The sequence below is a fragment of the Bowdeniella nasicola genome (assembly GCF_900107735.1).
In the GTDB taxonomy this organism is placed as follows: domain Bacteria; phylum Actinomycetota; class Actinomycetes; order Actinomycetales; family Actinomycetaceae; genus Bowdeniella; species Bowdeniella massiliensis.
Genome location: NZ_FNQV01000004.1, coordinates 1 through 55872, shown reverse-complemented (window position 1 = coordinate 55872; position 55872 = coordinate 1). Strand labels below are relative to the sequence as shown.

Here is a 55872-nt window from a genome sequence, read left to right as displayed (position 1 = left end):
GGTCGGCGAGTTCGAACTGAACGAGAACCCGAGGAACCACTTCGCCCAGATCGAGCAGGCGGCCTTCTCGCCGTCTAACCTCGTTCCCGGCATCGGATTCTCGCCCGACAAGATGCTGCTTGGCCGCGTCTTCGCCTACCCGGACGCCCACCGCGCCCGCATCGGCACGAACTTCCACCAGCTACCCGTCAACCGGCCGAAGACCGAGGTCAACGTCTACGCCTTCGACGGCAACATGAACTTCGACCAGAGCGATGACCGCGCCACCTACGTCCCGAACTCCAAGGGCCACAGCTACGCGGACTTCGAAGGCGTCGTTGACAACGGGTGGGAGGCCGACGGCGAATTCGTTCGCCAGGCCTACACGCTGCGCGAGGATGACGACGACTTCACCCAGCCCGGCATCCTCGTTCGCGAGGTCATGGACGACGAGCAGCGTGCTCGCCTCGTCGAGACCGTCGGCGGCATCATCGGTGACCTCACCGACGAAGTCCGCGAGCGCGTCTACTGGTACTGGACGCAGATCGATGGCGACATCGGTCGACGCATCCGCGAGTTCCACGAGTCCGGCGGCAACGCCGATCCGCTGCCCGGTGGCGCCCCGGATGATGCCCAGGCCCACGCCGATCAGGGCGAGGTCGCGGGCGAAAAGACGCACGCTAGCGACGATTAATCCCCACTAACCGTGGCCAGTCGGAGATTCCGGCTGGCCACGGTTTTGTGTTATCCACAGGTTTGCCTACCCCCTAGCGCGCCGCCCCAGACCGGGGTTGACTGGGACCACCCAGCAGGAAGGAGGCACACATGTCACACGGCGCACTCACCGAAGCCGAGCTCGACGTTCTCCGCTCCCTGCATGCCCGCGCCTCCCAGCACGGGGTCATCGCCAAAAACCGCGACGAAGCGGTCGAAGCCCTCAAAACCCTCGAGGCCGTCACCGCGCACCTGTCCGTGACCGTTACTCGCCTCATCGCGCAGGTCGATCGCTCGCGGCGCGGTCAACGCGGCCGTACGACGTCGGCCATCATCTCCGAGGTGCGCAAGCTGCCCACGAAGCTCGCGGATTCGATCGTGAAGAAGTCGCGCCGGCACGCCAACCATCCCGAGGTCCTCACCGCGCAGGCCACCGGCCGCATCTCCGAGCCCAACGCGGCAACAATCTGTCAAACGCTCGAGGAACTGCGGCCCTTCCTCACCGACGACGCTACCGCCGAGGCCACGCGCGTACTCCTCAACGACGCGGAGTTCTCTATGCCCGCGGCATTCAAACGCCGCTGCCGCGCCTTCAAGGACGAGATCGATCTGCAGGGCGCGCGCACCCGCGCCGAGCAGGATGACGCCATCCGCAAGGCGTCCGAAGCCAAGCGCTTCCTCGTCTTCATCGGCGACAACGTCAACGGATACGACATTAGGGGGCACCTGCCCGGCCGCCACGCCGCAGCTGTCATGCGCTGGCTCGACCGCGAATCCAACCGGTTGCTGCGCAAGGCACGTGCTCGCCGCCAACCGGTAGCGGGGGAGGCGACCCGCACTCTCGACGCCCTCGTCTCCCTCGCCAGCGCCGCGCCGGCCAGGGCCGCGCCGCCCAGCCCCGCGCCAGCCAACTCCGCGCCCATGGACTCGAACACCGCATCGGCCAGCCCCGCGCCGACGAACTCCGCAATCGCCGAGGACCCGACGGCGCGGCTTATGGGCCCGAGCCTGCGGCATCGCCTCACAGCGCGCGACGGCGGCTGCGTCGTCCCGTGGTGTCACGTCCGGGCGGAGCTGTGCGACGGCCACCACATCGTGAAATGGTCCGATGGGGGACCGACGACGGCCGAGAACATGTGCCTGCTGTGCACGCGGCACCACCCCGAGTTTGAAAACACATTCGACGACGACACCGGGTGGTGCATCAAGCTCATCGACGGCATTCCCGCCGCCATTCCGCCCTCCCGGATCGACCCGCAGCGACGCCCCCGGTTCCACGAACGCTTCCGGCCCAAGATCCCACCACCGAAAGCATCGGCGTAACACCCCGCCCCCTATGGCGGGGCGTCTCGCCTGCCCGGCATTACTGCCGGGCCTTTTTTACGCTCCCCGCCTCATCTCGATTGGCGAAACCGCTGAAAAAACGGTGCCAAAATGACGGTGACAACACCAGGAGTGATACATGGCCCTCGCCCGCACCAAAATCCTTGCCGGCCTCGTCGCCATCGGGGTCGCCACCAGTGGTGGCCTCATCGCCGTCCAAGCGGCGAACGCCCAGCCCGCCGTCAAACACGTCGTCGACGGCGACACGATCGTCGTGAAGGAAGGCTTCAGCACGTATACCGTGCGGCTGCTGAACGTCGACAGTCCGGAGACCAAGCACCCCGACAAGGAGGTGCAGTGTATGGGTCCGGAGGCAACCGAGTTCTTGCGCAAGAAGCTCCCGGCTGGCACGGCGCTGCGACTCGAATACGACGTCGAGCGCGATGATCGGTTCGGGCGCCGGCTCGCGGGAGTGTTCGTCGGGGACCAGCTCATCAACGCCGAAATCGCGCGCGAGGGCTTCGGCATTCCCGTCGTTTTCGGCCAAAATCGTAAGTTCTATGCCGACGTCAAGGCGGCCGCCGACGAAGCTCAGGCGCAGCAGCGCGGTGTGTTCGACCCGGCGCGCGACTGCACCATCGCAGCCCTCGCGACGGCGGTGATGTCCCAGCAGCCGATCGCATCGCAGCTCAGCGGCGAGCTGGAACAGGATGTGACGACGAGCGGCCACAACGCGGCGGCGCTCGCGGCCATCCTCGCGGCCTATGAGGCGCTCGATGGCGCGACGTCGCACCGCAATGCGTTGTTCGCTAACGAGTGGGCGCGCAGTTACCACGCGAGCCTGGTGCGCAAGGCGCGCAGTGAGGTCTTGGAGCCGGCGCAGCGCGACGCGCAGCGCTTCGATCAGGCCCTCGACGCCGCCAAGGAAGAAGCGATGCGGGCAGAGCAGGCTCGGGAGGCAGCGGAGCGCGCTGAGGCAGAGCGAAAGGCCGAAGAAGCGCGCAAGGCCGAAGAAGCGAAGCGGGCCGAAGAAGCGAAGCGGGCCGAAGAAGCGAAGCGGGCCGAAGAAGCGAAGCGGGCGGAGGACAACCGTCGGGCCGAGGAGAAGCGAAAGGCCGAAGCGAAAAAGGCTCCGAAGCCGGCGCCGAAGAAAGCGCCCGCGCCGAAGAAGGCTCCGGCGCCGAAGCCTGCTCCCAAAAAGACGCCGCCGAAGGTGACGGGCGGCTGCTACCCGCACGGCGTGGCGCCCCCGGGCTACAACGGCCCGCGGTGCTACAAGCCCGGCGGCAAGACGTGGTGCGTGTGCTCCAAGCGCGGCTAGGACACGATGCGCTGCAGGCGGGCGAGCGCTACCCGCTGCTCGGGATCCGCTAGGCGCGGATCGTCCGGCTCCTTACTAGCGAGCACGGCCGCGAAATAGCGCCGGTCAGCCGCGAGGCGCTCGCGCGCATCCGAGCCGACGCTGCCATGGCCCGGCACGATGAGCGCCGCCTGCTCGACGTACGGCTCGAGCGCGTCCAGCCCCGCCAGGTACGCGTCGACGTCGTCGGGCGCGAAGGGCAGCGGCAGCTCGTCGTCGCTCAGCATGTCGCCCGCGATGAGGATGCGCGGCTCCGGCAACCAGATCGCCGTATGGCCGGGCGCGTGGGCGTCGTGGGTGATGAGCTCCAGGTGCACGAGGTGGTGCGGTAGAGCCGGCTCGTGGCGACGGCGACGCCCGGAGCGATGATCATGTCCACGACTCCCGACGCGCGAATTCGGCAAACGAGATCGGATCGCGCCCAAGGACGCGCCTGACGTCGTCGGTGAGGCCGGCCGCTAGCCCCAGGCGCGCCGTCGTGTAGATCGCCGCCGTCACCGCCACCATCGGCAGCGGCATGCTGCGCCGAGCATGCCAGCAGTAGCGCAGCAGGCCCGGGCGGCGATAACGGATCGGCCGGCCGAGCGCGGCGGAAAGGATCGCGGCGACCTCGCCATAGGTCAGCGCCTCGGGCCCGGTCACGGTCCACGCGCGGTTTCGGTACTGTTCGAGCAGGGCGGCCGCGGCCACCTCGCCGACGTCCTGTGCGTCGACGAAGGCCATCGCGCCGCCGCCCGCGGGCACCATGATCTCGTCGCGATCGCGGATATCGGCGAGGTGCGTCGTCGAGAGGTTCTGATTGAAAAAGGATGCGCGCACGAACGTGTAACTCATGCCGGAGGATTTCAGGTAGGACTCGATCGCGGCATGCGGCACGACGCGGTTCTTTTCCGCGCCCTGCAGCGAGAGGAAGACGACGTGCTTGAGCCCCGCCTCGCGCCCGAACTTTAGCGCGGGCAGCACCTCGTGGCTGCTAAGGGCCGGCGGCGCGCAAGGATGTGGCGACGACCGCGCCGACGTTGCCGTGCGCGCCCGTCACCAGGATCATCCGCGAGCCTCGATGAACGCCTGCACGCAGGCGCGCACGTCGGCCTCGCTGTGGCCCGCGGAGAGCTGGACGCGGATGCGCGCCTGGCCCCTCGGCACGACGGGGAAGGAAAAGGCGATGACGTACACGCCGCGCTCGAGCATGGCGTCGGCGATCTCGGTGGCACGCCGGGCGCCGTCCTCCCCTGAGAACATGACGGCCGTGATCGGGTGCGATCCGGGCAGAATCTCGAAGCCGGCCTCCGTCATGAGGGAGCGGAAGAGCTCGGTGTTGCGCTCCAGCTGGGCGCGCGCGTCGTCGGCCGCACGCGCGAGCTGCAGGGCCCGCAGTGATCCGGCGACGACGCTTGGCGCCACGGCATTGGAAAACAGGTAGGGCCGGGCGCGCTGGCGCAGCAGCTCGACGACGGGGCGTGGGCCCGCGACGAAGCCACCCGAGGCGCCGCCGAGCGCCTTACCGAGCGTGCCGGTGATGATGTCGACGCGATCCATGACGCCGAGCAGCTCGTGCGTGCCGCGCCCGTGCTCGCCCACGAAGCCCGTGGCGTGGGAGTCGTCGACGATGACGAGCGCGCCGAACTCGTCGGCCAGGTCGCAGATCTCATCGAGCGGCGCGTAATAGCCGTCCATCGAGAAGACGCCGTCGGTGACGATGCCGATGCGGCGGGCGCCGGCGTCCTTGGCCTCCTGCAGGCGGGCGCGCAGCTCGCTCATGTCGGCGTTCGCGTAGCGCAGGCGCTTGGCCTTGGTCAGCCGGATGCCGTCGATGAGGGAGGCGTGGTTCAGCGCATCGGAGACGATCGCGTCCTCGGGCCCGAAGAACACCTCGAACAGGCCGCCGTTGGCGTCGAAGCAGGAGGAGAACAAGATGGCGTCCTCGGTGCCGACGAACTCGGCGATCGATTCCTCCAGCTCGCGATGCTGCGTCTGGGTGCCACAGATGAAACGCACCGAGGCCATGCCAAAGCCCCACTGCTCGAGCGCGTCCTTGGCGGCGGCGACGATCGATTCCTCGTCGGCGAGCCCCAGGTAGTTGTTCGCACAGAAGTTCAGCGCATCGCCGCTCGTCGTCGCGATGTGAGCGGACTGCGCGCTCGTGAGCTGCCGCTCGCGCTTGGTCAGCCCCGCGGCCTCGATCTCGGCGAGCTCAGCCTCGACGTCGGAAAGAAAAGTCATGATTCTCCTAGCTATTTCGACCAGTCCATAATGACCTTGCCGCACGTGCCGGTGGCCGCGGCGGCGAAGGCCTCCTCGAAGTCCTCGGCGGCGAAGCGGTGCGTGATGACGCCGCGGATCGCCTCGCGGAAGGACTCGGAGGACTCCATGCAAAACGTCATGTGGTACCAGGTGTCGAACATGTCGCGCCCGTAGACGCCCTTGATCGTGAACATGTGCGTGATGACCTTGCCCCAGTCGATAGGGAAGGGGTCCTTCGGCAGGCCGAGCATCGCGATCCGGGCGCCGTGCGTGCAGTTATCGAGGATGTCGGCCATCGCCGAGGGCACGCCGCTCATCTCCATCGCGACGTCGAAGCCCTCGCGCATGCCGAGCTCGTTTTGGACGTCGCGCACGCTGCGTTCGGCGACGTTGACGGCGACGGTGGCGCCGGCCTTGCGGGCGAGGTCCAGGCGGAATTCGGCGACGTCGGTGACGACGACGTTACGCGCCCCGGCATGCTTGGCGATCGCGGCGGCCATGCAGCCGATCGGGCCCGCGCCAGTGATGAGGATATCCTCGCCGATCATGGGCGTTTGCAGCGCCGTGTGGAACGCGTTGCCGAGCGGGTCGAAGATCGCGCCAAGCTCCGGATCGATCGCGGGCGGCTGCACCCACACGTTGGTTGCCGGAACGACGACGTAATCGGCGAACGCGCCGTCGCGGTTGACGCCGATCGAGTTGGTGCGGATGCACATGTGACGACGCCCCGCGCGGCAGTTGCGGCACCGCCCACACACGACGTGCCCCTCCACGGACACGCCCATGCCGACCTTCAAACCATCATCGCCCTCGGCGACGTCCGGACCGATCTCGACGATCTCGCCGTAGAACTCGTGGCCGATCGTCAGCGGCGGCTTGAGCATCGAGGCGGCCCAGTCGTCCCAGTTATAAATGTGCAGATCGGTGCCGCACAGCCCTGCGCGTAGCACTCGAATCTTGACTTCGCCCGGGCCCGGATTCGGCTCCGGGATGTCCTTGAGGACGAGCCCGGGGGCTGCCTCCGCTTTGACCAGTGCGCGCATGATGCTCCTAACGTGCGCGGGCCGCGTGTCGGCTCGCCGGTCACTATCTTAGCGATGTAACTCCCGCACAAAGGTTGGCGCGTTGACGAGCGTGTCCATCACCGGGCAGTGCGTCTCCATGAAGTCGAGGGACGCCTCGAGCTCCTCTTCGGTGTTATCGGCCTCAATGTAGAACCGCTCGGTGATCGTCGAAAAGCCGATCTTCGCGTCGGGATTCTTGCCAAGGAACCCGTCGGGATCGAGCTCGATGCGGATTGAGGTGAGGTTGATGCCGTGCTGGGGGCGAAGGCTTTCGCGACGATGCACTTGCACGCGCCGAGGGCGCTCAGCAGCGCATGCCGAAGTCGGTGCCGCCGAGCGAGGGCGGCTCGTCCAGGATGATCGTCTTGCCGCGGGCTTCGCATTCGACTTTCATGCCGGCGTCGCGGGTGATGGAGGTAGAAGCAGTAAACATGATGTCCCTTTCGCATCAGGTTCTTCTGGCCTAGGAGTGGTAGGTGCCGCGGCCCGCGGGCTTCGATGCTCGCGGGATGAGGTTTCTCGGATTCTTGGAGGCAGTCATGGAAACGCTCACGATCATAGGGCTGGTCGCGATAGCCATTGTGGCGGTGCTGCGGCTCAGGCGCGGCCGGCCCGCCCACAGCACGTACCGCCTGGGACGGCCGCCAGCGGGGGTGCGGGCCGTCTCGCCGCGGCTCGAGGGCGGCGCGAGCCCCGTCATCTTCGGCCCGGGCGCCTTCCCGCAGCTGACCGGCGCCACCTCGCTCGGCACGCTGCACACGTGGTCCGGCACCGTCGGCGCCTGGGGCGGTGGCACACCCATCGGCTTCGACGTGCCGCCGGGCGATTACGAGGTGCGCGCCACCCTGGCCGAGGAGCACGTCGCCTATCCACGTCGCCGACGGCACCGTCGACCACTATGAGCTCGCCTATGGCCTGGGGCCCGGCGGCTTCCGCGCGCTGTCCGTCGACGACGGCATCGTCATGTTTACCGACGTCGAAACCGAGCTGGCCGAGGATTACATCGATCCGCTCCTCGCGGCCGACGGGCTTGCCAACATCGACGGGCAGATCGTGATCGTCATGTGCGACGACGGCCAGTTCCCGGTCGTGGAGGCCGTCGATGCCGACGGCGCGCTGCTTGCCGTGCACATCTGCCTGCTCGTGCTGCCCGATCAGCTGGAGGTCTTCGAGCAGGAGACCGTGCCTATCGGCTCGCCGCTCGCGGTGCTGCCGTATGCGGACTAGAAGGCGGAAAAGTCCAGCGCGAGCGTGCCGTCGTCGCCGATCGTGACGGGAACCTCGATCATCTCGAAGACGTGCGAATAGGAGCGGTGATCCGGCTCCCAGGTATCGTCCTCGCTCCAGCGCCACTTGTAGTCGATCTTCATCTCGCCGCCGTCGATGAGCACGACGCCGTCGTCGAAGGAGATGGCGGGCTCCCGCAGCCAGCGCCGCTCGATCGCGGTGACGGCATAGCCCGGGTCGGTCATCGCTAGGACGTTCTCGCAGCCCGCGGGGTGGAACTTGTTGGACGTCATGCACGTGGCGATGCGCTCGTTGACCTGGGCGATGGCGTCGGTGCTGGCGGCCGGCGTCCAGGACTGGTAAAACGCCACCTCTGCGGGCGCCGCGCCGGGCACGACGACGACGGTTTGCGGCGAGCCGAAGCTGAGGTAGTCCGTGCCCTTGGGCGCATCGAAGATATAGCTGCCGGGCAGGACGGCGAGCACGTCGGAGACAGCGACGCTCGTGAGATTGACCTGGGCGCCGTTGACGCGCGACGCGGTGGCGGCGCCGCTGACCTGGACTGACTGGCGCGGCCCGCTCGTGAGCGTCCAGTCGTCGAAGAAGATATTGACCGTGCCGCTCTTGCGCAGTTCGAAGGCGACGGGATAGCGCTTGGCGTCCATCGTCAGGGAGGCGTCGACGGTCGCGGTTTTCTCCCCGATGCGCACGTCGAGGATCTCGTAGCCGGTGGGCCGGATGTCGGCGGAGCGGTAGACCTCGTCGGTGAGGAGGACACGTTCGGCGCTGGTGACGTCCGGATCGAGCAGCGCGATCGCGTCCGTGGCGCGGCCCTCGACGAGCGCCGCGAGATAGCTTTCGACCCGGCCTTGCGGGCCGTACGTCGTTTTCGCCAGGTGGTCGCGGATGAAGTAGCCGGCGACCAGTGCGCCGATAAGTGAGACGATGACAGCGGTCGTGATGACGACCCCGGTGCGGACGCCGCGTTTCATAGTTGCCCCTCAGTAAATCAACGCTTAGCTCTCACATTAGCGCCATTCGAGGGCGTGCGGGTGGGACAACGGGCCGCGAGATTTGGAGGGTTCAGCCACGCCCAAAAAGTAATGTCCCACGCCATCGATGACGCGGGACATGGAGCGGGTGACGGGAATCGAACCCGCGCTACCAGCTTGGGAAGCTGGAGTTCTACCATTGAACTACACCCGCGTGCGTCGTCAAGTATAGCGGGTGCTGGCGGAAATTACTTCTCGACGTCGATGACGAGGCGGTAGGGGTCTGTCAGTTCCGTGACCCGCACGGGGCCCTCGTGGGTGAGGCCGATGACGATCTGGCTCATGCCCTCGAACGGGCCGACGGATTCGATCTGGGTGAAGGTTTCGGTGCCGGGAACCTCGCCGAAGGGCCGCGTCTTTGCTTCTTCGGGCATGAGAATGCCGGAGAGGCGAATGTCGAGGATCTTCTCGCCCGTGACCTTGATGGGCTCGCCCTTGCCGTCGGAGATCGCCTCGGTGACGTAGTCGAGGGAGTAGCCGACCGACGCGTCCTCCTTGCCGCTCGCGTCCTCGGAGAGTTCGATGACGAGGCGGGCGAAGTCGTCGTGCTCGCCGGCGCGGATGTCGGTGATGAGGCGGGAGGTGTTCAGTGCGGGGAAGTCGTTGCCCTTAAGCGGTGCGGCCTGGAACGGATCGTTGGCTGGTGCGGTCTCGTCGGTTGGGGAAGTCTCTGCTGGGGGCGTAGTTTCGGTAGCGGGGGACGTCTCGGCTGGGGTGGTTTCGGTGGCGGGGGAGGTCTCGGCTGGGGTGGTTTCGGTAGCTGGGGTGGTTTCGGTGGCATTGCATCCCGCGAGGAGGGCTGCTGCGGCGATGATGGTCCAGCGTTTCATGGGGGCGACGATAGCGGACCTTTTCGCGTCGAGATGGCAGAATCGAAACGTGCTTCTCTCCGATCGTGACATCCGCCGTGAAATCGATACTGCGCGCATCAAACTCGACCCGTTGGACCGCGACATGATTCAGCCGGCGTCGATTGATGTGCGGCTCGACCGGTACTTCCGGCTTTTTGACAATCACAAATACTCGGTCATCGACCCGGCCGAGGAGCAGGAGGGCCTGACGCGCTTCGTTGACGTCGGGGGTGACGAGCCGTTCGTCCTGCATCCCGGGGAGTTCGTGCTCGGCAGTACGCACGAGTACCTGACGCTGCCCGACGATATCGCGGCGCGGCTGGAGGGTAAGTCCTCGCTGGGGCGGCTGGGGTTGCTGACGCATTCCACGGCCGGGTTCATCGATCCCGGGTTTTCGGGGCACGTGACGCTCGAGCTGTCGAATACGGCGACGATGCCGATTCGGCTCTACCCGGGGATGAAGATCGGGCAGTTCTGCTTCTTCCGGCTCACCTCGCCCGCGGAGCGGCCCTACGGCGCCGGCGCTAGCGGGTCACGCTACCAGGGGCAACGCGGACCGACCGCGAGCCGCTCCCACCTCGGGTTTTCGCGCATCCGCGTCGGGGATTAGGCTGTGGCGGATCTGCAGCTCGCGCTCGCCGCGGCGCGCGCCCACCACATCCTGGTAGTGCCCGAGGGCCTGAGCTACGCGGACATCCATGCGCTCGCGGCGTCCTACTTCCCGGACGTCTATCCGCAAGACGAGTACACGTTCGCGCTCGCGGCCGACTACAGCATCTCGGGCGCCTACGGCTTGGCGAGTGAGATCCGGCGCGAACTCGATATTCCGGCCTGGGCGCATTCCGCTTTCGTCGCCCACGTGCCGCCCGATCGGGGAGCGGCGCTGCCCAGCGAGCTCGCGGGCATCGATCCCGTCTGGGACGCCTACCCCGAGGGGCTGCCCCAGGGCGAGGAGGCGCGGGCGCTAGATTTCTTCCGGGCAGCGGCGAGGCGGCTTGGGGGAGCGCTCGTTCTCGCGGGCGGGTCGATCGTCGTGCCCGATCCCGACGAGCGGCCAGACTTGAGCGTGTATTCGCCGATCTGGCTCGATCCGGACACGCTGGATGCGCGACTCGCGCCGATTCTTGCGGGTGCGCACAGCTCGCTGCAGGATGCCGACAGCTATGAGCTGGCCGAGGACGTCGTGCTCGATGCGTACAGCATCTATGCGCCGATCGCCGGGGGGCAGATTAGCATCGAGGTGCAGGCCGAGGAGTTTTTGCCGCCCTCGATCGCGGCATTTGACTGGGCGGCGGGCGGTGCCGTCGCCTACGCCGTGCGCTTCATTGCCGAGAACGAGGATCTGCGGCAGTTGAGTCTCGCGCAGCGGCGCGAGCGGTCCGCGGCGGCGCGCGTCATCGAAGCGGCCTGCCGCGCTATTGTGGCGCTCGCGCCCGGCGTCGTCGCGGATGATGACGGGTTCCTCGTCGATATCCAATAACCGGCAGGATCGCGAGGGCGCCGATGGCGGCGAGCGCGGAAAAATTCGTGTAGGCCATGACGGGCCCGGAAATCGCTGCGCCGAAGGCTGCGACGGCGTTCATCGAGAAGTCGCCGAAGCCCTGGACGTAGGGGCGCTGCGCGGGTGCGACCGCGTGGGTGAGCATGGCGGCCGCGGGCACGGTGATGGCTGACCAGCCGAAGCCCAGGAGGAAGAGCGCGATTGCGACGCCGAGCATGGCGCCCGCCCAAATGAAGGCGATCACGCACGAGAGCAGCTGGATGGCCGCGCCGATGAGGATCATGCGACGCGCGCCCAGGCGGTCCGAGCCCCAGCCAAACAGCGGCGCGAAGGCCCACATGCCCGCGACGTGCAGCGAGATGATGACGCCGATGACGCCGAGGCCGTGGTCGCCGTGGTGCAGGTGGACGGGCGTCATGGTCATGATCGAGACCATGACGAGGTGGGCAAGGACCTGCGCGATGAGGGCGTCGCGCGCGGCGGGGACATGCGCGATTGCGCGCCAAGCGGGGGCGAAGGCCCAGCGGCGCTGGGCGTGAGTGGCTGTGGCTCGGGTGGGGGCAGCAGCTTGGGTGGCGGAGGCAGCCTGAGCCGGCGTGGCTTGGGTCGTAGGGGCGGCGGCAGCGGCGGCTTCGAAGCGCTGGGCGAGCAAGAGCGGATCGGGGCGCAGGAAGACGACGATGAGCACGGTCGTCAGGGCGGCTAGCAGCGCGGCGATCGCGAAGGCTCCCGCGAACGGATGCCAGCCGAAGACGCCGCCGAACGCCGCCCCGGGCTCGGCGAGCGAGGGGCCGAGGACGGCTCCCACCGTGCCGGCCCACACGACGAGCGAGAGGGTGCGGGCGCGGCGATCCGGCTCGGCCAGGTCGGCGCCCGCGAATCGGGCCTGCAGGCCCGCGGCCGTGCCGAAGCCCATCGCGAGCATCCCCGCGACGAACAGCGGCGCAGAGGTGAACTGCGCAGATAGGGCGACGAGGCCCGCCCCCAACGTCGCGACGCTAAAGGCGAGTCCCAGCGCCGCGCGCCGGCCGCGACTGGCGGCAAGGGCTGCGAGCGGCATGGCAACGAGCGCCGCGCCGATCGTCATGGACGCGCGCGCAATACCGGCCCACGCCTCCGAATGCGTGACCTCGGCCGCGAGCAGCACGCCCACCGATGGGCCAACGCCGATGGCCAGCGAGGACAGGACCTGGGAGGCGGCAAGCGTTGTGACCGAGCGACGACGAGCCGCCGTAACCTCCGGGCGGCGCTGCCAGGTCATGTGGCGCGGCGCACGGCGTCGAGCATGAGGGTCGCGACGTCGCGCACCTGGATCTCATCGCCGTTGGCCGCGGCGCCGTCGGAGAGCATCTGCGTGCAAAATGGGCACGCCGTCGCCACGATATCGGCGCCCGTGTCGGCCGCTTCCTTTGCGCGCACCTGGTTGATGCGCTCGCCAATGCTTTCCTCCGTCCACACGCGCGCGCCGCCCGCCCCGCAGCACATGGCGCGATCGCCGTGGCGTGGCATCTCCACGACGCTGGTGGCGACGTCGCCGACGAGCTCGCGCGGTGGGCGGTAGATGTCGTTGTGGCGCCCGAGGTAGCACGGATCGTGGTAGGTGATGGTGCCGGCCTCCGGTGGCGCGAGCTTCAGCGCGCCCTCGCGCACGAGGCGGTTCAGCAGCTGCGTGTGGTGGACGACCTCGTAGGTGCCGCCCAGCTGCGGATATTCGCGCCCCAGGGTGTTCAGGCAGTGCGCGCAACTCGTGACGATCTTCGTCGCCCCGAGTTCGTTCAGCACCTCGACGTTTTGCGCCGCGAGCATCTGGTAGAGCACCTCGTTGCCGGCACGTCGCGCCGGATCGCCCGTGCACGATTCGCCATCGCCCAGCACCGCAAAGCGCACGCCCGCGGTCTGCAGCAGCTCCGCGACGGCCCGCGTCGTCTGCCGCGCCCGCGCGTCATAGGCCCCCGCGCAGCCGACCCACATGAGGTAGTCGACCTCGTCGAGCGAGTCGATATCCACGCCCGCGACGAGGACATCGAGCCCCTTAGCCCACTCCAGGCGCTTGCGCGCGCTCTGGTTGTACGGGTTGCCCTTCGTCTCCAGCGAACGAAACATCCGCGAGAATTCCTGCGGAAACGCCGATGACATGAGCACCTGGTAGCGCCGCAGATCGGTGACGTGATCGATGTGTTCAATGTCGACGGGGCACATCTCCACGCAGGCGCCGCACGTCGTGCAACTCCACAGCACGTCCGGATCGATCTGTAGCGCCGCCTCGAAGACGTCCGTCGTCTGATCGCGCAGGTCCATAATCAGGCCCTTGGGCGTGAGCGGCTTGCCGGTATTCCACGCCGGGCACACGTCCTGGCAGCGCCCACACTCGGTGCACGTCGAAAAATCTAGCAGCCCCTTCCAGGTGAAATCGCCCGGGCTGCCCACCCCGAGCGTCGCGTCCTCGTCGAGCTCCTCCATCGTTTCCGCCGTGAGTTCGACGCCGTCGACGATAAGCGGATGGATGGGCCCGAGCGCGGGGGAGCCGTCGAGGTTGCGGCGCGCATAGACGTTGACGATCGCGAGGAAACGGTGCCAGGCAATGCCCATCGTCGGTTGTAGGCCGACGACGATGAACCAGGCGTTGGACACGAGGATCTTGGTGAGCGCGACGATGGCGATGGCGCGGGCGAGCGCCTCGAGGCTATGGCCCGTGGGGGCGAGCCAGGCCGTCGTCGGGAAATGGGCGAGGCTCGCGCCGGGCAGATGCGCGGCCGACAGGTAGGCGTACTCCAGGGCACGCAGCGCGATGATGCACACCGCGACGGCGCCGATGACGCCCTCGACGAAGAACGCCTGCCACTGGCTGGAGCCGAAGAAGCGCGAGGAGCGGTCGCGCGGCAGGTTCTTCAGCCGGATGGCGACGAGGGCGATAATCGCGATCAGGCACGCCCAGGCGATGAGCTCGACAGCCCATTCATACGGCGGGAACTGGCCGATCAGCGGCAGCGCGAAGGCGGGGTTGGTGAGCTGGAAGAAGCCCGCGAGCAGCGTCAGGAACAGCGCGGGGAACGAGATCATGACGAGCCAGTGCGCGATTTTCACGACGGGCTTGTGGGTGAAACGGCCGTGGCCAAGGATCTCCTTGAGCGTCAGCCAGGCGCGCGCGCCGACGGGGCGGAGGCGATCGGCGTCCTTCCCCTTGCGCAGCCGCGCCACGATGCGGATGACGCCCGAGGTGAAGACGGCGACGCCGATGAGGGTGGCAAGCAGGGCGATGAGCAGCATTTACCGCACCCAGATCGAGCCGGCGGCGGCGAGCGAGAGGGTGAGCGGCTCGGGCGCGGTGGCGACGGCCACCTCGAGCAGCTGGGCGGCGGCGATGACGTCGGTGACGCGCACCTGCGCGCCGAGCGTCAGACCCGATTTTTCGCACCAACGCAGCAGCTCGGGCGCTGCGTCGGACACGCGCACGATTTCGGCCTCGCGGCCGGGGGCGAGCTCCGCGAGGCTAATGACGTGCTCGGGACATTCGGGCAGCGAGCCGTCGGCGCGCGGGATCGGATCACCGTGCGGGTCGACGGCCGGGTTGCCAAGGGCGCTCGCCATGACGTCGATGAGCCGATCGGAGGCGCCGTGCTCGAGGGCCTCCGCCTCATCGTGGACCTCATCCCAGGTGTAACCAAAGACGCGCACGAGGTAGGTCTCCAGCACGCGGTGGCGCCGGATCATCGTCACCGCGGCGGCCTCGCCGCGCTCGGACAGGCGAATGCCGCGGTAGGGCTCGTGATCGACCAGGCCCTGGGAGGCAAGGCGCTTGATCGTCTCGGACACCGAGGAGGGGGCCAGCCCGAGCGAGCGGGCGAGCGAGCCGATGGTGACGGGGTCCTCGCTCCATTCGCTCAGCGCCCAAATCACCTTGAGGTAGTCCTCGGTCGTGGAAGAGAGCATGGCTCGATCCTATCCGGCTCGAGCCATTACAATGACGTGGTACCCCTCGAACGCCCCCAACCGTGAGGCCCGCCCGTGACCTTACTCGTCGCCCTGCACGCGCTCGCCGCGCTGGTAGCGCCCGCAATTATGCGCCTGGGGCGACGCGGTTTCCTGATTCTCGCGCTCGTGCCCGCGGCGGCCTTCGGCTATATGCTCACCCAGTTGCGCGCCGCGTTTTCCGATAATCCGCCGACGGAGGTCATCTCCTGGGTGCCCGCGCTCGAGATGGATTTCGCCTTCCGGCTCGATCCGCTTGCCGCGATCATGGCGCTCATCGTCTCCGGCGTCGGGGCGCTCGTGCTCGTGTACTGCTCGCCGTATTTCGCCCGGCACGCCCAATCCCTGCCGCGCTTTGGCGCCGTGTTCGTCGCGTTTGCCGGCGCGATGTATGGCCTCGTGACGACGGATAACACGCTAGCGCTCTACATTTTTTGGGAAGCGACGACGGTCTTCTCCTTCCTGCTCATCGGCCATCACCACGAGCGCCAGACCTCGCGGCGCGCCGCGCACCAGGCGATCATCCTCACGACGCTCGGGGGCCTGGCCATGCTGGGCGGCATCATCCTGCTCGGGCAGCTGCCCGGCGGCTCGTATTCGATCTCACAGCTCGTGACGAACCCGCCGGAGACGACGGGGCTCGTCATCGCCGCGATCATCCTGCTGCTGTTTGGCGCGAGCTCGAAGTCGGCGCTCGTCCCCACGCATTTCTGGCTTCCGGCCGCGATGGCAGCGCCCACCCCCGTGTCCGCCTACCTGCACGCGGCCGCGATGGTCAAGGCGGGCGTCTACCTCGTCGCGCGCTTTGCCCCCGGCTACGCCCACCTTGGCGTCTGGCAGGCGATCGTCCTGGGGCTCGGGCTCGCGACGATGATCCTCGGCGGCTACCGCGCGCTGCGCCAGTACGACATCAAGCTGCTGCTCGCCTTCGGCACGATCAGCCAGCTCGGCATGATCATCGCGATCGTCGGCCAGGGCTCCAAGGCGCTCATGCTCGCGGGCCTAACCCTCATCGTCGCGCACGCCCTGTTTAAGTCCTCACTGTTCCTCACCGTTGGCGTCATCGACTGGTGCGTCGGCACCCGCGATCTGCGTGAACTGTCGGGAATCGCCCGGAAGATGCCGCTCATGGCGATCGCGGGCGCGGTCGCGACCGCCTCGATGGTGGGCCTGCCGCCGCTGCTGGGCTACCTCGGCAAGGAGGCCGCGATCGAGGGCCTCGTGCACGCCGTGGCGCTCGGCGGCGATGACTGGGTGCGCGATCTGCTCGTCCTGATCGCCTTTGCGCTCGGCTCGATCCTCACCCTCGCCTATGGGCTGCGCTTTTACTGGGGCGCCTTTGCCACGAAGCCCGGCGTCGCGCCCGTCGACGGCCACGCGCTCAGCCCGATCATCCAGTTCTCGCCCATCGTGCTCGCGGCCGGCGCCCTGCTCGGGCTGATGCCGTCGGCGATGGAGGACGCCCTCGCACCGGCGACGACGATCGCGCCCGGGGAACCCGGCCATCTCACGCTGTGGGGCGGATTCACCGTCACCCTCGGGGTCACCGTCGTCATTATTGCGGCGGGCGCGGCGATGTTCGCCATGCGCACTCGCATCGAGGAGCTGCAGCGCCGGGTCGCGTTCCTGCCCGATCCCGAGGAGTCCTTCCGTCGCAGCGAGCAGGCGCTGGAAGATGGCGCCGCGGCCGTCACCGCGCGCACCCAGCGCGGTTCGCTGCCGTTCTACCTCGCGACGGTGATCGGCACGGTCATGGGCGCCCTGCTCATTGCCGTCCTCGCGCGCACCCCGCACATCGGCGGCATGCGGCTGTATGACAACATCGCGCAGGTGCCCGTCGCGATCGTCACGATCGTCGCCGCCGTGCTCGCCGCCCGCGCCCGGCGCCGCCTGAAGGCCGTGCTGCTCATGGGCGTGTCCGGCTACGGCATCGCCCTGACCTACGCGCTGCACGGCGCCCCCGATCTGGCGCTCACCCAGGTCCTCGTCGAGACGGTCACGCTCGTCGTTTTCATCCTCGTGCTGCGCCGCCTGCCCGCCTACTTCTCCAACCGGCCGCTGCGCGCCTCACGCTACTTCCGGGCTGCGCTCGGCGGTTTCGCGGGCCTCATCGTCGCGGTCCTCGGCGTCATCGCCGTCTCCGGGCGCACCGCCGATCCCGTCTCCGCCAATTTCCCCGCCGAAGCGCTGAACTTCGGCTACGGCCACAACATCGTTAACGTCACGCTCGTCGACATCCGAGCGTGGGACACCTTCGGCGAGATCTCCGTCGTCCTCGTCGCGGCCACGGGCGTCGCTTCGCTGCTGTTCTTGCGTTCGCGCGCCGGCATCGTCGATCGCGCGCGCAACCGCCGCGACGAATCGACCTCCGCCGTGTGGGACTCCCGGGCGCTGCACAATGCCGCCGCGCTGCACGACGCCACCCGCCGCGCCGCCGCCAAACGCGCCGCGGAGCTGAAGCAGCAGGGTTACGAACTGCGCCAGCCGGGCCGCGGCCGGACCTGGCTCGCCGGCTCCCTCACGCTCGCCCCGCGCCGCCGCTCCATCATTTTCGAGATCGGCGCCCGGCTCGTCTTCCACACGATGATCCTCGTCTCGCTCTACCTGCTATTCGCGGGCCACAACGCGCCCGGCGGCGGCTTCGCCGGCGGCCTTATGGCCGGCACCGCGCTCATCGTGCGCTATCTGGCCGCGGGCCGCTACGAGCTCGGCGAAGCCATGCCGCTGAACGCCGGCCACCTCCTTGGCACGGGCCTCGCGCTCGCCGCGTTCGCCGGCCTGCTGCCAGTCTTTTTCGGCGGCACGATCCTGCAAACCACCGTCTTCGACTTCACCGTCCCGATCTACGGCAATATCCACATCGCCTCGGCGATCCTCTTCGACGTCGGCGTCTACGTCCTCGTCGTCGGCCTCGTGCTCGATATCCTGCGCTCGCTTGGCGCCGAGATCGACCGCCACGCCGAGATCGAGGGCGAGGGCGATAGCGAAGCCGATGAGACCGCGGCGCTCATCACCGAAGACGCCGCCCGCGCCGAGGAGGTCACGAATTGAGCCCTGCACTCGTCCTTGTGATCCTCGCGGCCTTCCTCGTCGCGATCGGTGTCTACCTGCTGCTGGAGCGCTCACTGACGCGCATCATCATCGGGTTCTCGCTGCTGTCCAACGGCATTAACATCATGATCCTGATCGCGGGCGGGCAGGCGGGCGCGCCCCCGCTCATCGGCCGCCCCGATCCCTCGCGCATCTCCGACCCGCTGCCACAGGCCTTCGTCCTGACCGCGATCGTCATCACGCTCGGCATCACGGCGTTCCTGCTCGCAATGGCCTACCGCTCCTGGCAGCTCAATGGTCACGACGAAGTGCAAGACGACCTCGAGGATCGCCGCATCGCAGACCGCAAGATCCGCGAACGCATTGCCGCGCGCCGCCTCGATGACGACGGCACGCCCGTCGAAGCCGATGCCGCGCTCGCGCGCGATGAGACCGGCGGCAAGCCCCACGAGGAAGTCTCCGAAGCCGAGGAGCGTGCGCTGTGAACTGGATCGTGCCGCTGCCCGTCCTCGTGCCGCTGTTTTCGGCCGGCGCCGCGCTCGCACTCGGCCGCCACCCGCGCATCTCGCGCGCGATCGCGCTGTCAGCCCTGACGATCTCGCTCGGCATCGCGATCCTGCTGCTCGTCGTCGTCGATTCCTCCGCCCTCGCCCTGGACGTCGGCTCCTGGGCCGCGCCTGTCGGCATCACCCTCGTCGTCGACCGCTTCTCCGCCCTCATGCTGACGATCTCCATCGCGGTGACCCTCGCGGTGCTCGTCTATTCCACCGCGCAGGGAGTGGCAGACGAGGACGAAGGCGCGCCCGTTGCCGTCTTCTACCCGACGTTCCTCGTGCTATCGGCGGGCGTGTCCAACGCCTTCTTGACCGGCGACCTGTTCAACCTGTACGTCGGATTCGAGATCCTGCTCGCCGCCTCCTTCGTGCTCATTACCCTCGGCGGCTCGCGCGATCGCATCCGCTCGGGAACGATCTACGTCGTCGTCTCCCTCGTCTCCTCGGTGCTCTTCCTCCTCGCGATCGCGCTCATCTACGCTGCCGTCGGGACGGTGTCCTTCGCGCACCTGGCCGAGCGCCTCGCGGATCTCGATCCGTCTCTGCGCACCGTCTTGCACCTAACGTTGCTCGCGGCATTCGGCATTAAGGCCGCCGTCTTCCCGCTGTCGGCGTGGCTGCCCGACTCCTACCCGACGGCGCCCGCGCCCGTCACCGCCGTCTTCGCCGGCCTGCTGACCAAGGTCGGCGTCTACGCGATCATCCGCACCGAGACGCTGCTGTTTCCCGGCGACGATCTCAACACGCTGCTCGCGTGGGTGGCGCTCGCGACGATGCTCGTCGGCATCCTCGGCGCCGTCGCGCAAAACGACCTCAAACGTATGCTCTCCTTTACGTTGGTCTCCCACATTGGCTTCATGATCTGGGGCATCTCGACGAACACCCCCGAGGGGCTATCCGCCGCCGTGTTCTACGTCGTGCACCACATCACCGTGCAAACCTCGCTCTTCCTCGTGGCGGGCCTCGTCGAACGTTACGGCGGCACGACCTCCCTCATCCGTCTCGGTTCGCTCGCCACCGCGATCCCGTTCGTCGCAGTGCTCTACCTCGTGCCGGCCCTGAACCTCGCGGGAATCCCTCCGTTTACCGGCTTCATCGGCAAGGTGGGCCTGCTGCAGGCAGCGGCCAGCGGCGCGAGCGCGCTGGACTACACGCTTATTGCGGGTGCGCTCATCACCTCGATCCTCACCCTGTATGCCGTCGTGAAAGCCTGGAACATGGCGTTTTGGCAGAAGGCGGAAGAACCGATGCCCGCCACGAGCCTGCCGCTGCCGATGATCGGCGCCGCAACCTCGCTCGTCGTCCTTGCGATGGGGCTGTCGATCGCGGGCGGCCGCGTCATCAACTACACCGACGATGCCGCCGCGAACCTGTCGAATCCGAACTACTACATCAACGCCGTCTTGCCCGATGGCCTGCGCGGCCAGGGCCAGTCCTCCGATACGACGGAGACGACGCCGCAGGAAGAGGAGAACCCGGAGGCGGATCACGATGGCGATTAAGCAGCTGCGCGGCCGCGGACCCACCTCGCTCGGCATGATCATCTGGCTGACGGGAGTCTGGCTGCTGCTGTGGGGCGACCTGTCGTGGGGCAATATCGCCAACGGCATCCTGCTCTCGCTCATCATTTCCTACCTCGCGCCGCTGCCGCGCCTCGTCACGCGTTTCAAGATCCGGCCGCTCGCGGTTATCTACCTCGTCGTGCGGTTCCTCTACGACGTCGTTGTCGCCTCCTTCCACGTGGCCAAGCTCGTGCTGAAACGCGCCGATCCGACGTGCGCCGTCGCGCGGATCCAGACGCGCAGCCACAATGACCTCTACCTCACGGCGACGGCCGGCCTCACGACGCTCGTGCCCGGCTCGGTGGCGATCGAGGCGCTGAAGCACTCGGGGCTGCTCTACGTGCACGTCCTCGACGTCGATCCGGATAACCCGCGGGCCTCGCTCGATGATTTCCGCGCCTCCGTCGTCGCGCAGGAGGAGCGCCTGCTGCGCGCGATCGCCTCCGATGACGAACTGCTGGATGCCGGCTACGACACCGGGTGGCGCTGCCAGGGCCCGAGCTATTTCCGGCCGGATGCCGTGGGCGCCCGCCTCGAACGGAAGGCCGCCCATGATTAGTACGTGGCTGCTGTACATCTCCTTCGCCTGCGTCGCGATCGCGACGGTCGTCGTCCTGATCCGCCTGTCGCGCGGCCCCTCGATGCTGGATCGCGCGATCTCGATGGACGTGGTCACCGCGGCCATGATCGGCGCTGTCGCGATCTATTCGGCGCTGACGAGCCGACTCGATCTCATCCCCGCGCTCGTGGCGCTGTCCGTCGTCGGGTTTATTGGGACGACGACGATCGCCCGGTTCGCCGTCATCGATGACCCGGAAGAAGCTCGCATCATGAACGAGCAGGAGGCTGCGGAAGTCGAGCGCATCAACAAGCTCATCGCCGACGAGGCCGAGCCCGTGCACGACGTCGACACCCCTCGCGAGGAGCCATCATGACCCTGCTCGGCTCGATCTTCATCGCGATCGGCGCGTTCTTTATCCTGATCGCCGCGATCGGTATCATGCATTTCGACGATCTGCTCAAGCGCCTGCACGCCGCCGCCAAGCCGCAGACTTTCGGCACCATGATGCTCATGTCTGGCCTCGCCCTGACGCTGCGCGGTCCGACGACGATCTGGGCGCTCGCACTCGTCGTCGCCTTCACACTCGTCACGAGCCCGATTTCCGCCCACCTGGCCTCGCGTGCGGGCTTCCGCACCGGGCACGCCCCCAGCCGCGCGCTCATCGTCGATGAGTATCGGCGCGATAAGCGGCGGGCGCTTCGCGCCGTGGCACAGCGCGCCGCCGATGACGAGATGCGGCATGATTGAGGCATGGATATCGGTTGGAAGATCGTCTCAGCAGGCTCGATGGCCGTCGCAGGCATGGTGGCCTCCAAGGTCGTCAATGTCGGTTGGAAGGCCGTGACTGGTCATAACCCGCCCGAGGACCCGGAAGATCCGGGCGTTCGCCTCGCAGAGGTCCTCACGTTCGCGCTCATCTCCGGCGCCCTGATGGGCCTTGCTCGCCAGCTCGCGCTGACCGGCGCCTCGCGCTGGTACGGTGGCAATCGCGAAGTGGAAGCGTAGCGTTTTCGCGAAAAACCGCCTATAATAGTCATCTTCACGACTGGAGGTGACATGATCCGCTTAGCTGCAGCACTCGGAGCGCTCACCCTCTTTGCCGTGCCCGCCGTGGCCGAAAACGACTGTCACTACACGTGGACGCGCGATGGGAGCGTGCTCTCAACGTGCGGCGATGAATCCATCCTGCCCGAAGCGCCGAGCCGCCCCGCCGGCGAGCCCTGCCAGCAGGTCATCTCCCAGCGCACCTACCTCGTCGCCGACGAGTCCGTCCTCACCGCCTCGCGCACCGATACCGGTGACGCCTTCGGTGATCTAGCCACGGAGATCGGCCCCGGCGAGCAGACGCGCACCATTCGCCTGAGCGGTTCGACGACGAAGGACCTTACCAACGCCTCCTTCCGGGTGCAGGCGAGCGACGGCTTCCGCTTCGAGCCGGATTCAGCGACGGCGTTCACTAGCCCGGCCGGGTCTGAGTCGGTAGCCGCGGTCGGGATCGGTTCCGTGCAGTTCGAAGACGATGGCAACGAGCTGCAGGTGTCCTTCACCCAGCTGCCCGCGGATGCGTCCTTCTCCTTTGAGGTCACCGCCCACGTCAAGGGCGAGCTACCGCTGCTCACAAGCTCGCTGACGGGCACCATTGAGGGCTGTTCGACGACCCCACCGGCCGATGTCACCTCATATACGGCGTGGCGCGACGTTGAGCTGATGTGCGCCGACGGCACCGCTAGCCAAGAACGCGTCAAGACCGCCACGGCCTACATCTGGAGCGAAGCCGATGCCGCCTGGGTAACGGGGGAGCCCGCCCGCGAGACCGAGCAGCGCACCCGCCAGTTGAATGCGGCGGAGCTCAAGGAGTGCCCCGCACCTGCGACCGTGACGTACACGCCGTGGCGCGACGTGCGCCAGGACTGCACGACGAAGACTGTCGAGCGGCAGCGCACGAAGGTCACCTCGACTCGAGCCTTCAATCCCGTCGAGCGGATCTGGGAGGACATCGCCGTGCCTCGGCCGGAGAGCACCTACCGCCCGATGACCGAGACGGAAACGGCCCGCTGCCAGGTCCCGGGATGGCTGTCGCTGTCCGATTTGTTGACCTGGGGCGATTAGTGAACGTCGTAGGCTAGTCGCCCGACCCAATAGTTCGCCATCAAACGTGGCATAAGCGATCAGGAAAGTTCACAATTCCGCGAGCCAACCTGAAGGAATCCTGGGAGATACGCCCGCGGAAATCGCGGCTGAGTGCACCGCCGGACCGGGCGAGAAGCCGGAAGATGTCCAGCGCTCTCAGATCGTCGACCGCACCCCGCAGTGTGAGACCAAGGAGTTCTACGACGTTGTTTCCTACTGGAAGCACGGCTGGATCCTCAGCGAAGACGGCACCACCTGGGTGCTCAACGAAGGCAACCGCCACGACGTCTACACCGACCGCGAGGTCGTCAAGATGACGGACGCGGAGTTCGCAGTCGAGTGTGGCACGACCGAGCCGACTGAAGAGCTGCCGTATACTTATGCGCGTGGACAGGGGAGCGCCGCCTGGCGCTGAGAGTGCGAACGCAGACCCTACGAACCTGATCCGGATCATGCCGGCGAAGGGAGTCGCAATCTCCGGTACGCCGCACCCTGCGGCGCCGAACCCCTCCGGCAAGGAGGTTATTTTTATGTCCAGCAAGATCGGCCTCGCGCTCGTCAGTGCGCTCGCCCTGGGGCTTAGCGCCTGCAGTAGCGCCGAGCAGCCTGAATCGCTCGTCGTCCTATCTCACGATTCGTTCGACTTCCCGGAAACGCTCATCAAGCAGTTCGCTGAGGAGACCGGCATTGACGTCTCCATTCAGCAGATCGGTGACGGCGGCGAGCTCGCCAACCAGCTCGTCTTGACCAAGGATGCGCCGCTCGGGGACGTCGTCTACGGGCTCGACAACACCGTCTCGTATCGCATCTCGGGCCAGGACGTCATTGCGGAGACGTCCGTCGCGTCGCCGGATAAGGCGCTCGACTATGCGGGCGAACCCGGGCTCATCCCGATCGACCAGGGGGATGTGTGCGTCAACTACGATAAGGCGTGGTTCCAGGGCAAGCAGCCGCCGCAGACGTTCGAGGACCTGGCAAAGCCCGAATACAAGGGACTGCTCGTCGCGATGAACCCGGCGTCGTCGACCCCGGGAATGGCCTTCATGCTCGCCACGATCGAGCACTTCGGTACGGACGGCTGGCTCGACTATTGGAAGCAACTGCGCGATAACGGCGTGAAGATTACGAACGGCTGGTCGGATGCGTTCAGCGTCGATTATTCCGCTGGTGAAGGCGCCGGGCCGTTCCCGATGATGGTTTCTTATGGGTCCTCGCCGGCGTATTCGGTTAATGAGGCGAAGACCGAGAGCACGACGGCGGCGCTGCCGCAGACGTGCTACCGGCAAGTGGAGTATGCGGGCGTCTTGCAGGGAAGTAAGAATCCCGAAGCCGCGGCGAAATTCGTCGAGTTCATGCTGACGCCGGCGGTGCAAGAGGCGATCAGCGAGGTCACGTACATGCATCCGGCGAACCCGGAGGCGAATGCTCCCGAGGACCTCGTGAACTTCGGTCCGCTCGCAACGGAGATGACCGCGCTGCCCGCCGATGAGGTAGCGGCCAACGCCGAAGCGTGGCTGCGCGCCTGGCAGGCGGAGGTCATCGGCTAAGTGAAGGCCCAGCGGATCCTCGGGTGGGCATTGGCGGCGGGGCTCCCGCTCGTCTTCCTCGCGCTGTTCTTTGCGTGGCCCGCCGCCACGCTCGTGCTGCGCGGCTTCACCTCGCCCGAGGGCGGCTGGGACTTCGGGGCGTTTTCCGAGGTCTTCGCGCGCGATCGCACGTGGCGGATCATTGGGCTGACGCTAGGGATGGCGACGGCCGGCACGGTGCTGGCGGTGCTCCTCGGGGTGCCGGGGGCCTATGCGCTGTATCGCTGCCGCTTCCCCGGCATGATGGTGGCGCGCGCGATCGTTGCCGTGCCGTTCGTCCTGCCGACCGTCGTCGTCGGCGTCGCTTTTCGATCGCTGCTGGCGAGCGGCGGGTGGCTCGACTTTTTGGGGCTGGATGGCAGCGTCGTCGCCGTCGTCGCGGCCATGGTGTTTTTCAACTATTCGCTCGTGGTGCGCAACGTCGGGAACCTGTGGGCGCGGCTCGATCCGCGGCAGGTGGAGGCCGCGCGGGCGCTCGGGGCCACGCCGCTGCGGGCGTTTTTGACGGTGACGCTGCCGGCGCTGGCGCCGGCGATCGTCTCCGCGGCGTCGGTGGTGTTCCTGTTTTGCGCGACGGCCTTTGGCATCGTCCTGATCCTGGGCGGGGTGCGGCTGGCGACGATCGAGTCGGAGATTTACCTGCTGACGACCACGTTCTTGGACCTGCGTGGGGCCGCGGTGCTGTCCGTCGTCCAGCTCCTTGTCATTGCGGTGGCGCTGTGGGCGGCGGGGCAGGCGCGCAAACGCAGCGAGCGGGCGCTGAATCTGCGGCCCGATCCGGTGACGCACCGGCCGCGCGGTGCCGATGTGCCCGCGTTCGTCGTCACCGGGATCGTCGTCGCGGGGCTCATCGTGTTGCCGATTGCGCAGCTCGTGTGGCGCTCGCTGCACAGCGGGGGCCGCTTCACCCTCGAGCACTACCGCAATCTCGCGAACGCCGATGCCACGCGCGCGGTGCGGGTTTCCGCGCTGCAGGCCGCGGGTACGTCCATCGGGATTGCGCTTATTGCGGCGCTGATCGCGCTCGTCGTGGGAGTGGCGGTGGCGCTGGTCGTGACGCGACGGCCGCGCACGCGGCGCGGGCGGCACGCGCTCGCTTTCCTCGACGCCACGTTCATGTTGCCGCTTGGGGTATCGGCCGTGACGGTTGGGTTCGGTTTCCTCATTACGCTCAATCGGCCGCCGCTGGACCTGCGCAGTTCGTTTTGGCTCGTGCCGATCGCGCAGGCGGTGGTCGCGGTGCCGCTCGTCGTGCGGATGATCGCTCCGGTGCTGCGCGCGATCTCGCCCCGGCAGCGGGAGGCGGCGGCGTCCTTGGGAGCGTCGCCGGGGCGGGTACTCGCAACGATCGACGGCGCGCACCTGGTGCGCGCGGGAGCCGTCGCCGCCGGATTTGCGTTGGCGGTCTCGCTTGGGGAATTCGGCGCGACGTCGTTCCTGGCGCGGCCGGAATCACCCACGCTGCCCGTCGTCATCTATCGCCTCATCTCGCGCCCGGGCGCGCTCGAGCAGGGGATGGCGATGGCGGCAAGCGTGCTGCTTGCCGCGCTCGCGGCGGTTGTCATGGTCATCGTGGAGCGAGGTCGGCCCTCGCAGGCGGGAGAGTTTGCATGATCGGGCTTGAGGTGCGCGACCTCGTCGTACGGTACGGGGATAACATCGCCGTCAACGGGGTGTCGCTGACGGCGGCGCCGGGCGAGATTGTCGCCCTACTGGGGCCCTCGGGCTCGGGCAAGTCGTCGCTGCTGCGTGCCGTCGCGGGGCTGGAGCCCGTTGCGGCCGGGGACGTGCTGTTTGCGGGGGAGTCCGTTATCGATGTGCCGGTCCATCGCCGCGGCTTTGGTTTGATGTTCCAAGACGGCCAATTGTTCGCGCATCGCGACGTCGGGGGCAACGTTGGGTATGGTCTCCCGCGCAAGGAGCGCGCCGAGCGGGTGGCGGACATGCTGGAGCTCGTCGGCCTGCAGGACATGGCGCATCGCTCGGTGACCTCGCTGTCGGGTGGGCAGGCGCAGCGCGTTGCACTCGCTCGGGCGCTTGCCCCGGATCCGCGGCTCATGTTGCTTGATGAGCCGCTGTCGTCGCTGGATCGGGCGATGCGAGAGCGGCTTGCCTCCGAGATTCGCGCGATCTTGAAACGGTCGAATTCGACCAGCATCTACGTCACGCATGATCAGGATGAGGCATTCACCGTCGCGGACCGGATCGCGATTCTCATCGATGGCGAGTTGGCGCGGCAGGGGACCCCGGAGGAGGTGTGGCGCGATCCGCAAACCGTCGCTGTTGCGCAGTTTTTGGGATATGGCCCGTTCGTATCGAGCGAGGGCGGCCTTCGTGCCATCGCGCCGGGGGCGCTGACCGTCTCATCGCAGCCGGCGCCTGGCATTGAGGTCGAGGTTGAGGTGCTGGATGTGCGTGTGCGGCGCGGATATAGCGATCTCATCGTTAGGCTGGAGGGGCAGGAAGCGCGGGCGCGGGTCACGGATGCAAAGCTCGACCCGGCCGTTTTGGTGGGGACGCGGCAGCTCGCCACCTTGCGCCTGTCGATGTGCCCGATCGTGAGGAGTGCGGCGTGAAAACTAAGCTGCGCGCGGCGGTTGCTGCGTTGAGCGTCGCAGGTATGCTCGCCGCCTGCGGACCCGAACCTATTCCGCCGGAGCAGGCCGACGAGCTCGCCGCCATCGTCGAGGATGTGCTGGAGGAGCGCTGGAAGATCTATATGGAGGACCGGCCCGCTGAGTTGCACTCCATTCCTGCGGACGTATCGGTGGCGTTCGTCGATACCGATGACCTTCGTGCGCGCGGCAGGCGCGACCCGCAGCGCCCGATCTTGGTCGACGTCGACTTTCACACTACTTCGCAGGCCCTCCAGCATGGTTCCGTCGTGGAGATACAAGGTTTCGAGGACGTGAGCTACGTGCGTGGCCCGAAGGATATGGATGAGGGGGATATATCCTCGGTGAACTATCGGGCGAAGTTTGGGCATCGCGATGGGTCGTGGGTCCTGTTGAGTTTGCGCTCCACCGAAAAATGGGTCGAGGGGGTTTCGACCGCGACGCTCATACCTGGGGCCTGATGTATACGGATATTGTTTTTGGTATATCCATTGGTGTGTGAGCCGCACGATAACAAGGCGCCTTGCTGGGAATAGCTCATTGATCGGTTCTAGGCCGATTTTTAGGGGCGAATTGTGCCGACCCTGCATGTCAAATAGACCACTGTAGCTTATATGCTTTAGTTGACGTTGATGTCACTAGAGTTAGGAGTGTATGCCTCCATCGTGGAGGCATCGCTGCCTGCCAGTGCAGCGCCAAGGGAGGCCTGACCGCCTTCGTGATTTTCGGGAGAGTCAGTGGCGAAACATCAATCAGGCTCCCGCGCCTATCGGCGCCGGAGAGCCCTATCTATCACAGCGGGAATAGCGCTGTTGTTCGGTGGCTTTGCAGTGCCACCATCGTTTGCCGAAGGGGAGGCGACACCTGCGGTAGAGCAGAGCGTCGCACCGCCGGAGGCCGTCGAGGAGAGTCCGGAGGCGCCGGTCGAGAAGCCTGCGCCGGTGGAGAAACCTGCGCCGGTCGAGAAGCCTGCGCCGGCCGAGAAGCCCGCGCCGGTGGAAAAGCCCGCGCCGGTGGAGAAACCTGCGCCGAGCGCGGAGCCCGAGTCCACGGGGCCGATCGATGGCCCGCAGACACGCTCGGCGATGCGCGCGCCCACTGTGTCGACGGTTCCGAACCCGGAGCTGCCGGGGCAATGTGGCTTGAAGATCGCGCTCGTATTCGACCTGTCGAACTCGCTCAGCGCGAGCGACGTGCAGCAGTCCAAAGCCGCGGGCAAACAGTTCGTGGATACGCTTGCCGGCACGCCGTCGAGCGTCGGAGTCTATAGCTTTGCCTCGTTTGCGCCGGCGACAGGCAATTCCAACCTGCCTGCGACGTCGATCGCGACGGCGGGTGGCGCGAATGCGGTGAAGGCCAAGATCGACGGGCTGCAAGCCCCGCCGAGTAACCGCGGCGGTACGAACTGGGACGCGGGGCTGCGTCAGATAGGCGAGGGCTACGACCTCGTCATCTTCGTGACCGACGGCAATCCGACGGCCTATGGCACGCCGGGCGCGCCTGGCAACCCGGACTATGGCTCGCGCTTCGACCAGATCGATCTCGACAGCGCGGTGCACGCCGCCAATGCGCTGAAGAACGCGGGCACCTTCGTCATGGGGCTGGCCGTGGGCAGCGACATCAACTACGCCAACATTGCCGCGGTGTCGGGCCCACGCGCTGGGACCGATTACTACGCCATTGGTAACTACGACCAGCTGGCCGCGGCGCTGAAGGAGATTGCGCTGAAGACGTGTGGCGGCACGGTCAATATCGTCAAGCAGATCGTCGACGAGGCTGGCAACGTCATTGGCGTCGGCGAAGGTTGGACGTTCGATGCGGCGGGCGAGGGTCTCTCGCCGGGGAGTGCCACGACAGGCGCTGATGGCGCCGTCAGCTTCAAGCTCGCTGAGATGCAGCCGGGCGAGAGCCGCGACGTCACCGTCAGCGAGCGGCTGCAGGACAACTTCCAGCTGTTCCCGCAGGACGGCAAGAATGCCGTCTGTACGGTGGGCGGCGCGCCCGTTGCCGTGACCAATGTGGGCGAGAACGGCTTCGTCGTTCCCGTCGGCTTCGAGCAGGTCGTCTCCTGCGTCGTGCAAAACCTCGAGCAGAAGTACTATGAGCCGCTCGCGGTGACCAAGACCGCCGAGGGGCGCTATGACGCCGTCTACGACTGGGACATCACCAAGGGCGTGGATCGCTCGCTCGTCGGCATTGCCGAAGGCACGCAGCACGAGGCGTCCTACGAGGTGATCGTCACCGAGGGTGCGCGCACCACGAGCAACTATGTCGTCGCGGGCAACGTCACCGTTTCGAACCCGAACGACGAGCCCGTCGTGGCGACGCTGAGCGATACGCTTGCGGGCGCGACGTGCACCTTCCCGGACGTCGCGGACGTTGATCCGGCGACCGATGGGCTGCAGGTGAGCGTGCCGGCGGGCTCGGCGAGCTACGCCTACATGTGCTCCTTCGCGGACGAGCCGGCTGAGACCGTGACGAACACGGCGAGCGTGGCCTGGTCCCAGGAGGACTACCCGCAGCGGGCAGCCGACGCGAGCTACACGGCGAGCGCGAGCGCCGAGACCGGCTTCGTGGAAGCCAGCTCGAAACACAAGAGCGTCACCGTGAGCGATACGTTCGCCGAGTTCGGTGACGCCGTCGAGCTGACGTGGTCGGAGCAGGGCAAGGTCCACACCTTCGGCTACACCAAGACGCTTGATGGCACGCCGGGTGAGTGTGAGACCTACACCAACACGGCCAGCCTCGTGAGCGCGGACGGGCTCGAGAAGTCCGCCGATGCGAACGTCAAGCTCTGCGTCGGATCGGATCTGGCGATCACGAAGACGGCCGCCGTCGCCTACGATCGGGCGTTCGATTGGGATCTGACGAAGAGCGTTGATCGGGCGGACTTCCTGCTCGGCGATGACGAGTTCGCGACGCCCAACTACACGCTGACGGTGACGCCGTCGGCGCCGATCGATACCGCGAGCACCGTCACCGGTGAGATCACGATCAAGAACCCGAACGCGTGGGCGGTCCCGGTCACGGGGCTCACCGACGTCGTGACGGGTTTGTCGGAGGCCGGGCTGGCGTGCGAACTGGTCGCACCTGAAGAGGTCGCGGCGAGCGCCACCATCACGGTTCCCTACGTGTGCGAGGGCGACTTCACCGCGGTCAGCGGTGGCGTTAACACCGCGCTGCTGACGTGGGATCACGGCATCGTCGACGGGCTGCGGATTCCCACGCCGCATACCTCGGCAACCGCGCGCGCGGATGTTGCCGTCGGCGAGCCGGGTGCGATCGCGAACCAGCAGGTCACCGTCTACGACAACTTTAACGATCTGGGCCGCGTCGAGGTGGGCTGGGTGAGCGTCGATGATGCCGGCGTCATCACCTCGGCAACCGCGATCGAGGGCATTGATGTTGAGGTCGTCGATAATGCGGCGGTCTTTACCTACAACGTCTCGATGAAGCCGACGCCGGGCGAGTGCGTGACCTACCCGAATACCGCATCGGTGCTGGATAAGTCCGCCTCCGCGAGCGTTGACGTGTGCGCCCCGGCGATCGAAAAGAACGCCTACGGCAACGTCGATCGCGCATTCACGTGGCACCTCGATAAGTCCGTCGATCCCGACTCGCAGGTGGTCTCCGCCGGCGAGCAGGCGAACGTCGAATACTGGGTACACGCGTGGGCGAGCGATCCGGTCGATACGCCGCAGTTCGTCGGCGGTGCGATCACGGTGACGGTGCCCGAGGGCGTGACCCTGCCGGGTGCGACCCTGCGCGATGAGCTGCCCGCAGCGCAGTCGTGCACGATCATGACGCAGGGCGGCGTCGAGGTGGAATTCCCGATGGATATCACTGAGACGACGACCTTCCTGTACCGCTGCGACGTGGAAACGACCAACGTCGGGACCAACACGGCGACGCTGAGCTGGGGCGATTCCCACGTCAGCGCGACCGCCGAGGTCTCCGAATGGCTGCTGCGCAACGTCGTCAACGCCAACCTGACCGTCACCGATGACAAGACCGATCCGGACAATCCGGTCGAGCTTGGCGTCGTGACGATCGATGAGGATGGCGCCGTGCAGGCGGGCGAGGGCTACGAGGTGATCGACGGTAAGGCCGTCTTCGCCTACGAGCTTAAGCTTGCGGGCGAGGCCGGGCAGTGCACGAGCTACACCAACAAGGTGTGGGGCGTGGACGATGCCGAGGGTCGCGTCGCCGATGAGGCCGTGACCGAGGTGTGCGAGCTGGCGCCGCTCGAGGTGGACAAGACCGCCGCGGGCACGTTCGAGCGCACCTTCGACTGGTCGATCGATAAGCAGGCGAGCAAACCCGGCAAGGACGGGCGCGTCGACTACACCGTGAGCGCGCGCGTGGCCGGCCACAGCGATTCGGCCTACGTCGCGAGCGGCGAGATCACCGTTGCCAACCCGACGGACTTCGCCGCTGGCACGTACACCATCACCGACGTGCTGGACGTGCCCGATGGCGAGGCGACGTGCGAGCTGCGCACCAGTGCGGGCGAGGCGGTCGACTTCCCGCTGACGCTCGAGGCTGGGGCATCGCTCACGCTCAGCTATGAGTGCGCCTTCACGGACGGCGATGCCACGATGAACACCGCGAGCGCGCACTACACGGACGCGGTGGGCACGACGGGCTCGATCGATGCGAACGCGGAGCTCGACTTCGAGCTCGGCAGCCTCGTCGGGGACAAGGTGACGATCATCGACGATAAGACGGTTGCCGGCGAGGAGCATACGCTCGGGGTCGTGACCGTCGATGCCGACGGGAAGGTCCAGCCGGGCGAGGGCTACGAGGTCGTTGATGGCGCTGCCGTCTTCACCTACTCGCTGACGCTGGAGCCCAAGGCTGGGGAGTGTATCGAGGTGACGAACACTGCCTGGATCGAGGAAACCGGCGATAAGGATAGCGCGCAGGCGAAGGTCTGTAAGGATGCGCCCGTGCCGCCGAAGCCGCCGATCAAGCCTGAACTGCCGATCACAGGCAGCGATAGCTCCGGTCCGATCCTCGTGATGCTCGCCCTAGTTGGGGCTGGCGCCGCGATGATCCGCCGCCGCTACGTGAGCTAGCGGTCAACGCGAACGGGCCTCGGGAAATCCCGGGGCCCGTTTTCGCTGCTAGGAACCGGCCGTCGACTTCGTCGCCTCGGCCCACAGGTTAATGCCCGAATCCACGGCGTAGTGCTCGATGGCGTCGAGCTCGTCGTCGGTGAAATCGGTGCGGGATGCCGCCGCGAGGTTCTCCTCGAGCTGGCTCGTGCGCGAGGCGCCGATGAGCGCGGAGGTGACGGTCTGCTCGCCCTGGTCGCGCAGCACCCAGGAGATCGCGAGCTGGGCGAGGCTCTGGCCGCGTTCCTTGGCGATCGCATCCAGGTGGCGGATGCGCGTGAGGGTGTGCTCGTTCAGCATGTCGGCCGTGAGCGAGGAACCCGCGCGTGAAGAGGTGAGCTGGCTGGCCGGATCGTCGACGAGATACTTGTTCGTCAATAGTCCTTGGGCGAGCGGGGAGAAGACGATCGTGCCCATGCCGGCGGCCGCGCAGGCGGCGAGCAGCGAGGGCTCGTCTTCCACCCAGCGGTTGAGCATCGAATAGGAGGGTTGGTGGATGGCGAGCGGGGTGCCGAGCTCACGCGTGATCTCCTGGGCGCGCAGGGTTTGGTCGGCGCTGTAGGAGGAGATGCCGACATAGCGCGCCTTGCCCTGACGCACGATGAGATCGAGGGTGCGCAGGGTTTCTTCGAGCGGCGTGTCGGGATCGGGCCGGTGAGAGTAGAAGATATCGACGTAGTCCAGCCGCAGCGAGCGCAGGGAGTTCTCCAGCGAGCCCATGAGGTACTTCGCGCTGCCGCCGATGCCGTGCGGGCCGGCGAAAAAGTCCCAGCCGGCTTTGGTGGAGATGATGAGCTCGTCGCGGTAGGGGCGTAGGTCCTCAGCGAAAATCCGCCCGAAGTTCTTCTCGGCGGAGCCGAAGGGCGGGCCGTAGTTATTGGCAAGGTCGAAATGGAAGACGCCGAGATCGAAGGCGCGGCGGATGATCTCGCGCTGGGTGGCAAGGGGGCGGTCGTCGCCGAAATTCCACCATAGGCCGAGGCTGATGCGCGGCAGGACGAGGCCCGTCGCGCCGCAGCGGGCGGTGGGAAGCTGGTCGTGGCGGTTCTCGGCGGCGCGGTAGACGTCGGGATAGGTCATCGTTATTTCTCCGATTGGTAGGCGAGGCTGCCGGGGCGGGCATCGCATTCGGCGCCGAGTGCGATCCCGGAGGCGAGGCGCTCGCGGTGGGCGGTGAGTTGGGTGAGGGCGCGGTCGGCCAGGGCAAAGGGGTCGATCGTGTTGACGTTGATCTTCGTGCCGCCTTCGAAGCCCGCGAGCGTGGACACGCGCCATTTGAGCATGACGCGCCAGGGCATCTTGGTTTCGGTATCCGGCGGGCGGTGGTACCACTCCTCATTGGTGGCGATCTCCGGGCCGGTGGCGACGTGGCAGGCGTGGATGAGATCGGACATGCCGCGTACGGCGTCGGGGTGGTGCTTCCAGGGGAAGTTTGCGGCGGCCTTGGAGTAGATCTCAAGCGTCGGGAAGCGGTGGCCGAAGCCGGCAAAGGCGATGGCGTGCTCGTTTTCGGCGATGACGAGGCCGTGGGCGATGGCGTAGTTCAGGGCGAGGCGATTGTAGATATCGGGGCTGAGGGCTACCTTGGCGATCTCGCGTTCGGCCTGCACGCCGCGTTCGTCGATCGTCACGAGTTGCTTGTGCAGGTGGTCGAAGGAGGCGCCGGCGGGCTTGAGCCAGTTTTGGAAGGCCGCGACGTATTTGGCCTGCGGGTATTTGCGGTACAGATCGCGCATCGTTTCCACTGTCATGGCGATGTACTGGTGGTGCTCGTCGGGGCTGAGCGAGCCGGAGGCGGCGAGATCGGCGGTGGAGCGGGCGTCGTCGACATAGTGGCGGCGGGCGACGATGACGTCGTGGCCGGAGGCGAAGAAGGCGTCGGCAAAGGAGATGAGGGTGCGCTCATCGAGGGCGTCGATCTCGGATGCGGTGAAGCCGGAGGCGAGGAGTTTGGTGCGCACGATCGCGAGCACGTGCTCCCAGCCGGCGTCTTCGACGAGGTAGGCATCGCGCCGGTCGATCACCTGGGAGGGGATCTGGTAGCCGTAGTTCGATTGCCAGTACTCCAGCGAGAGGATCTCAAAGAGGTTCGGGATGCGGCGGAATTCGGCCGTCGTGTCAAAAAGCTTAGAGGCGGGCACGTTCAGCAGGGTGCGCCAGGCGCCGTCCTCGGTGATGATGCGTGCTTTTTCCGGCGGGGTTTCCAGGTAGCGGCCGGAGCAGAAGGCGCAGTGGTGGCCGGTGCGGGCGGTATCGACGGGCCCGGGCTCGGGGTTGGCGGGCCGCAGCGGGCGGTTGGCGCGGCCGGGGATCGTCCAAACCTCGGTGCCGGAGAGCGGATTGATTTGCTTGATCGTGCCATCGGCCATGCGGGTGATCGGGGCGGTCGCGGGCAGATTCAGCGTTGAGGTTTCCACCCCTCTACTGTAGGCCGATTGGCTCGGCGCGGTGGTGCGGGAGACAATGGGTCCGCTATGACCAGTTCTTCCGAAGCGCAGGTGCGGGTTCCCGCCGAAATCTGGGTGATGGTCGTGGCGGCTTTCGTGATCGCCGTCGGCTACGGACTGATCGCTCCTGTGCTGCCGCGATTCGCCGAGTCCTTCGATGTTTCCGTGACCGCGGCGACGATCGTCGTCTCGATTTTTGCCGTCTTCCGGCTGCTGTTTGCACCCGCGGGTGGGGCGCTCATCGACAAGCTGGGGGAGCGGCCGGTCTATATCAGCGGCGTGCTCATCGTGGCGCTGTCCACGCTCGCGGTGGCGACGGCGAACTCCTATTGGCAGCTCATCATCTACCGGGGCCTTGGCGGTATCGGCTCGGTCATGTTCACGGTCTCCGCGGCCTCCCTCATTGTGCGGCTCGCGCCGCCAAAGATCCGCGGGCGCGTCTCCTCCTATTACGGCGGCGCGTTCCTCATCGGTAACGTGATCGGCCCGCTGCTTGGCGGCCTGCTCGCCGAGATCGCGATCTGGGTGCCGTTCGTGGCCTACGGCGTCGCGCTCATTATGGCGGCCGCCGTCGTCGGGGTTTTCCTCTCGGGGGCGAGTCTGCGGCGCGATCCCGCGACGCCCGCGTTGCCCGTGATGACCGTGCCGGAGGCGCTGCGGGACTCCGCGTTCCGCTCGGCGCTCGGCTCCTCGTTTGCTAACGGCTGGACGAACTTCGGGGTGCGGGTCTCGATTCTGCCGCTCTTTGCCGCCACAATCGCGACGCAGACGTGGGTCGCGGGCGCGGCCCTTACGGCCTTTGCCGTCGGCAATGCCTCGATTTTGCTGTTTGCGGGGCGCATTACGGACCGCATCGGGCGGCGTCGTCCGATCATCGTCGGGCTGCTCGTGGCCGGAAGCCTGACCGCCGTGCTGGGGCTGGCTGATTCGATCTGGCTGCTCATCACGCTGTGCGCGCTGGCCGGGCTCGGCTCGGGCATCCTTAACCCGGCGCAGCAGGCGACCGTCGCCGATATCGTCGGGCCGGAACGGGCTGCGGGCAAGGTGATCGCGACCTTCATGATGCTCTCGGACTTTGGTGCGATTGTCGGCCCGATACTCGTCGGTCTCATCGTCGATACGGCCGGCTATTCGCTCGGGTTCGCCCTGTCCGGGCTCATGATGATTGCCGCGGCTATCGGCTGGCTGCCGGCACGCGAGACCGCGCCGGTGGGGCGCGATACCGGGCGCTAGGGCACGTCCGCCTGGACGAGCGTACCCGAGCCCTTGGCTTCGATGCAGCCATCGCTCGCGGGGACGAAGACGGCCTGGCCGCACTTCAGCCGCAGCATCTCGCCCGCTTCATTCCAGACCGAGATCTTGCCGTCGACGCACAGGATGACACGCGGACCCTGGCCTCGCACCACCTGGCGGCCGTGGCTTTCGCGCAGCCGCGTGACGTTCAGTTCGAAGTCATCGACCGGGGCGTAGAAGACTTCGGTGGCGCTGCCAAAAAGTTCGGGCGCGAGCCGGATGGGAGGCGCGGCGACGAAGTCGACGCAGCGCAGCATCTCATCGACGTCGACGTGCTTGTGGGTCAGCCCCGCGCGCAGCACGTTGTCGGAGGAGGCCATGACCTCCACGGCGAGGCCGGACAGATAGGCGTGGACGGTGCCGGTCGAAACAAAGAGGGTTTCGCCGCCGCGCAGCGTCACCGGGTTGAGCAGCAGAGCCGCGACCACGCCGGGATCACCCGGGTGTTCGGACTGCAGCAGCCCGACGATGGAGTCGGCTCGCGGTGAGGGGGATTCGGCGGCGGCAAGGCGCTTCGCGCACGCCTCCGCAACCGCCGTGACGTCTTCTTGCGATGGCCGGCGCGGCCCGGACACGAGCAGCGCAAACGCGCGCTTCATGCCGGCGGCAGTCGGGTCATCGCGCAGCACCTTGATGAGGCGCTCGGCCAGCGGCGCATCGAGGTCTTCCAGGAGTTCGATTGCCCGCCTGGGAGCCCGGAAGCCGCACATCGCCTCGAGTCTGGTCAGGGCGATGACCATCTCGGGCTTGTGGTTGGGATCGCGGTAGTTGCGGGTCGGGGCATCGAGCGGAATGCCCGCAGCTTCTTCCTTCTTATAGCCCTCGGCGGCGAGCTCGGCGCTGGGATGGACCTGCAGCGAGAGCGGCTTCGCGGGCGCGATGAGCTTCATGAGGAACGGCAGGGTATCGCCAAAGCGGGTGCGCACGTCTTCGCCGAGGGTGCCGAGCGGATCGGATTCGATCAGCGCCCGCAGGTCGGCAAATTCGTCATGATCGGGTAGCTCAGCAGGACCCGTCGGATGCACGCCAAACCACAGTTCGGCGACCGGATCCTCGGTTACCTCCTCCCCCATGAGCCACGGGATGGCATCGCGTGACCCCCACTCATACGTGCGGCGAACGCCACTCATGCGATACATGCAAACCTCCATTGGCAACGAGCGTCTCACCAGTGTACGCGCTCGCAACGCAGCTGCGGCTTGAGACTGGCCGAATTTCCCGCAATTTAGGGCACTGCGTCCGCAGGTTGAGCGAAGGCGGCTCAACTTTTCGCCCAGGGCGATCATGGCTGGCACTCTCGGTCCTCGAGTGCCAATAATGGGGTATCGGCCCGGAACGCCGGGCAGCACTGACTTGGAGGTTTCGACGATGGCAACTCGCTATGATCCGTTCCGCGAAATGGATCGACTGTTTAACGCATCCGTGCGACAGGCCCCGGTCTCTCCGGGCATGCCGCTCGACCTGTACCGGGACGGCGATAAGTTCGTCGCCCAGATTGATCTGCCGGGCGTGGACGCGTCCTCGATCGATATCGACGTCGAGGATCGGACCCTGACGATCCGCGCCGAGCGACGCTCGGTGACCGGCGAGGATCTGGAATGGCTCACCCACGAGCGTCCGACGGGGACCTTCGCCCGCCAGATTGGTCTCGGCCAGGGTGTGGCTCCGGACAAGATCGAGGCCGACTACGCCGATGGCGTTTTGACCCTCACCATTCCGGTGGCGGAGGAGGCCAAGCCGCGCAAGATTCAGGTCTCGCACGGCGGCTCCCGACAGACCATCGAGCACGACGCCGAATAACGCGCCCCGGGACGGGAACTCTCCACAGTTCCCGTCCCGAGGTCTATCCAAAGTGAGACACTGGGGCCATGAAACAGAATCTGCTCCGCCCCGAACCGACGCTGCTTCCCGCAGATCCTGCGGCACCCCTCATCGAGGAGGGCGCTAGCCCGCACGAGGTCGCCCGCCAGCATCCGGCATCCTCCCTGCCGTGGGCGCTGCTGTCGGAGCAGGCGTTCGCCGAGCGCGACGACGTCGCCGCCTACGCCTATGCACGTACCGGCTACCATCGCGGCCTGGACGCGCTGCGTCGCGCGGGATGGCGCGGCGCCGGCCCCATCCCCTTCGATCACCTGCCCAACCAGGGCTTCTTGCGCGCGCTCATGGCGCTAGGTAAGGCCGCCGCAGCGATCGGGGAGGACGACGAGGCCGAGCGCATCGTCGAATTCCTGTCCGACGCTGACCCCTCGATCGCACCCAAGAGCGAGCAGTGAGCGAGCCCGGCTGGGTGAAAGACGCCATCTTCTGGCACGTCTTTCCCCTCGGCGCGCTCGGTGCGCCCGATACCCGCGATGACGAGGACCCCCTCGCGGGGCCGGACGGCATCGCCCACCGGCTGCCGGATCTGATTGGCTGGCTCGACCACCTGCTCGCTATCGGGTGCAACGGGCTGCTGCTCGGGCCGGTCTTTTCCTCCTATTCCCACGGCTATGACACGCTCGATCACTTCAGCGTGGATTCGAGGCTCGGTGATGAAGCGGACCTCATCGAGCTCATCACGGCCTGCCACGAGCGGGGCATCAAGGTTGGGCTCGACGGGGTGTTCAACCACGTCGGGCGCGGCCATGCCCTAGTCGCGGATCGCCTGGATGACCCGTCGACGACATTTTTTGAAGGGCACTCGGGCCTGGTCAACCTGGATTATCCGGCCGCAAGCCCGCTCGTTGCCGAGGTGCTGACGTACTGGTCGGAGCGCGGGGTGGATTGCTGGCGGATGGATGCTGCCTACGCCATGAACCCCGCCACGTGGCAGACGATCCTGCCGCCAGTGCGCGAACGTTTCCCGGAGCTCTATATCTTCGGCGAGGTCATCCACGGGGACTATCCGGCGATCGTCGCGGAATCGGGATTCGACTCGGTGACGCAGTACGAGCTGTGGAAGGCGACGTGGTCGGCGCTGAACGATGCCAATTTCTACGAGCTTGAACATGCGCTGGCGCGGCACGCGTCCTTCCTTGAAACCTTCATTCCGCAGACGTTCGTCTCCAATCACGACGTCACACGGATAGCCTCGCGGCTTACCGACCGGCGGCATCTGGTCCACGCGGTGGCGCTGCTCGCGCTCGTGCCCGGAACGCCGAGCATCTACTACGGCGACGAGGACGGCTTTACCGGCACGAAGTACGAGCGGCTCGGGGGCGATGCGGAGATCCGGCCGCAGCTGCCGGCCTCGCCCGCGGAGCTATCCGAGTTGGGACGCGGCCTGCGGGCGCGCTACCAGGAGCTATTCGGCTTCCGGCGCCGCCACCGCTGGCTGCACGATGCCCACCTGGAGGTCATCGAGCTGACCAACACGCTGCTCGCGCTGCGGCTCACGCCACGCGAGGAGGCGGCCGCGCCCGTCTACCTCGCGCTCAACATCGGCGATGAGCAGGCGCGCGTCGGTGACCGCGACGTTCGCGCGCATGACATCGCCTACTGGGCGGATCAGGCATGATGGAGCATCCGGTCATTCTTGCCTCGGGCTTTGCGGGCGGCGTCGCGTTTCGCGACCGCGTGCTCTTTCGCCGCGCGGATGGCAGTTACGCTGACCTCGCGGGCGAGGTCCACGTCGAGCCGGGGGAGCTCACGAACGTGCGCGAGCTCGATCTTCTCGCGCATGATGTCCTGGCGGACCTCAACGACTCCTACGACCCGTGGGACCTGCGCCTGCAGTTGCGCTCCATCCCGAACGCCGTGGTTACCCGCCAGCTCTCGCACGTGCCCGATGTGGTGCCCGCGGGCGAGGGGCCGCGCTTGGCCGGTCGCTGCTGCGATGCGCCCACCAATCCGTGGTTCGAACCGACGACGCCCTCGGATGATCGCTTCATTCCGATCATCCGCTCGGGCTATTACGGCGTGTGGCGGCACGTCGGGTTTCGCATCCGATTGCTGCCGGCAGACGCCTGCCAGCTCATCGCCTATGGGGATCCGAGCGAGGCCGTCGGGCTCGCCTTTACGCCGACCGATAGCCCGGACGCGCCCTACGTGGCAAGCATCGATCAGGCAGAGCTACAGGCGCTCTACACCGTGGAGGGGCGGGCCGTGGTCGATCGGCACCTCGTGACGATCTGCGGCTCGCGGCCCGGCGTGACGATGGTGACGGCGCAGGACATCCCCGAGCATGAGCGGGTGCGGCAGATCGCCGCGGCCGCTCGCTTCCTCGCCGAGGCGCGCGGCGATGACTTCGCGGGCGATACCTCGCTTGCGGGCGTGCAGCCGATCGATGCGGGGCCGAGCTGTAACGTCGCGGCCTCGCGGCCGCTGCCGGCCACCCTCGAGGTCGATAACCGCGAGGTGCGCGCCATCCGGATGGAGCGCACCGACTTCGTGCGCAGCGCCTCGGGCTGGCAGGGCAATTGGCGCGAGCGTCGGCCCGCGATCTACCTGTCCGTCATCCCGCAGTTCTAGCGTTCAGCAAACAGCCAGCCGTAGGCCTCGCGCAGCAGGCCGAGCATCGCCGCCTCGTCGAGGTCGCGGATGGCCGCATGGGCGTGCTCGATCGCGGCGTCCTCGGAGTCGAAGGCCGCAAGTGGGACGAGCATCGCGGGATCCTCGTACTCCAGGGTGCCCACCGAGGTGAGCGCTACACCGATGACGGCGAGGGGGCGATCCTCGCGCTGGACGGCGCCGCCGGTGAAGGCGCACGTGAAGCTCGGGGCGTCCTTGGCATTGGTCGAAAAATCGGCCGTCACCGTGAGCTCGGCGCCAAGGCCCCCGTCGATCACCAGCGGGACCGACATGCCAAAGGGCTCACTGCTGCCGCGAAGATGGGCGGAAAAGTCTCGTCCTGCCATGGGTTTCTCCTTTCCCCATCGGCCCCATTGCCGATACGTCTAGCCTACTGCGCCCCAGGGCCCTGATGGCGGGCCTCGCGCTCGCGCGGCAGCTGGGTGCGGTAGATGAAGGAGTGGATCGGCACCGGCACGCCGAGCGTCGCGGCACGCGAGACGATCGCGCCGTTTTGGGCGGCGAGCTCGCTCGGGCGACCGGCCGCGAGATCGCGCTGCATCGAGGACGTCGCATCGGGCGCAAAGGACTCGGCATAGATCGCGAATGTCTCCTCCTCGTCGGCGTCGGTGAAGTTAACGCCGCTGGCGCGCGCGACGTTGGCCGCCTCCGTGATCGCCTCGCGCACGAGCCGGCGGGTCTCGGGGTGGTCGCGAGTGACGCCGACAGGCAGCCCGGAAACGGCCCCGATGCCGCCGTAGGAGGCAATGAGGGCGAGCTTCTTCCACAGCGCGAGGTGGATGTCGGGCGCGAGGCTGGCAGCGATCGCCGATTCGTCGATCGCGGCGACGATCGGGGCGGCGTCGCCGATGGCATCGAAGAGCCCCACGAGCAGGGTGGCGTCCGCCCCGAGGAGGGTGAGCGCGCCGGGGGCGGTGCACTGGACATGCACGACGCAGGTGGCGGCGAGGATGGGCGCGTCGGGGAAGAGCTCGCGCGCGATGATGGGGGCGTCGATCCCGTTTTGCAGGGTGAGGATCGGCGTGCGGGCATCGTAGCGACCCTCGATGCGCTGCAGGGCTTCGCGGGCCTGCCAGACCTTGGTGGCCAGGATGATGCAGTCGGGCGCGCGGGGCGGTGGGCTCGAGACAATCGGGAGGGGCGCGATGGTGCCGGTGTTCTCGCCGCGGGTGAAGCGCACGGCGGTTGCTTCTTTTGAGGTGGGGCGGGCGAGGACGGTGACGTGGTGGCCGGCCTGGGTGAGGCGGGCCGCGAAGTACAGGCCCATCGCGCCGGATCCGATAATGAGGAATTTCATGGCTACCTTTCGGTGAGCTCCGCGATGAGGGCTGCGGCTTGGGCGTCGTCATCGGAGAGCGGATCGGGTAGATCGATCTGGGGGCGTGGTGGGGAGTCGAGGCGGATGTGGGCCCAGCCGACGGAGGCGGAGCGGCCCGCCGCTGCGCACGCCGCGACGAAGGCGCCGCGGATGCGGGCGCGGGTGCCCGTGGGCGGGGTGGTGCGGGCGGCGGCGACCTCTTCGGGGCTGACCCAGCTAGCCATGAGGCCCGCGCGGCGCAGGCCCGCGGCGAGGCCCGTGGTATCGGAGATGTCGTGGAAGGCAAGCATCGTGCGCAGCACGCGCGGGTCGGCGTAGCCCTCGGGCGCCGAGGCGGCGACGTGGCGCGCGAGGGTGGCCTTGATCGCCCAATCGAGCTCGGTTTGCACGCTCGAGTAATCGCCCGATTCGAGGGCCGCAATGCCACGGCGCGCGAGATCGAAGGTACGGGCGGTGAGCGGATCGTCGGGCAGGGTGGGCGCGATCCGGTCGCACACGAGCGTGAGGAGCTCGGGGCAGGTGATGGGCGAGCGGCCGCCGGTGCGCTCGGCGGGCGAGTTCGGGTCCAGGTTCCAGGCCCGCGTGGCGGCGATCGGATCGGCGAGCTCGCATTCGACCAGGTCCCAGCCGCCGGCCTCGATCAGGGCGAGCAGGGCGTCGGCGAGCAGCACCTTGACGGCCGTCGTCGCCTCACACCTGGCCGCGTCGCCCGCGATGATGTGCAGGCGGCGCCAGCGGGTCTTGTCCGCGTGGGGTTCGTCGCGGGTATTGATGAAGGCGCGGCCGCGGGTGGGGTCCGCGGAGGTGGGTGCTGTCATGAAGGGTGCGCGGGCGGAAAACAGCAGCGGGGCGAGCGCCGAGGTGGGGCGCTCGGTGTGGGCGACCTCGCCGGGGAAGGGCAGCAGGCCCGCGCCGGTGAGGATTTGGCGGGCGGCGAGGAAGCCGACGAATCCGGCGGTGGGCAGCTCGGGGCTACGGCGAATCTGGTAGTTCTCGTGGCAGCCGAAGGTGTTGCCGTGGGCATCGGCGTTTGATTTCAGCAGGTGGATGCGCGCCGCGGGCTCTCGCGTGGCGAGGTCAGCGTTGGCGGTGGCGAGCATGTCGGCGAGGATGGCGTCGCCCGCGCGGTCCTGGGCGAGCACGTCGGATAGGTAGCGGCATTCGGCGCCGGCGTATTCGGGGTGGGAGCCGATGTCGACGTAGAGGCGGGAGCCGTTGGCTAAGAAGTGGTGCGCGCTGCGGTGGCGCTGCGGCGTGTGGCGGAAAATCTCGTTGACCGCGGCCTCGGCGGCAAGGGGCGGGGCGCTATCGTCGGGGACCCGCGCCAGGTGCGCGCTCGCCACGCCGTATTCAGTTTCGATCCCGCAGGCACGGGTGAGCGGCCCGGCAGGGCTCACTGGCCGCCCTTTTGCACGAATCCTTGGACGAAGCTCAGGGCGTTTATCTCAAGGACGTCGTCGATATCGGCCAGGACTTGATCGAGGCCCTGGGCCGTGGGGTTAGGACCGGCGGGCGTGGGCGGCTCGATGGGTTCGGCCGCGTCCTCGTGGGTGGTTTCTTTCTGGATGCGCTTGGCCATTACTCCTCCTTGGGTTCATGGTAGATGCCTTCGTCCCAGCCCTCGGTGTGTGGATCGGGTGGGACATCGAGGCCCAGGTGCGTCAGTGCGGCGAGCGCGCTATCGGTCGCGGCGATCGCGGCGCGGGCTTCGGCGGCGGTGGGGTGGTGCGGATCGGACAGGGTGACGCGCAGCAGGTGGGGTCGCGCCGAGTCCACGACGAGGGAGGTCCAGCTCGCGGCCCAGATCTGGTCCGGATAGGCGGCAAGGAAGGCGGCGCGGCCGCCGGCGCGCGTGTTCTCAGGGGCGGCGAGCTCGGCCCGCGCGATCTCCTCGTCGTCGATGTTCTGGCGGATCGTGCCGGCGCGCTGCAGGGCGGCGGCGAGCGAAGCGGCCGGATCGAGCATCGCGAATTGCAGGTCGGCGGCCGCGATGCGCGGATCGTCCCAGCCGCAGGAATACTTCGCGCGTAGGCGCTGCAGCAGCTCGTACTTCGCGCACCACTGCACGAGGCTGGCGGCGGCGTGCGGGCCGACCGCAAGGGCGTCGAGGGCCTCGGACCACAGGTCGAGCACCTCGCGGGTTTCCGCATCGCAGCGATGCGCGCGGCAGGCGGCAAGGAAGGCGCGCTGGATCTGCAGGGCGCTCGCCTGCCCGCCGGCGGCCAGCGGCGCGGTGGCCGACAGCGTCGGGTCATAGCTGAAGGTGCGCACGGCGGCGACCGGATCGGCGAGGCGGAAGCGTTCGGCGAGGTCGGCCGCGTCCTCGGGGTGGTTCTCGATGAGGGATAGGACGGCGGAAAGGCTTCCCAGGCGCAGCAGGATCGTCGGCGCGAGAACGGAGGAATCGGCGGTGATGACGTGTAGGCGGCGCCACCGGTTGCCGCTCGCGTGCGGTTCGTCGCGGGTGTTGATGATGGGGCGCTCGCGGGTGGTGTACAGGGAGGTTTCCTGCTCGATGAAGTCCGCGCGCGCGAAGATCTGGAAGCCGGGTTCTTCGCTGCGGCGCCCGATACCGACGCGGCCCGCGCCTCCGATGATGGGCCGGGTGACGAGGAAGGGCAGGAGGGTTGCCGTGATGAGGTCCCAGCTGGTGGCGCGCGACATGAGGTAGGACTCGTGGGCGCCCCAGGCTTGGCCCTTGCCGTCGACGTTGTTCTTCACGAGCACGCAGCGCAGATCGGCGGCAGCACGTTGCATGAGGCGATCGCCGGCGAGGTCATAACGCATGGCCTCTCGCGGACCGAGGGCCTCGGGCGCGGCGTATTCGGGGTGGGAGTGGTCGACGTACAGACGCGCACCGTTCGGGCCGTGGATCGCCGAGCCGCGGTAGTAGTGCGCCTCAAAGGGGGTCAGGCGCGTGACCCAGCGGGTGGCGGCCGATGTCAGCGCCGCGCCGGCGCCTTCGTTGGTGCGGGCCTCGGCCGGCAGGTTCGTGTGGGTGAAACCGCGAGCGTCGGATCCCGGGGCTTCGCCCGAGTAGTCAAAGCGCGTGCCCGCCCCCGCCTCGAGTGCCCGGCCGGTGGCCGCGGGGACGTGGAGTTGGCTCGGCTGGCCCTCGGCGGCCAGGGCGCGCGCGTAGGTGAAGAGCAGTTTGGTCGCCAATTCCTCCGGATCGGCGTCCGGATCAGCGGGATCGAGCAGGGCGTATTCGGTTTCCACGCCCTGGATGCGCGAGACCGAGATCATGCGTCACCACCGGCCACGGGGATCACCGCGACGATGGGATCGCCGCCGCGGCCCCGCCCGATGACGCGGGCCCACTCCTCCGGGTCGCTCGCCCCCGGCAGATCCGCGCTGTCGGCAAGCTCGCGCTGCAGCGCGTGACGGAGGTGATCCGTGCTGAGCCCGCGCGTGCCGGTCTCGAGGTAGGTCTTGATCGCCGCCGTCTTTGCGCGATCAACGATCGTGGCGATCATGGCGCCCGAAACGAGATCGGCGAGGTGCCACGTCTCGGTCGCCCCCGAGCGGCGGCGTACCGTCAGCAGCGCGGTGTGCTCGTCGCGGGTGAATATGGCGGCCAGCAGGGCCGAGCGCATGGCGGCAACGGCCTCGGCGACGCCCCCGGCGGCCTCGATCTCGGCCTCGGCGATTGGCAGGTCCGCGGTGAGGTAGCGGGCGAGGATCTCGGCGCTGCCGGCCTCATCTGGTCGGTCGATGCGGATCTTGACGTCGAGGCGGCCGGGGCGCAGGATTGCCGGATCGATCATGTCCTCGCGGTTGGAGGCACCGATGACGATCACGTTGCGCAATTCCTCGACGCCATCGATCTCGGCGAGTAGCTGCGGCACGACCGTCGTCTCGACGTCGGAGGAGACCCCCGAACCGCGCGTGCGGAAGAGCGATTCCATCTCGTCGAAAAAGATCACGACGGGCAGGCCGAGCGCGGCCTTGTCGCGGGCCCGCGCGAAGATGAGACGGATGCGTCGCTCAGTTTCGCCAACGTACTTGTCCAGCAGCTGGGGGCCCTTGATGTTGAGGAAGTAGGCGTCGGCGCCCGCGGTTCGTGACAGCGAGGTGGCGATCGCCTTGGCGATGAGGGTTTTGCCGCAGCCGGGCGGGCCGTAGAGCAGCACGCCCTTCGGTGGGCGCAGGCGGTGTTCGGTGAAGAGTTCGGGGTGGGTGACGGGCAGTTCGACGGCGTCGCGGATCTGTTCGATCGCCTCGGATAGCCCGCCGATTGCCTCCCACGGCGTGTGCGGTACCTCCTCCAGCAGCAGGTCCTCGACCTCGGCGCGCAGCACCCGGCGCAGCGCGATTCCGTCGCGCAGATTGGCGAGCAGTGAGTCGCCAAGGCGCAGGCGCTCGCGGGCGAGGTCCCCGGCCAAGCGCAGGACGCGGCTGTCCTCGCCGCGCACGATGACGAGGACGTGGTCGTCATCCAGGCGCTGTTCGACGGCGACGATATCGCCGGTGTCCTCGGCTTCGGTGGTGGCGATGACGCAGAGGTGGTCATCGAGGATGACGCCGGTGCCGGCCTGCAGGCCGCCGAGCGGGACCTGCTGGGAGACGGCCACGCGCATCTTGCGGCCCGCCGCGGAGATGTCGACGATGCGCTGGAGGGCGTCGACGGTGCGCAGGTAGGTGCCAAAGCTGAGCGGGGGCGCGGTGAGCCGGTCGATCTCCTGGCGCAGGCTCGAAAGCTCCTGGCGGGCGGCGGACAGGGCGTGGGCGAGGCGGGCATTCTTGCGCGCGAGCTGGTCTTCGGTCTCGCTCATCGTTCGCCTTTCACATGCGCCATTGCGGATACGGCTATGGTACCGCGAAAACCGCGGTAATGGGACGGTCGTACTAGATTATCGTGGCGCGCCATCGCGCCAGGAGCTTGGCCTCGGCGCCGCATGACAGCGGGCGCGTCTCGCCCGCCGCCGTATCGCGGATGACCTCGACGAGTTCGTCGGTATCCTCGCGCCGCACGCGGATCTGCCAGCGGTCGGCCTCGGCCGATAGCGTCGTGAGCTGCCAACCCGTCAAACGCGCGACCCCGAGTTGCTCCTGGACCGTGGCGAGCGCGACCTGCTGTTCGGGAGGTAGTGCGGACATCCCGCGGTTATGCCACGTGTCGTTCAGGTCGGGCGCGATGATGCCCATCGAGCCCGCATCGATCGCGGCGACGACCCTCTCGGCGCTCGCTCGCGCGAAGGTGAAGCCGCTCGGCAGCAGTACTCCCGTCGGGGCGAAGCGATGACCGCCGGTGTGCGAGGTTTCAAAGACGAGACCGCCGCGCTGCTGCGCCGCCTCGATCGCCACGGGCCGGCCTTCGAGCGCGCAGCACAGGTCGCGCGTGCCGTTGGTGCACACGAGGGCGACGGCCTCGCGAGAGACAACGAACCGGTAAAACAGGGCGAGCACCGCATCGGGGGTGGGGGAGGTCAGCGCCTCGGGCGTCAGGCGCTCCAGTTTGGCGGGATCCGTGACGGTGCCGCGCACGAGCCACGGCTCGCCGCTCAGTCCGCCCGCGATGAGCAGAACGCGCTTGTCATCGCTCTCGCTCACGCGCTTATTGGGCTCTCGGATGAGGCCAAAGCGGCCGCCGACGGAGCTCACGAGCGCGTCGATGCGGGCGCCGAGCTCCGGATCGAGGTCCGATTGGGTGACGGCCTTACGGCCCCACGCGCCGGGCTGTTCGAGCATGACCCAGCAGGTCGCGCGGGCCGCGGTGCCCGCCGCGATCTCGTCGATCCCCGCCGATCCCATCGAGCAGCGTTCGCTGGTCTTATCGTTATCGCTCACGCAGTTCTCACCTACCTAATGCCACATTAACCGTTCAGGAGGCGGACGCGAATCGAGTCATGACGGCATCGAGCATGGCCTCGGTGAGGCGGCCCGTGAACGTGTTTTGTTGCGAGACGTGATAGCAGCCGAAAAGGCGCACGCTGCCGTAATCTGCCACCAGCTCGACCTCCGCGCCGTGGCCGAATCGCGGCGCGGGTCGCGGCACCTGCCAGCCGAGCGCGCGAGCGGTTCGCAGCACGGACTGCCAGGCGATACCGCCGAGCGCGAGGAGAGCGATCGGGCGAATGAGCGCGAATTCGCGCTCGATCCAGGGCGCGCACGTCGCAATCTCGGTGGTGGTCGGTTTGTTCGCGGGTGGCGCGCAGTGCACGGGGGCCACCATGCGCGCGCCGAACAGGTCCAGGCCGTCGGCGGCCTCCTCGCTCGAGGGCTGGGAGGCGAGGCCGACGCGGAACAGCGAGGCGAAGAGCCAGTCGCCGGAGCGATCCCCGGTGAACATGCGACCGGTGCGATTACCGCCGTGGGCGGCTGGCGCGAGCCCGACGATTAGGCGCCGCGCGGCGGGGTTGCCGAAGCTCGCAACGGGGCGTCCCCAGTAGGGCTCATCGGCGAAGGCGGCGCGCTTTACCCGTGCATGGTCTTCCCGCCAGGCGACGAGGCGAGGGCACGCCTGGCACACCGTGACGTGGGCATCGAGCTGCTCGGTCGCCTCACATGAGGTCGCGAGGTGGGAGACCTCAGCGGCGCTCGTTGCCACCGCCGTCGCGGCGGTAGCTGGATCGCCCGGCCAGCCCGTGCCGGGAGGGACGGGGGAGGCAAACAGCTGGCCGGTGCCGGGGTGGGCGAGCAGCGGGCACGGCGGTTCGCCGGCCTCACTCATTCGCGCTCGGCGAGGTGGGCCTCGAGGCGCTCGACCTTGCCATCGAGCTCACCGGTGAAACCGGGGCGAATATCGGCTTTCAGGACGAGCGAGACGCGAGAACCGTAGGCGCCGACGGCCTCGGTCGCGCGCCTCACGACATCCATGACCTCATCCCATTCGCCCTCGATCGTCGTGAACATCGCGTCGGTGCGGTTAGGAAGCCCGGAGGCACGCACGACCTCGACGGCGGCGGCGACGGCCTTGGCCACGGATCCGGATTCATCAGCGGAGCCGGAGGGGGCAACAGAGAAAGCAACAAGCATGCCTCAACTGTAGGCACAATAGTCTTCATGCGTCCCGCCACTTCCGCCGCGATCCACGCCCGTACCTGGATCGATGGTGAGCCCGTCGATACCGACCTGGAGCCGGCGACGATCCGCCACGCCCTGGAAGACCCAAGCACGCTGTGCTGGATCGATCTCGTGGCACCGAGCCCCGAGCAGCTCGGCCACCTCGCCGACGAGTTGGGGCTCGATCCCACGACGGTCGAGGACGCGCTCGCACCCCATGAGCGTCCCAAGCTCACCGAGATCGATGGCCGGCTCTTCTTCGTCGTCTACGCCACCGATATGGAAAGCCGGGCCGAGGACCGGGAAGCGGGCCGGTTGCAAACCTCGCGAGTCTCGGGGTTCTTGCTCGATCATGGCCTCGTGACGGTGCGGCTCGATGAGGACATCGATATTCCGCGCATCATGGCCAACGCGGACCGAGAGCTGGCTGCTCGCAGCTCCGATGACATCGGTGTTCTGGTCCATGTCCTGTTTGACTACATCGTGGATGGCCACTTTGAGACGATTCAGCTCATCGACGGTGATCTCGAAGACCTCGAAGACGAGCTGTTTGCTGAGGGCGGTCCTGGGCCCGAGTTCTCGGCCAAGGCCTATGCGGTCAGGAAGGACCTGGCCAAGCTGCGGCGCTACGTGGTGCCGATGCGCGAGGTGGTGCTCGGCCTGATCCGGCACGAGTTCGCCGACCGGCCCGATCCCTGGTTCCAAGACCTCATGGATCACGTCTTGCGTGCGAGCGAGTGGACCGATTCGCTGCGCGATGTCATCCAAAACCTCGTGGAGACTCATCTGCAGCTGCAGGACTCGCGGCTGAACACGGTGATGAAAAAGCTTGCGGCGTGGGCCGCGATCATCGCGGTCCCGACGCTTGTGACCGGATGGTTTGGACAAAACGTGCCGTTTCCGGGAGAAGGTAATGCCGCCGGGCTCATCGCCTCGATTGTCCTTGTTGTGGGGCTCTCGGCCAGCGTCTACGTCGTCATGAAGCGAAAGGACTGGCTGTGATCGAGCAAGGGGAGCGCCGGAGCCGCCTGGGGCCCGAAGTCCTCATTGTCCTTGGGCTCTCGCTCGGCCAATCGGGCATCTATTCCATCGTCAATATCATCGCGCGTCTGACCGCTGCGACGCCGCTGCGCCAGCAGAGCGCCGGGTTGAACACGTCCTTGAGCGCGCGCCCGTATCTGGATCTGACCTACCAGCTGCTGGCGATTGGCTTCGCCCTCGTGCCTGTGGTGCTAGCGCTGTATTTCCTGTCAGATTCCGGCAAGAGCGCACTGGCCCGAATCGGATTCGAGTGTCGTCGTCCCGGGCGTGACCTGCTGGCCGGAATTGGGCTTGGCGCCCTCATCGGGATCCCGGGACTCGGGTTCTACCTGCTGGGGCGGCTCATCGGTATCACCGTGAACGTCTCGCCGGCGGGGTTGCCGTCATATTGGTGGGCGGTACCGGTCTTGATCCTGGCGGCGCTGAAAAACGCGGTGCTGGAAGAGGTCATCGCCGTTGGTTACCTGTATGAGCGCCTGGAGCAGATGGGCTGGAAAGTGCCGGCCATCCTTACGGCGTCAGCTCTGCTGCGCGGCACCTATCATCTCTATCAGGGCATCGGTCCGGGGATCGGCAACGTCGTCATGGGTGTGGTCTTTGCCGAGTATTACCGGCGTACGCGGCGCGTCATGCCGCTCGTCGTTGCTCACACACTGATCGACCTGGTGGCTTTCGTCGGATATACCCTTCTGCCCGAGAGCTGGCTCGCCTGGCTCTAGCGGCGGTAGTAATCGACGAAGTTACGCACGATCTTGTGGGATGCCGAGACGTCGAACTTTGCCGTGTAATCCTTGACCTCTTGTGCTGATTCGGCCGGGAAGTACCCCGCGTCCTTGTACACATCGATCCGCAAGTGAATCCCGGGGATGTCGAGTTCGGGATGGAATTGCGTGCCGTAGAGATTGTTCTTGATCCGAAACATCTGCACGGGACACGCCTGAGATGACACGAGCAAGGTGGCGTGCGCGGGTAGTTTCGAGCAGGCCTCCTTATGGCCGACAAAGGACCTGAACTCGCGCGGGATCCCTTCCAGTAGTGGGTCGGAAAGACCGGCGTCGGTGATCCTCATAATGGGGGCGCCGATCTCTTCGCCGTAGGTGAAGTCGATCTGTCCGCCCTGGTGCCGCCCGAGGGTGCCAACCCCGTAGCATGCGCCAAGCAAGGGGATGTCTTGGGGAACTACTCGATCCAGGAGTCCCGAGAGTTCGTGCTCGACTCGAATCTGGGTGTCGGATTTGTGTTCCCGCGGAATCGAGCCCGTAAACGGGCTGCCTCCGAGCATGATTCCGGAGATCGCTGACAGGTCGATCTCGGGTAGCGGCTCAGATTCCAGCCGGATCCGGATGAGCTCGGTTTCCTTTAGCCCTCCAAAACGTAAGAAGAGTTCGTATTCGGCGTCGGCGGTTTCGTCCTCGGGACGCGTGGCAATCAGAACAAACGGCTTCATACCGCTCCCATAAAGGAGAAGTACAGGTAGAGCACCATCAGCTGTATTGCCGTGACAACCGAGCCGATAACGATGCCGGCAATTGCTAGCCCCTGGCCATTGCGGCGGCGGTTGGCGCACCGTTGTAGTCCCACGACCCCAAAAACCACACCCAGCAGCGGTAGCGCAGGGATGAAGAAGAGGAGGGACAGCACCAAACTCGTCACTGCCGTGGACTCCGTCTTAATCTCGGGCGCTTTGTAGCCCGGTCCGGAAAAAACGGCGGATGCGTCTATATCTTCGGTACCAGGAAACACAAGGTCCACGGGGTCAGATACGGGCGGCTGGCGGGTCATGTGCTCAGCATACGGCGTGTCGAGGGGGCAGTCTCGGCGCTGGTTGTACAGTGTTCCCGGAAAAAGGCCACGGCCGACCACGGAGGAAACCCATGTCAAACCCCACCAAAGGATTCTGGACGCTTCACGGCGACGGAAAAAAGATCGGTCCCGGTGAGATCGTCACCCCGCATGAGCGGTTGAGTTGGTCTCTCACCGCAGGGATCGGAGCACAACACGTAGTGGCCATGTTTGGGGCCACTTTTTTAGTGCCCTTGTTGACCGGCTTCCCGCCCTCAACCACGCTGTTCTTCACCGCAATCGGCACGCTGATCTTCTTGATCACGACTGCGGGCAGGCTCCCGAGCTACCTTGGCTCATCCTTCGCGCTCCTTGCCCCGATTGGGGCTGTGACCGGGTTCGTGCCCGGTGAGGGGACAGCCCTGGATCCACACAAGATGGCGCTCGCCCAGGGCGGCATCATCTCAGTTGGACTCACGCTCGCGGTCGTCGGTGTCATCGTCCACTTCGCGGGTGTCCGCTGGATCGATGCGGTCATGCCTCCGGTCGTCACCGGCGCCATCGTTGCCCTCATTGGCTTCAACCTAGCGCCGGCCGCATGGAACTGGGTGAAGCAGGCGCCCGTGACCGCCGTGATAACCATTGTCGCGATTCTGCTCATCACGGTCCTGTTTAAGGGAATCGTCGGACGCCTGTCCATCCTGCTCGGTGTTCTGGTCGGATATGTCACCGCTGCCATTCGCGGCGAAGTGAATTTCGAAGCCATCGGAGATGCCTCCTGGGTTGGCCTTCCCGCGTTCCACGCACCCGCATTCGACCCGAGCTACCTCGGCCTCTTTGTCCCGGTGGTGCTCGTGCTCGTGGCAGAAAACGTCGGGCACGTGAAGTCGGTGGCGGCGATGACGGGAGACAATCTCGACGATGTCACCGGGCGTGCGCTCATCGCCGATGGTGTATCGACCATGCTGGCCGGATCCGGAGGCGGCTCCGGCACGACGACCTACGCCGAGAACATCGGCGTCATGGCAGCCACGCGCGTGTACTCGACCGCTGCCTATGTCTGTGCCGCGCTCTTCGCGCTGGGCCTTTCGATGTTGCCGAAGTTCGGTGAAGCAATCGCGACGATCCCCGCCGGCGTGCTCGGCGGCGCAGCTACCGTCCTGTACGGCATGATTGGCATGCTCGGGGTGCGGATCTGGGTCCAGCGCCAAGTGGACTTCTCCGATCCCGTGAACCTCAACACCGCTGCTATCGCCCTCATCGTCGCGATCGCGAACTACACGATCAACGTGGGACAGATCAGCTTCGAGGGAATCGCTCTCGGCTCGGCGGCCGCGATCATCATCTACCACGTCATGCGGGCAATCTCCCGCTGGCGGGGGACGTCGTTCGAACCGGCCTCCCCGGCATCAGCGCCGGGCGGAGTCGAGCTGAATGGTGAGGACTTCGGGCGCGGAGTCCGCAAGTCTCGCTAATTCCTAGCCGTCACCTTCCGCCGGGGCCTCCTCTTCAGGGGGCTCCGGCGGTGTTTTGCATCCTTCTGGGGCCACGAACGGCTTATCTCCGACGGCATCAGCACCCGCCATTTGGCTGTACTCATCGCCGACGATGACATCGATCGACTCCGTATCGCGCTCTTCGAGCGTGACGACGGAATCGGGAAACAATCGGGAGATGGTGTAGCCCTGAACGATCTGTGACTGATTGACGCGAATGAGGGCCGTGCCGGGATAGCCCGCATCGAAGTTGCCCGTCTGACCGACCTTGAGTCCGAGGTCCTTGAGCTCCTTTGCAGTTGCGCCCGCGAGGCCAACGCGGCTCGTCCCGTTGTAGACATCTACGGGTAGATCTTTCAGCGCTACCGGCACCGAGTCGGCCGGAGGACATACGGCCACAGTCGTATTCCCGGTCTCCTCTTCCTCTGGCACGGTGAAATCGCGCGCGAACGGGGAAGGGAGCAATCCGGAGAACTGAGCAAGAGACAACACGAGCGCGAGCGCGAGGAGCAGTCCGAGGCCACCAAAGATCACCGCCTGGCGTTGCCACAGGCGACGATGACGTTCCTTGGTCGGATTCGAATCTGAGGGGGTCACAGAATTTACCGTAGTAGATAAACGGTCCTGATGTGATCGACCCTGAGGACGATGCGACCCGGAAAATTGGTGGAGACTGTAACGGTTTGGTCTCGGTGGCGTCAAGGGGTGGCACCAGTGTGATGCGCCGCATAGCATGAGTGAATGACCGAACAAGCATCGAGGGCGACCGAGTCTTGTCCGACGCATTGGCGAGCGCTTAAGGCTGGCTTAGTCTTCGCCACTTTGGGAATGCTGATTGCTGGCTGCACGTCAGGCGGCGCATCGACTTCTACTTCTCCGGAGCCTGCCGAAAGCTCGATTCAGTCCGACGACGGGGTGAATCGGGAAGACCTTCCTGAAGTCAAAGTCGATGCGAACGGAGAACGGTCTTTTCCGGAGCAAACGCACCAAGAGATGCTAGACGTGATGTGGGAAGAAGTCCTTGCGAGTCTTCCGGAGGGAGCAGTTTCTCCGGAGCGGCCGTCAGTCAGCCTAGTTGCGTATCAGGAATCGATGGGCCCTTACGCTGAGTGCTTAAAGCAGCAGGGGTGGAGTCAAACGAAGTACTTCCCCGATGTTGACGAGGTGGAAGTGGAAGTCCCGGCCGGTCAGTCGGCGGCCTTCGATATCTCTCGCTATACGTGCTACGGACAGTATCCGAAGAAGATGCGTCCACCGATGAATGAGCGTGAAATCGGCGAGCTATGGCAGTGGAGTATGGATGAGTCCATCCCATGCCTTGCTCGCGAGGGCTATACCGTTACGGGCTTTCCTTCCAAGGGCGCTTTCGTTGACGGCTACTTCGCAGAGCGAACATACAAATTGCCTGCAAGTATCGTCGATGCGCCAAGTGACGTCATCGATCGATGCCCACAGTTTCCGGAGAGCTTGAGGGATTAGTAGCGATTTGGTTGTATCCGTTAATGATGAACTCATTGGAAGGCGTTCTGTTCGGTGCCTGGTAGGTGAGGGTGTTTCTTTGGGTGCCAGTAGGGAGATTAAATTGGCCTGGTGAGGATTCCGACTTTTGTAGGGGGAGGGAATACAAGCAAGGTCGATCCCGAACTCCGGTAGTGCCTGCTCGCTGAGACCAGTTGTGAGCACGAGTCACTGGCTGCGACCTGCAGTGACGTTGGTGGGCTGCTGGAAGTGAACCTTGAGACACTGCGCGTGTGGCAGCGCCTCTATGTGATCGATACTGGTTTAAAGTCCGGTTTTACTACTGACAGGGCAGAGGAGAATTGGCGCTTGCGCCGCGAGATCGCCGAGGTGAAGAAGGGAACCTAGCTTATCAAAGCTGCGAGCGTGTTTTCGGGAAGCAACTCGACCGGTACCGAACGAATTGATCGGATTGGTTGACGAGCATTGTGATCGTGTCAGAGTCGTATTCCTCTGCCGTGCGTTGTGTGCGGTATATGGTGTGTGTTTCATTTCTCGCGGATACCGGGCCGCGAAGGAACAGCCCAATTCGGATGGGTAGGTGCGTGATGATCTTTTCGTGCCGCAGATCCCGCAGCTGGGAACGAAGCGTGTTGGCGGGTAAGGGCGGCAGAAGTTGCACGCCCCGGAGAAGCGCGAGAGGTGCGAGATCGTCCGGGGTCAGAGGGGGGTGTCAAATAGTTTGTGTAAGCCGTGTCGGAAGGAACGGTGATTATCATGACTATGTTCGATAAATCTTTGCCGGGTAGGCCTTCGGGTCAGGACCTGGTTGACCAGCTCAAAGCTTCGGGGCAGCTTGATGCCTTGTTCGCTCAGATCGATGCGGGGGAGGTGGAGCTGACTGGTGATGGTGGTTTCGTGCCTGCCCTGGTTAAAGCAGCTCTTGAACGTGGCCTGCAAGCGGAGCTGACGAGCCACCTGGGGTACGAGAAAGGCGCAGCTGACGCGGCAGCGCACGCGAATTCGCGTAACGGTACGACTTCGAAAACAGTCCATAGCGAA

The 55872-nt window shown here is 66.6% G+C and carries 57 protein-coding genes, 1 tRNA gene and 1 riboswitch (1 of these 59 only partly in view); of the genes, 31 read left to right on the top strand and 27 right to left on the bottom strand.

Going from position 1 to position 55872, the window contains the following annotated elements:
- From BLU67_RS03700 to BLU67_RS03690, 3 genes are all read left to right on the top strand, one after another.
- Window positions 1-673 carry the 3' portion of a catalase gene (locus BLU67_RS03700; protein ID WP_315971775.1) on the top strand. It extends 893 nt beyond the left edge of the window, so only the last 673 of its 1566 coding nucleotides appear in the window; the start codon falls outside the window, past its left edge; the stop codon is at window positions 671-673.
- Between the two features lie 131 nt (window positions 674-804).
- Window positions 805-2016 carry an HNH endonuclease signature motif containing protein gene (locus tag BLU67_RS03695; RefSeq protein ID WP_092562336.1) on the top strand — a complete coding sequence of 404 codons (1212 nt, stop codon included), beginning with the start codon at window positions 805-807 and terminating at the stop codon, window positions 2014-2016.
- Between the two features lie 139 nt (window positions 2017-2155).
- Window positions 2156-3337, top strand: a complete 1182-nt coding sequence (locus tag BLU67_RS03690; protein WP_092562333.1) for a thermonuclease family protein — start codon at window positions 2156-2158, stop codon at window positions 3335-3337.
- Here the strand turns inward: BLU67_RS03690 and BLU67_RS03685 are convergent.
- The 6 genes from BLU67_RS03685 to BLU67_RS12500 all read right to left on the bottom strand — a co-directional run bounded on the left by BLU67_RS03685 (window position 3334) and on the right by BLU67_RS12500 (window position 7117).
- A complete protein-coding gene (locus BLU67_RS03685; RefSeq protein ID WP_092562330.1) occupies window positions 3334-3693 on the bottom strand; it encodes an MBL fold metallo-hydrolase in 360 nt (119 codons plus the stop codon). The two genes, BLU67_RS03690 and BLU67_RS03685, sit on opposite strands and share 4 nt — an antisense overlap.
- Window positions 3694-3745: 52 nt before the next feature.
- Window positions 3746-4339, bottom strand: a complete 594-nt coding sequence (locus BLU67_RS03680) for an NmrA family NAD(P)-binding protein (protein ID WP_092562327.1) — start codon at window positions 4337-4339, stop codon at window positions 3746-3748.
- Between the two features lie 81 nt (window positions 4340-4420).
- A complete protein-coding gene (locus BLU67_RS03675) occupies window positions 4421-5599 on the bottom strand; it encodes a glycine C-acetyltransferase (protein ID WP_092562324.1) in 1179 nt (392 codons plus the stop codon).
- A gap of 11 nt (window positions 5600-5610) precedes the next feature.
- On the bottom strand, window positions 5611-6663 hold the full coding sequence (gene tdh / locus BLU67_RS03670; RefSeq protein ID WP_092562321.1) for an L-threonine 3-dehydrogenase: 1053 nt from the start codon (window positions 6661-6663) through the stop codon (window positions 5611-5613).
- A gap of 48 nt (window positions 6664-6711) precedes the next feature.
- Window positions 6712-6969 (bottom strand): OsmC family protein, encoded by a 258-nt coding sequence (locus BLU67_RS12390; RefSeq protein ID WP_222842362.1) that lies wholly within the window; start codon window positions 6967-6969, stop codon window positions 6712-6714.
- A 19-nt stretch (window positions 6970-6988) separates the two neighbouring features.
- The gene (locus tag BLU67_RS12500) at window positions 6989-7117 is read right to left on the bottom strand and encodes an OsmC family protein (protein ID WP_261977016.1); all 129 of its coding nucleotides are present in this window, start codon (window positions 7115-7117) and stop codon (window positions 6989-6991) included.
- A gap of 43 nt (window positions 7118-7160) precedes the next feature.
- Between BLU67_RS12500 and BLU67_RS03660 the strand changes: the two genes are divergently transcribed.
- Entirely contained in the window at window positions 7161-7586 is a 426-nt protein-coding gene (locus BLU67_RS03660) for a hypothetical protein (protein ID WP_143027327.1), read from the top strand.
- Window positions 7587-7647: 61 nt separating this feature from the next.
- A complete protein-coding gene (locus BLU67_RS03655; protein ID WP_092562315.1) occupies window positions 7648-7911 on the top strand; it encodes a hypothetical protein in 264 nt (87 codons plus the stop codon).
- Here the strand turns inward: BLU67_RS03655 and BLU67_RS03650 are convergent.
- The 3 genes from BLU67_RS03650 to BLU67_RS12035 form a co-directional block, all read right to left on the bottom strand.
- On the bottom strand, window positions 7908-8903 hold the full coding sequence (locus tag BLU67_RS03650) for a hypothetical protein (protein ID WP_092562312.1): 996 nt from the start codon (window positions 8901-8903) through the stop codon (window positions 7908-7910). The two genes, BLU67_RS03655 and BLU67_RS03650, sit on opposite strands and share 4 nt — an antisense overlap.
- Window positions 8904-9043: 140 nt before the next feature.
- Window positions 9044-9117, bottom strand: a tRNA-Gly gene (locus BLU67_RS03645).
- A 34-nt stretch (window positions 9118-9151) separates the two neighbouring features.
- Window positions 9152-9793, bottom strand: a complete 642-nt coding sequence (locus BLU67_RS12035) for an AMIN-like domain-containing (lipo)protein (RefSeq protein ID WP_143027326.1) — start codon at window positions 9791-9793, stop codon at window positions 9152-9154.
- 49 nt (window positions 9794-9842) lie between these two features.
- Between BLU67_RS12035 and dcd the strand changes: the two genes are divergently transcribed.
- Window positions 9843-10424: a dCTP deaminase gene (dcd, locus tag BLU67_RS03630; RefSeq protein WP_092562307.1), complete on the top strand. Its 582-nt coding sequence runs from the start codon at window positions 9843-9845 to the stop codon at window positions 10422-10424.
- A gap of 3 nt (window positions 10425-10427) precedes the next feature.
- Entirely contained in the window at window positions 10428-11294 is an 867-nt protein-coding gene (locus BLU67_RS03625) for a hypothetical protein (protein ID WP_092562304.1), read from the top strand.
- On the opposite strand, the gene BLU67_RS03620 is transcribed toward BLU67_RS03625, so the two are convergent.
- The 3 genes from BLU67_RS03620 to BLU67_RS03610 are packed head-to-tail and all read right to left on the bottom strand — an operon-like array spanning window position 11230 to window position 15245.
- Window positions 11230-12576 (bottom strand): MFS transporter, encoded by a 1347-nt coding sequence (locus BLU67_RS03620; protein ID WP_092562301.1) that lies wholly within the window; start codon window positions 12574-12576, stop codon window positions 11230-11232. The genes BLU67_RS03625 and BLU67_RS03620 overlap by 65 nt on opposite strands.
- Window positions 12573-14582 carry a (Fe-S)-binding protein gene (locus BLU67_RS03615; protein ID WP_092562298.1) on the bottom strand — a complete coding sequence of 670 codons (2010 nt, stop codon included), beginning with the start codon at window positions 14580-14582 and terminating at the stop codon, window positions 12573-12575. Before BLU67_RS03615 ends, BLU67_RS03620 begins: the two co-directional genes overlap by 4 nt.
- Window positions 14583-15245, bottom strand: a complete 663-nt coding sequence (locus BLU67_RS03610) for a metal-dependent transcriptional regulator (protein WP_092562295.1) — start codon at window positions 15243-15245, stop codon at window positions 14583-14585. It abuts the gene before it with no gap.
- A gap of 75 nt (window positions 15246-15320) precedes the next feature.
- On the opposite strand from BLU67_RS03610, the gene BLU67_RS03605 reads away from it, so the two are divergent.
- The 13 genes from BLU67_RS03605 to BLU67_RS03545 all read left to right on the top strand — a co-directional run bounded on the left by BLU67_RS03605 (window position 15321) and on the right by BLU67_RS03545 (window position 32422).
- Window positions 15321-18335: a Na+/H+ antiporter subunit A gene (locus BLU67_RS03605; protein WP_092562292.1), complete on the top strand. Its 3015-nt coding sequence runs from the start codon at window positions 15321-15323 to the stop codon at window positions 18333-18335.
- Window positions 18332-18820: a Na(+)/H(+) antiporter subunit C gene (locus BLU67_RS03600; RefSeq protein WP_092562289.1), complete on the top strand. Its 489-nt coding sequence runs from the start codon at window positions 18332-18334 to the stop codon at window positions 18818-18820. The genes BLU67_RS03605 and BLU67_RS03600 overlap by 4 nt, the downstream gene beginning before the upstream one ends.
- Window positions 18817-20391 carry a Na+/H+ antiporter subunit D gene (locus BLU67_RS03595; protein ID WP_092562286.1) on the top strand — a complete coding sequence of 525 codons (1575 nt, stop codon included), beginning with the start codon at window positions 18817-18819 and terminating at the stop codon, window positions 20389-20391. Before BLU67_RS03600 ends, BLU67_RS03595 begins: the two co-directional genes overlap by 4 nt.
- Entirely contained in the window at window positions 20381-21010 is a 630-nt protein-coding gene (locus tag BLU67_RS03590) for a Na+/H+ antiporter subunit E (protein WP_092562283.1), read from the top strand. The genes BLU67_RS03595 and BLU67_RS03590 overlap by 11 nt, the downstream gene beginning before the upstream one ends.
- Window positions 21003-21386, top strand: a complete 384-nt coding sequence (locus BLU67_RS03585) for an MrpF/PhaF family protein (protein WP_176780687.1) — start codon at window positions 21003-21005, stop codon at window positions 21384-21386. Before BLU67_RS03590 ends, BLU67_RS03585 begins: the two co-directional genes overlap by 8 nt.
- On the top strand, window positions 21383-21760 hold the full coding sequence (gene mnhG, locus BLU67_RS03580) for a monovalent cation/H(+) antiporter subunit G (protein ID WP_092562277.1): 378 nt from the start codon (window positions 21383-21385) through the stop codon (window positions 21758-21760). Before BLU67_RS03585 ends, mnhG begins: the two co-directional genes overlap by 4 nt.
- Window positions 21761-21763: 3 nt before the next feature.
- Complete coding sequence (locus BLU67_RS03575; protein ID WP_092562274.1) at window positions 21764-22018, top strand: DUF4235 domain-containing protein; 255 nt, start codon at window positions 21764-21766, stop codon at window positions 22016-22018.
- A 51-nt stretch (window positions 22019-22069) separates the two neighbouring features.
- On the top strand, window positions 22070-23122 hold the full coding sequence (locus BLU67_RS03570) for a hypothetical protein (protein WP_092562271.1): 1053 nt from the start codon (window positions 22070-22072) through the stop codon (window positions 23120-23122).
- A gap of 403 nt (window positions 23123-23525) precedes the next feature.
- Window positions 23526-23627: riboswitch (TPP riboswitch) on the top strand.
- Complete coding sequence (locus tag BLU67_RS03565; RefSeq protein ID WP_261977015.1) at window positions 23596-24690, top strand: thiamine ABC transporter substrate-binding protein; 1095 nt, start codon at window positions 23596-23598, stop codon at window positions 24688-24690. (Overlaps the previous riboswitch by 32 nt.)
- Window positions 24691-26343, top strand: coding sequence for an ABC transporter permease (locus BLU67_RS03560; protein WP_261977014.1), 1653 nt, complete (start codon window positions 24691-24693; stop codon window positions 26341-26343). It abuts the gene before it with no gap.
- Window positions 26340-27305 carry an ABC transporter ATP-binding protein gene (locus BLU67_RS03555; protein WP_092562265.1) on the top strand — a complete coding sequence of 322 codons (966 nt, stop codon included), beginning with the start codon at window positions 26340-26342 and terminating at the stop codon, window positions 27303-27305. Before BLU67_RS03560 ends, BLU67_RS03555 begins: the two co-directional genes overlap by 4 nt.
- The gene (locus BLU67_RS03550) at window positions 27302-27805 is read left to right on the top strand and encodes a hypothetical protein (protein WP_092562262.1); all 504 of its coding nucleotides are present in this window, start codon (window positions 27302-27304) and stop codon (window positions 27803-27805) included. The genes BLU67_RS03555 and BLU67_RS03550 overlap by 4 nt, the downstream gene beginning before the upstream one ends.
- A gap of 480 nt (window positions 27806-28285) precedes the next feature.
- Window positions 28286-32422, top strand: coding sequence for a vWA domain-containing protein (locus BLU67_RS03545; RefSeq protein WP_092562258.1), 4137 nt, complete (start codon window positions 28286-28288; stop codon window positions 32420-32422).
- Window positions 32423-32470: 48 nt separating this feature from the next.
- Here the strand turns inward: BLU67_RS03545 and BLU67_RS03540 are convergent, their stop codons facing one another.
- Both BLU67_RS03540 and BLU67_RS03535 read right to left on the bottom strand, forming a co-directional pair.
- The gene (locus BLU67_RS03540; RefSeq protein ID WP_092562255.1) at window positions 32471-33541 is read right to left on the bottom strand and encodes an aldo/keto reductase; all 1071 of its coding nucleotides are present in this window, start codon (window positions 33539-33541) and stop codon (window positions 32471-32473) included.
- 2 nt (window positions 33542-33543) lie between these two features.
- Complete coding sequence (locus BLU67_RS03535) at window positions 33544-34830, bottom strand: DUF4921 family protein (protein WP_092562730.1); 1287 nt, start codon at window positions 34828-34830, stop codon at window positions 33544-33546.
- 105 nt (window positions 34831-34935) lie between these two features.
- Between BLU67_RS03535 and BLU67_RS03530 the strand changes: the two genes are divergently transcribed.
- Window positions 34936-36141, top strand: a complete 1206-nt coding sequence (locus tag BLU67_RS03530) for an MFS transporter (RefSeq protein ID WP_092562252.1) — start codon at window positions 34936-34938, stop codon at window positions 36139-36141.
- Here the strand turns inward: BLU67_RS03530 and manA are convergent.
- On the bottom strand, window positions 36138-37340 hold the full coding sequence (gene manA / locus BLU67_RS03525; RefSeq protein WP_092562249.1) for a mannose-6-phosphate isomerase, class I: 1203 nt from the start codon (window positions 37338-37340) through the stop codon (window positions 36138-36140). The genes BLU67_RS03530 and manA overlap by 4 nt on opposite strands.
- A 229-nt stretch (window positions 37341-37569) precedes the next feature.
- Between manA and BLU67_RS03520 the strand changes: the two genes are divergently transcribed.
- The 4 genes from BLU67_RS03520 to BLU67_RS03505 all read left to right on the top strand — a co-directional run bounded on the left by BLU67_RS03520 (window position 37570) and on the right by BLU67_RS03505 (window position 40650).
- Window positions 37570-38001, top strand: coding sequence for an Hsp20/alpha crystallin family protein (locus BLU67_RS03520; RefSeq protein WP_092562246.1), 432 nt, complete (start codon window positions 37570-37572; stop codon window positions 37999-38001).
- Window positions 38002-38069: 68 nt separating this feature from the next.
- Window positions 38070-38474, top strand: coding sequence for a DUF3151 domain-containing protein (locus BLU67_RS03515; protein ID WP_092562243.1), 405 nt, complete (start codon window positions 38070-38072; stop codon window positions 38472-38474).
- Window positions 38471-39697 carry an alpha-amylase family glycosyl hydrolase gene (locus BLU67_RS03510; RefSeq protein WP_092562240.1) on the top strand — a complete coding sequence of 409 codons (1227 nt, stop codon included), beginning with the start codon at window positions 38471-38473 and terminating at the stop codon, window positions 39695-39697. Before BLU67_RS03515 ends, BLU67_RS03510 begins: the two co-directional genes overlap by 4 nt.
- Window positions 39694-40650, top strand: a complete 957-nt coding sequence (locus BLU67_RS03505; protein ID WP_143027325.1) for a hypothetical protein — start codon at window positions 39694-39696, stop codon at window positions 40648-40650. The genes BLU67_RS03510 and BLU67_RS03505 overlap by 4 nt, the downstream gene beginning before the upstream one ends.
- Here BLU67_RS03505 and BLU67_RS03500 read toward each other — a convergent pair.
- The 9 genes from BLU67_RS03500 to BLU67_RS03460 form a co-directional block, all read right to left on the bottom strand.
- Window positions 40647-41036 carry a hypothetical protein gene (locus BLU67_RS03500; RefSeq protein ID WP_092562234.1) on the bottom strand — a complete coding sequence of 130 codons (390 nt, stop codon included), beginning with the start codon at window positions 41034-41036 and terminating at the stop codon, window positions 40647-40649. The genes BLU67_RS03505 and BLU67_RS03500 overlap by 4 nt on opposite strands.
- A 44-nt stretch (window positions 41037-41080) precedes the next feature.
- Window positions 41081-42007, bottom strand: coding sequence for a ketopantoate reductase family protein (locus tag BLU67_RS03495; protein WP_092562232.1), 927 nt, complete (start codon window positions 42005-42007; stop codon window positions 41081-41083).
- 2 nt (window positions 42008-42009) lie between these two features.
- Window positions 42010-43425, bottom strand: coding sequence for a proteasome accessory factor PafA2 family protein (locus tag BLU67_RS03490; RefSeq protein WP_092562230.1), 1416 nt, complete (start codon window positions 43423-43425; stop codon window positions 42010-42012).
- A complete protein-coding gene (locus BLU67_RS03485; protein ID WP_092562226.1) occupies window positions 43422-43607 on the bottom strand; it encodes a ubiquitin-like protein Pup in 186 nt (61 codons plus the stop codon). The genes BLU67_RS03490 and BLU67_RS03485 overlap by 4 nt, the downstream gene beginning before the upstream one ends.
- Entirely contained in the window at window positions 43607-45274 is a 1668-nt protein-coding gene (locus tag BLU67_RS03480) for a proteasome accessory factor PafA2 family protein (protein ID WP_092562223.1), read from the bottom strand. The genes BLU67_RS03485 and BLU67_RS03480 overlap by 1 nt, the downstream gene beginning before the upstream one ends.
- Complete coding sequence (gene arc, locus BLU67_RS03475; protein WP_092562220.1) at window positions 45271-46803, bottom strand: proteasome ATPase; 1533 nt, start codon at window positions 46801-46803, stop codon at window positions 45271-45273. The genes BLU67_RS03480 and arc overlap by 4 nt, the downstream gene beginning before the upstream one ends.
- Window positions 46804-46876: 73 nt before the next feature.
- Window positions 46877-47818 carry a sucrase ferredoxin gene (locus tag BLU67_RS03470; protein WP_092562217.1) on the bottom strand — a complete coding sequence of 314 codons (942 nt, stop codon included), beginning with the start codon at window positions 47816-47818 and terminating at the stop codon, window positions 46877-46879.
- Window positions 47819-47852: 34 nt separating this feature from the next.
- Window positions 47853-48701, bottom strand: coding sequence for a uracil-DNA glycosylase (locus tag BLU67_RS03465; RefSeq protein WP_092562214.1), 849 nt, complete (start codon window positions 48699-48701; stop codon window positions 47853-47855).
- Window positions 48698-49006, bottom strand: a complete 309-nt coding sequence (locus BLU67_RS03460) for a thiamine-binding protein (protein WP_092562211.1) — start codon at window positions 49004-49006, stop codon at window positions 48698-48700. Before BLU67_RS03460 ends, BLU67_RS03465 begins: the two co-directional genes overlap by 4 nt.
- A gap of 27 nt (window positions 49007-49033) precedes the next feature.
- Between BLU67_RS03460 and BLU67_RS03455 the strand changes: the two genes are divergently transcribed.
- Window positions 49034-50035 (top strand): magnesium transporter CorA family protein, encoded by a 1002-nt coding sequence (locus tag BLU67_RS03455; protein WP_092562208.1) that lies wholly within the window; start codon window positions 49034-49036, stop codon window positions 50033-50035.
- Window positions 50032-50793, top strand: coding sequence for a CPBP family intramembrane glutamic endopeptidase (locus tag BLU67_RS03450; RefSeq protein WP_222842361.1), 762 nt, complete (start codon window positions 50032-50034; stop codon window positions 50791-50793). Before BLU67_RS03455 ends, BLU67_RS03450 begins: the two co-directional genes overlap by 4 nt.
- Here the strand turns inward: BLU67_RS03450 and BLU67_RS03445 are convergent.
- Both BLU67_RS03445 and BLU67_RS03440 read right to left on the bottom strand, forming a co-directional pair.
- The gene (locus BLU67_RS03445; protein ID WP_092562201.1) at window positions 50790-51521 is read right to left on the bottom strand and encodes a glutamine amidotransferase; all 732 of its coding nucleotides are present in this window, start codon (window positions 51519-51521) and stop codon (window positions 50790-50792) included. The genes BLU67_RS03450 and BLU67_RS03445 overlap by 4 nt on opposite strands.
- Window positions 51518-51856, bottom strand: a complete 339-nt coding sequence (locus tag BLU67_RS03440; RefSeq protein ID WP_092562198.1) for a DUF4190 domain-containing protein — start codon at window positions 51854-51856, stop codon at window positions 51518-51520. Before BLU67_RS03440 ends, BLU67_RS03445 begins: the two co-directional genes overlap by 4 nt.
- 92 nt (window positions 51857-51948) lie before the next feature.
- Between BLU67_RS03440 and BLU67_RS03435 the strand changes: the two genes are divergently transcribed.
- A complete protein-coding gene (locus BLU67_RS03435; protein ID WP_092562195.1) occupies window positions 51949-53331 on the top strand; it encodes a uracil-xanthine permease family protein in 1383 nt (460 codons plus the stop codon).
- Window positions 53332-53334: 3 nt separating this feature from the next.
- On the opposite strand, the gene BLU67_RS03430 is transcribed toward BLU67_RS03435, so the two are convergent.
- The gene (locus BLU67_RS03430) at window positions 53335-53949 is read right to left on the bottom strand and encodes a LytR C-terminal domain-containing protein (protein ID WP_176780686.1); all 615 of its coding nucleotides are present in this window, start codon (window positions 53947-53949) and stop codon (window positions 53335-53337) included.
- Window positions 53950-54093: 144 nt separating this feature from the next.
- Here BLU67_RS03430 and BLU67_RS03425 point away from each other — a divergent pair, with 144 nt between their 5' ends.
- The 3 genes from BLU67_RS03425 to BLU67_RS03420 all read left to right on the top strand — a co-directional run.
- Window positions 54094-54831: a hypothetical protein gene (locus BLU67_RS03425; protein WP_143027324.1), complete on the top strand. Its 738-nt coding sequence runs from the start codon at window positions 54094-54096 to the stop codon at window positions 54829-54831.
- Between the two features lie 249 nt (window positions 54832-55080).
- Window positions 55081-55218 (top strand): hypothetical protein, encoded by a 138-nt coding sequence (locus BLU67_RS12225; RefSeq protein ID WP_176780685.1) that lies wholly within the window; start codon window positions 55081-55083, stop codon window positions 55216-55218.
- Between the two features lie 375 nt (window positions 55219-55593).
- Window positions 55594-55872: transposase (locus BLU67_RS03420; RefSeq protein ID WP_176780696.1), on the top strand; the 279-nt coding region annotated here is incomplete at its 3' end.

What these genes read in the sequence shown, in the direction of transcription:
- BLU67_RS03695 (WP_092562336.1), top strand. Translation starts at nt 805, where the DNA reads ATGTCACACGGCGCACTCACCGAAGCCGAGCTCGACGTTCTCCGCTCC.
- BLU67_RS03690 (WP_092562333.1), top strand. Translation starts at nt 2,156, where the DNA reads ATGGCCCTCGCCCGCACCAAAATCCTTGCCGGCCTCGTCGCCATCGGG.
- BLU67_RS03675 (WP_092562324.1), bottom strand. Translation starts at nt 5,599, where the DNA reads ATGACTTTTCTTTCCGACGTCGAGGCTGAGCTCGCCGAGATCGAGGCC.
- tdh (WP_092562321.1), bottom strand. Translation starts at nt 6,663, where the DNA reads ATGCGCGCACTGGTCAAAGCGGAGGCAGCCCCCGGGCTCGTCCTCAAG.
- BLU67_RS12500 (WP_261977016.1), bottom strand. Translation starts at nt 7,117, where the DNA reads ATGTTTACTGCTTCTACCTCCATCACCCGCGACGCCGGCATGAAAGTC.
- BLU67_RS03655 (WP_092562315.1), top strand. Translation starts at nt 7,648, where the DNA reads ATGTTTACCGACGTCGAAACCGAGCTGGCCGAGGATTACATCGATCCG.
- BLU67_RS03650 (WP_092562312.1), bottom strand. Translation starts at nt 8,903, where the DNA reads ATGAAACGCGGCGTCCGCACCGGGGTCGTCATCACGACCGCTGTCATC.
- BLU67_RS12035 (WP_143027326.1), bottom strand. Translation starts at nt 9,793, where the DNA reads ATGAAACGCTGGACCATCATCGCCGCAGCAGCCCTCCTCGCGGGATGC.
- BLU67_RS03620 (WP_092562301.1), bottom strand. Translation starts at nt 12,576, where the DNA reads ATGACCTGGCAGCGCCGCCCGGAGGTTACGGCGGCTCGTCGTCGCTCG.
- BLU67_RS03615 (WP_092562298.1), bottom strand. Translation starts at nt 14,582, where the DNA reads ATGCTGCTCATCGCCCTGCTTGCCACCCTCATCGGCGTCGCCGTCTTC.
- BLU67_RS03610 (WP_092562295.1), bottom strand. Translation starts at nt 15,245, where the DNA reads ATGCTCTCTTCCACGACCGAGGACTACCTCAAGGTGATTTGGGCGCTG.
- BLU67_RS03590 (WP_092562283.1), top strand. Translation starts at nt 20,381, where the DNA reads ATGGCGATTAAGCAGCTGCGCGGCCGCGGACCCACCTCGCTCGGCATG.
- BLU67_RS03585 (WP_176780687.1), top strand. Translation starts at nt 21,003, where the DNA reads ATGATTAGTACGTGGCTGCTGTACATCTCCTTCGCCTGCGTCGCGATC.
- mnhG (WP_092562277.1), top strand. Translation starts at nt 21,383, where the DNA reads ATGACCCTGCTCGGCTCGATCTTCATCGCGATCGGCGCGTTCTTTATC.
- BLU67_RS03575 (WP_092562274.1), top strand. Translation starts at nt 21,764, where the DNA reads ATGGATATCGGTTGGAAGATCGTCTCAGCAGGCTCGATGGCCGTCGCA.
- BLU67_RS03570 (WP_092562271.1), top strand. Translation starts at nt 22,070, where the DNA reads ATGATCCGCTTAGCTGCAGCACTCGGAGCGCTCACCCTCTTTGCCGTG.
- BLU67_RS03565 (WP_261977015.1), top strand. Translation starts at nt 23,596, where the DNA reads ATGCCGGCGAAGGGAGTCGCAATCTCCGGTACGCCGCACCCTGCGGCG.
- BLU67_RS03555 (WP_092562265.1), top strand. Translation starts at nt 26,340, where the DNA reads ATGATCGGGCTTGAGGTGCGCGACCTCGTCGTACGGTACGGGGATAAC.
- BLU67_RS03540 (WP_092562255.1), bottom strand. Translation starts at nt 33,541, where the DNA reads ATGACCTATCCCGACGTCTACCGCGCCGCCGAGAACCGCCACGACCAG.
- BLU67_RS03535 (WP_092562730.1), bottom strand. Translation starts at nt 34,830, where the DNA reads ATGGCCGATGGCACGATCAAGCAAATCAATCCGCTCTCCGGCACCGAG.
- BLU67_RS03530 (WP_092562252.1), top strand. Translation starts at nt 34,936, where the DNA reads ATGACCAGTTCTTCCGAAGCGCAGGTGCGGGTTCCCGCCGAAATCTGG.
- manA (WP_092562249.1), bottom strand. Translation starts at nt 37,340, where the DNA reads ATGTATCGCATGAGTGGCGTTCGCCGCACGTATGAGTGGGGGTCACGC.
- BLU67_RS03520 (WP_092562246.1), top strand. Translation starts at nt 37,570, where the DNA reads ATGGCAACTCGCTATGATCCGTTCCGCGAAATGGATCGACTGTTTAAC.
- BLU67_RS03515 (WP_092562243.1), top strand. Translation starts at nt 38,070, where the DNA reads ATGAAACAGAATCTGCTCCGCCCCGAACCGACGCTGCTTCCCGCAGAT.
- BLU67_RS03505 (WP_143027325.1), top strand. Translation starts at nt 39,694, where the DNA reads ATGATGGAGCATCCGGTCATTCTTGCCTCGGGCTTTGCGGGCGGCGTC.
- BLU67_RS03500 (WP_092562234.1), bottom strand. Translation starts at nt 41,036, where the DNA reads ATGGCAGGACGAGACTTTTCCGCCCATCTTCGCGGCAGCAGTGAGCCC.
- BLU67_RS03495 (WP_092562232.1), bottom strand. Translation starts at nt 42,007, where the DNA reads ATGAAATTCCTCATTATCGGATCCGGCGCGATGGGCCTGTACTTCGCG.
- BLU67_RS03485 (WP_092562226.1), bottom strand. Translation starts at nt 43,607, where the DNA reads ATGGCCAAGCGCATCCAGAAAGAAACCACCCACGAGGACGCGGCCGAA.
- BLU67_RS03480 (WP_092562223.1), bottom strand. Translation starts at nt 45,274, where the DNA reads ATGATCTCGGTCTCGCGCATCCAGGGCGTGGAAACCGAATACGCCCTG.
- arc (WP_092562220.1), bottom strand. Translation starts at nt 46,803, where the DNA reads ATGAGCGAGACCGAAGACCAGCTCGCGCGCAAGAATGCCCGCCTCGCC.
- BLU67_RS03465 (WP_092562214.1), bottom strand. Translation starts at nt 48,701, where the DNA reads ATGAGTGAGGCCGGCGAACCGCCGTGCCCGCTGCTCGCCCACCCCGGC.
- BLU67_RS03460 (WP_092562211.1), bottom strand. Translation starts at nt 49,006, where the DNA reads ATGCTTGTTGCTTTCTCTGTTGCCCCCTCCGGCTCCGCTGATGAATCC.
- BLU67_RS03455 (WP_092562208.1), top strand. Translation starts at nt 49,034, where the DNA reads ATGCGTCCCGCCACTTCCGCCGCGATCCACGCCCGTACCTGGATCGAT.
- BLU67_RS03445 (WP_092562201.1), bottom strand. Translation starts at nt 51,521, where the DNA reads ATGAAGCCGTTTGTTCTGATTGCCACGCGTCCCGAGGACGAAACCGCC.
- BLU67_RS03440 (WP_092562198.1), bottom strand. Translation starts at nt 51,856, where the DNA reads ATGACCCGCCAGCCGCCCGTATCTGACCCCGTGGACCTTGTGTTTCCT.
- BLU67_RS03435 (WP_092562195.1), top strand. Translation starts at nt 51,949, where the DNA reads ATGTCAAACCCCACCAAAGGATTCTGGACGCTTCACGGCGACGGAAAA.
- BLU67_RS03425 (WP_143027324.1), top strand. Translation starts at nt 54,094, where the DNA reads ATGACCGAACAAGCATCGAGGGCGACCGAGTCTTGTCCGACGCATTGG.